52 protein-coding genes (2 of these 52 running past the window's edge) are annotated in these 57,671 nt (G+C 58.0%); 25 read left to right on the top strand and 27 right to left on the bottom strand.

Annotated features, from left to right (window positions below; genetic code table 11):
- Positions 1–273: the start of a phosphoribosylaminoimidazolesuccinocarboxamide synthase gene (locus tag GKG34_RS02540; RefSeq protein WP_044953963.1), read on the bottom strand. Its footprint begins 597 nt before the window's first position; only the first 273 of its 870 coding nucleotides appear in the window; its start codon is at positions 271–273; its stop codon lies off the left edge, out of view.
- A 288-nt stretch (positions 274–561) separates the two neighbouring features.
- Here GKG34_RS02540 and GKG34_RS02535 point away from each other — a divergent pair, with 288 nt between their 5' ends.
- On the top strand, positions 562–2,001 hold the full coding sequence (locus tag GKG34_RS02535) for a 6-phospho-beta-glucosidase (RefSeq protein WP_005943988.1): 1,440 nt from the start codon (positions 562–564) through the stop codon (positions 1,999–2,001).
- Between the two features lie 41 nt (positions 2,002–2,042).
- Complete coding sequence (locus GKG34_RS02530) at positions 2,043–3,017, top strand: glycerophosphodiester phosphodiesterase family protein (protein ID WP_005943990.1); 975 nt, start codon at positions 2,043–2,045, stop codon at positions 3,015–3,017.
- Positions 3,018–3,125: 108 nt separating this feature from the next.
- Here the strand turns inward: GKG34_RS02530 and GKG34_RS02525 are convergent, their stop codons facing one another.
- The 10 genes from GKG34_RS02525 to GKG34_RS02480 all read right to left on the bottom strand — a co-directional run bounded on the left by GKG34_RS02525 (position 3,126) and on the right by GKG34_RS02480 (position 16,503).
- The gene (locus tag GKG34_RS02525) at positions 3,126–4,088 is read right to left on the bottom strand and encodes an AEC family transporter (protein WP_005943992.1); all 963 of its coding nucleotides are present in this window, start codon (positions 4,086–4,088) and stop codon (positions 3,126–3,128) included.
- Between the two features lie 3 nt (positions 4,089–4,091).
- The gene (locus GKG34_RS02520; RefSeq protein ID WP_005943995.1) at positions 4,092–5,630 is read right to left on the bottom strand and encodes an AAA family ATPase; all 1,539 of its coding nucleotides are present in this window, start codon (positions 5,628–5,630) and stop codon (positions 4,092–4,094) included.
- A gap of 11 nt (positions 5,631–5,641) precedes the next feature.
- Positions 5,642–7,084, bottom strand: a complete 1,443-nt coding sequence (locus GKG34_RS02515) for a VWA-like domain-containing protein (protein ID WP_044953965.1) — start codon at positions 7,082–7,084, stop codon at positions 5,642–5,644.
- A 181-nt stretch (positions 7,085–7,265) separates the two neighbouring features.
- On the bottom strand, positions 7,266–8,366 hold the full coding sequence (locus tag GKG34_RS02510) for a leucine-rich repeat protein (protein WP_005944001.1): 1,101 nt from the start codon (positions 8,364–8,366) through the stop codon (positions 7,266–7,268).
- A gap of 466 nt (positions 8,367–8,832) precedes the next feature.
- The gene (locus GKG34_RS02505; protein ID WP_154255528.1) at positions 8,833–10,752 is read right to left on the bottom strand and encodes an ABC transporter ATP-binding protein; all 1,920 of its coding nucleotides are present in this window, start codon (positions 10,750–10,752) and stop codon (positions 8,833–8,835) included.
- The gene (locus GKG34_RS02500) at positions 10,752–12,503 is read right to left on the bottom strand and encodes an ABC transporter ATP-binding protein (protein ID WP_154255527.1); all 1,752 of its coding nucleotides are present in this window, start codon (positions 12,501–12,503) and stop codon (positions 10,752–10,754) included. Before GKG34_RS02500 ends, GKG34_RS02505 begins: the two co-directional genes overlap by 1 nt.
- A gap of 393 nt (positions 12,504–12,896) precedes the next feature.
- Complete coding sequence (locus tag GKG34_RS02495; protein ID WP_223388226.1) at positions 12,897–13,382, bottom strand: MarR family transcriptional regulator; 486 nt, start codon at positions 13,380–13,382, stop codon at positions 12,897–12,899.
- Positions 13,383–13,799: 417 nt separating this feature from the next.
- The gene (locus GKG34_RS02490; protein ID WP_223388225.1) at positions 13,800–14,390 is read right to left on the bottom strand and encodes a VTT domain-containing protein; all 591 of its coding nucleotides are present in this window, start codon (positions 14,388–14,390) and stop codon (positions 13,800–13,802) included.
- 156 nt (positions 14,391–14,546) lie between these two features.
- Positions 14,547–15,536 (bottom strand): 3'-5' exonuclease, encoded by a 990-nt coding sequence (locus GKG34_RS02485; RefSeq protein WP_154255526.1) that lies wholly within the window; start codon positions 15,534–15,536, stop codon positions 14,547–14,549.
- Between the two features lie 154 nt (positions 15,537–15,690).
- The gene (locus GKG34_RS02480) at positions 15,691–16,503 is read right to left on the bottom strand and encodes a Cof-type HAD-IIB family hydrolase (protein ID WP_120080576.1); all 813 of its coding nucleotides are present in this window, start codon (positions 16,501–16,503) and stop codon (positions 15,691–15,693) included.
- A 95-nt stretch (positions 16,504–16,598) separates the two neighbouring features.
- Here GKG34_RS02480 and GKG34_RS02475 point away from each other — a divergent pair, with 95 nt between their 5' ends.
- Together GKG34_RS02475 and GKG34_RS02470 are read left to right on the top strand one after the other, a co-directional pair.
- Positions 16,599–16,736 (top strand): hypothetical protein, encoded by a 138-nt coding sequence (locus tag GKG34_RS02475; protein ID WP_154255525.1) that lies wholly within the window; start codon positions 16,599–16,601, stop codon positions 16,734–16,736.
- Positions 16,737–16,814: 78 nt separating this feature from the next.
- On the top strand, positions 16,815–18,362 hold the full coding sequence (locus GKG34_RS02470) for an alkaline phosphatase (protein ID WP_243139194.1): 1,548 nt from the start codon (positions 16,815–16,817) through the stop codon (positions 18,360–18,362).
- Between the two features lie 231 nt (positions 18,363–18,593).
- Here GKG34_RS02470 and mscL read toward each other — a convergent pair whose 3' ends face one another.
- From mscL to GKG34_RS02435, 7 genes are all read right to left on the bottom strand, one after another.
- A complete protein-coding gene (gene mscL, locus GKG34_RS02465; protein WP_154255523.1) occupies positions 18,594–19,046 on the bottom strand; it encodes a large conductance mechanosensitive channel protein MscL in 453 nt (150 codons plus the stop codon).
- 172 nt (positions 19,047–19,218) lie between these two features.
- On the bottom strand, positions 19,219–19,710 hold the full coding sequence (locus tag GKG34_RS02460; protein WP_154255522.1) for a cytochrome C: 492 nt from the start codon (positions 19,708–19,710) through the stop codon (positions 19,219–19,221).
- A gap of 304 nt (positions 19,711–20,014) precedes the next feature.
- The gene (locus GKG34_RS02455; RefSeq protein WP_154255521.1) at positions 20,015–20,815 is read right to left on the bottom strand and encodes a gluconate 5-dehydrogenase; all 801 of its coding nucleotides are present in this window, start codon (positions 20,813–20,815) and stop codon (positions 20,015–20,017) included.
- A 217-nt stretch (positions 20,816–21,032) separates the two neighbouring features.
- Positions 21,033–21,881: a 5-dehydro-4-deoxy-D-glucuronate isomerase gene (gene kduI / locus GKG34_RS02450; RefSeq protein ID WP_154255520.1), complete on the bottom strand. Its 849-nt coding sequence runs from the start codon at positions 21,879–21,881 to the stop codon at positions 21,033–21,035.
- A gap of 19 nt (positions 21,882–21,900) precedes the next feature.
- Entirely contained in the window at positions 21,901–22,926 is a 1,026-nt protein-coding gene (locus GKG34_RS02445; RefSeq protein WP_154255519.1) for a sugar kinase, read from the bottom strand.
- Positions 22,927–23,019: 93 nt separating this feature from the next.
- On the bottom strand, positions 23,020–23,982 hold the full coding sequence (gene eda / locus GKG34_RS02440) for a bifunctional 4-hydroxy-2-oxoglutarate aldolase/2-dehydro-3-deoxy-phosphogluconate aldolase (protein WP_097781351.1): 963 nt from the start codon (positions 23,980–23,982) through the stop codon (positions 23,020–23,022).
- 212 nt (positions 23,983–24,194) lie between these two features.
- Entirely contained in the window at positions 24,195–25,106 is a 912-nt protein-coding gene (locus GKG34_RS02435) for an HAD-IIB family hydrolase (protein WP_097774331.1), read from the bottom strand.
- 147 nt (positions 25,107–25,253) lie between these two features.
- On the opposite strand from GKG34_RS02435, the gene GKG34_RS02430 reads away from it, so the two are divergent.
- The 3 genes from GKG34_RS02430 to GKG34_RS02420 all read left to right on the top strand — a co-directional run bounded on the left by GKG34_RS02430 (position 25,254) and on the right by GKG34_RS02420 (position 27,903).
- Positions 25,254–25,889 (top strand): phosphatase PAP2 family protein, encoded by a 636-nt coding sequence (locus GKG34_RS02430; RefSeq protein ID WP_154255518.1) that lies wholly within the window; start codon positions 25,254–25,256, stop codon positions 25,887–25,889.
- A 199-nt stretch (positions 25,890–26,088) separates the two neighbouring features.
- Positions 26,089–26,763 carry a GntR family transcriptional regulator gene (locus tag GKG34_RS02425; RefSeq protein WP_154255517.1) on the top strand — a complete coding sequence of 225 codons (675 nt, stop codon included), beginning with the start codon at positions 26,089–26,091 and terminating at the stop codon, positions 26,761–26,763.
- A 210-nt stretch (positions 26,764–26,973) separates the two neighbouring features.
- Positions 26,974–27,903 carry a hypothetical protein gene (locus GKG34_RS02420; protein WP_154255516.1) on the top strand — a complete coding sequence of 310 codons (930 nt, stop codon included), beginning with the start codon at positions 26,974–26,976 and terminating at the stop codon, positions 27,901–27,903.
- Between the two features lie 72 nt (positions 27,904–27,975).
- Here the strand turns inward: GKG34_RS02420 and GKG34_RS02415 are convergent, their stop codons facing one another.
- The 5 genes from GKG34_RS02415 to GKG34_RS02395 all read right to left on the bottom strand — a co-directional run bounded on the left by GKG34_RS02415 (position 27,976) and on the right by GKG34_RS02395 (position 33,394).
- Positions 27,976–28,722: a J domain-containing protein gene (locus GKG34_RS02415; RefSeq protein WP_154255515.1), complete on the bottom strand. Its 747-nt coding sequence runs from the start codon at positions 28,720–28,722 to the stop codon at positions 27,976–27,978.
- A gap of 98 nt (positions 28,723–28,820) precedes the next feature.
- Complete coding sequence (locus GKG34_RS02410; RefSeq protein ID WP_097777430.1) at positions 28,821–29,660, bottom strand: DUF5685 family protein; 840 nt, start codon at positions 29,658–29,660, stop codon at positions 28,821–28,823.
- A gap of 6 nt (positions 29,661–29,666) precedes the next feature.
- Positions 29,667–30,062 (bottom strand): hypothetical protein, encoded by a 396-nt coding sequence (locus GKG34_RS02405; RefSeq protein ID WP_005944061.1) that lies wholly within the window; start codon positions 30,060–30,062, stop codon positions 29,667–29,669.
- Positions 30,063–30,188: 126 nt separating this feature from the next.
- Positions 30,189–32,576 (bottom strand): glycoside hydrolase family 2 TIM barrel-domain containing protein, encoded by a 2,388-nt coding sequence (locus tag GKG34_RS02400; protein WP_154255514.1) that lies wholly within the window; start codon positions 32,574–32,576, stop codon positions 30,189–30,191.
- Between the two features lie 197 nt (positions 32,577–32,773).
- Positions 32,774–33,394 (bottom strand): flavodoxin family protein, encoded by a 621-nt coding sequence (locus tag GKG34_RS02395; protein WP_005944067.1) that lies wholly within the window; start codon positions 33,392–33,394, stop codon positions 32,774–32,776.
- 188 nt (positions 33,395–33,582) lie between these two features.
- Between GKG34_RS02395 and rsmD the strand changes: the two genes are divergently transcribed.
- From rsmD to GKG34_RS02340, 11 genes are all read left to right on the top strand, one after another.
- The gene (gene rsmD / locus GKG34_RS02390; RefSeq protein WP_044953972.1) at positions 33,583–34,170 is read left to right on the top strand and encodes a 16S rRNA (guanine(966)-N(2))-methyltransferase RsmD; all 588 of its coding nucleotides are present in this window, start codon (positions 33,583–33,585) and stop codon (positions 34,168–34,170) included.
- The gene (locus GKG34_RS02385; RefSeq protein ID WP_005944071.1) at positions 34,167–34,628 is read left to right on the top strand and encodes a hypothetical protein; all 462 of its coding nucleotides are present in this window, start codon (positions 34,167–34,169) and stop codon (positions 34,626–34,628) included. Before rsmD ends, GKG34_RS02385 begins: the two co-directional genes overlap by 4 nt.
- A gap of 239 nt (positions 34,629–34,867) precedes the next feature.
- Positions 34,868–35,833, top strand: coding sequence for a 16S rRNA (cytosine(1402)-N(4))-methyltransferase RsmH (gene rsmH / locus GKG34_RS02380; RefSeq protein ID WP_005944076.1), 966 nt, complete (start codon positions 34,868–34,870; stop codon positions 35,831–35,833).
- Between the two features lie 36 nt (positions 35,834–35,869).
- The gene (locus tag GKG34_RS02375) at positions 35,870–36,349 is read left to right on the top strand and encodes a hypothetical protein (RefSeq protein WP_005944079.1); all 480 of its coding nucleotides are present in this window, start codon (positions 35,870–35,872) and stop codon (positions 36,347–36,349) included.
- A gap of 127 nt (positions 36,350–36,476) precedes the next feature.
- The gene (locus GKG34_RS02370) at positions 36,477–38,960 is read left to right on the top strand and encodes a penicillin-binding protein 2 (protein ID WP_154255513.1); all 2,484 of its coding nucleotides are present in this window, start codon (positions 36,477–36,479) and stop codon (positions 38,958–38,960) included.
- Positions 38,961–39,154: 194 nt separating this feature from the next.
- Positions 39,155–40,537 carry a UDP-N-acetylmuramoyl-tripeptide--D-alanyl-D-alanine ligase gene (murF, locus tag GKG34_RS02365; RefSeq protein WP_118528655.1) on the top strand — a complete coding sequence of 461 codons (1,383 nt, stop codon included), beginning with the start codon at positions 39,155–39,157 and terminating at the stop codon, positions 40,535–40,537.
- A gap of 29 nt (positions 40,538–40,566) precedes the next feature.
- The gene (locus tag GKG34_RS02360; protein ID WP_154255512.1) at positions 40,567–41,577 is read left to right on the top strand and encodes a glycosyl transferase family 4; all 1,011 of its coding nucleotides are present in this window, start codon (positions 40,567–40,569) and stop codon (positions 41,575–41,577) included.
- 32 nt (positions 41,578–41,609) lie between these two features.
- Positions 41,610–42,938 (top strand): FtsW/RodA/SpoVE family cell cycle protein, encoded by a 1,329-nt coding sequence (locus GKG34_RS02355; RefSeq protein WP_154255511.1) that lies wholly within the window; start codon positions 41,610–41,612, stop codon positions 42,936–42,938.
- Between the two features lie 80 nt (positions 42,939–43,018).
- Positions 43,019–44,143 (top strand): undecaprenyldiphospho-muramoylpentapeptide beta-N-acetylglucosaminyltransferase, encoded by a 1,125-nt coding sequence (gene murG / locus GKG34_RS02350; protein ID WP_154255510.1) that lies wholly within the window; start codon positions 43,019–43,021, stop codon positions 44,141–44,143.
- Between the two features lie 33 nt (positions 44,144–44,176).
- Positions 44,177–45,721: an FtsQ-type POTRA domain-containing protein gene (locus GKG34_RS02345; RefSeq protein ID WP_005944095.1), complete on the top strand. Its 1,545-nt coding sequence runs from the start codon at positions 44,177–44,179 to the stop codon at positions 45,719–45,721.
- Between the two features lie 27 nt (positions 45,722–45,748).
- Entirely contained in the window at positions 45,749–47,227 is a 1,479-nt protein-coding gene (locus tag GKG34_RS02340; protein WP_005944099.1) for a UDP-N-acetylmuramoyl-L-alanyl-D-glutamate--2,6-diaminopimelate ligase, read from the top strand.
- A 57-nt stretch (positions 47,228–47,284) separates the two neighbouring features.
- Here the strand turns inward: GKG34_RS02340 and GKG34_RS02335 are convergent, their stop codons facing one another.
- The 4 genes from GKG34_RS02335 to serC form a co-directional block, all read right to left on the bottom strand.
- Complete coding sequence (locus tag GKG34_RS02335) at positions 47,285–49,387, bottom strand: heavy metal translocating P-type ATPase (RefSeq protein WP_173015215.1); 2,103 nt, start codon at positions 49,385–49,387, stop codon at positions 47,285–47,287.
- A 144-nt stretch (positions 49,388–49,531) separates the two neighbouring features.
- Complete coding sequence (locus tag GKG34_RS02330; protein ID WP_005944105.1) at positions 49,532–49,813, bottom strand: DUF6110 family protein; 282 nt, start codon at positions 49,811–49,813, stop codon at positions 49,532–49,534.
- A gap of 444 nt (positions 49,814–50,257) precedes the next feature.
- Positions 50,258–51,418, bottom strand: a complete 1,161-nt coding sequence (locus GKG34_RS02325) for a phosphoglycerate dehydrogenase (protein WP_154255509.1) — start codon at positions 51,416–51,418, stop codon at positions 50,258–50,260.
- A gap of 165 nt (positions 51,419–51,583) precedes the next feature.
- Positions 51,584–52,666, bottom strand: a complete 1,083-nt coding sequence (serC, locus tag GKG34_RS02320; protein ID WP_044953998.1) for a 3-phosphoserine/phosphohydroxythreonine transaminase — start codon at positions 52,664–52,666, stop codon at positions 51,584–51,586.
- A gap of 329 nt (positions 52,667–52,995) precedes the next feature.
- On the opposite strand from serC, the gene GKG34_RS02315 reads away from it, so the two are divergent.
- The 7 genes from GKG34_RS02315 to GKG34_RS02285 all read left to right on the top strand — a co-directional run.
- Entirely contained in the window at positions 52,996–53,418 is a 423-nt protein-coding gene (locus GKG34_RS02315; RefSeq protein ID WP_097774344.1) for a BlaI/MecI/CopY family transcriptional regulator, read from the top strand.
- Between the two features lie 15 nt (positions 53,419–53,433).
- Positions 53,434–54,900 carry a 23S rRNA (uracil(1939)-C(5))-methyltransferase RlmD gene (rlmD, locus tag GKG34_RS02310; RefSeq protein ID WP_154255508.1) on the top strand — a complete coding sequence of 489 codons (1,467 nt, stop codon included), beginning with the start codon at positions 53,434–53,436 and terminating at the stop codon, positions 54,898–54,900.
- A gap of 119 nt (positions 54,901–55,019) precedes the next feature.
- A complete protein-coding gene (locus GKG34_RS02305) occupies positions 55,020–55,841 on the top strand; it encodes a ParA family protein (RefSeq protein ID WP_044932634.1) in 822 nt (273 codons plus the stop codon).
- Positions 55,798–56,727: a ParB/RepB/Spo0J family partition protein gene (locus GKG34_RS02300; protein WP_002576246.1), complete on the top strand. Its 930-nt coding sequence runs from the start codon at positions 55,798–55,800 to the stop codon at positions 56,725–56,727. The genes GKG34_RS02305 and GKG34_RS02300 overlap by 44 nt, the downstream gene beginning before the upstream one ends.
- Before the next feature lie 12 nt (positions 56,728–56,739).
- Positions 56,740–57,009 carry a DUF5720 family protein gene (locus GKG34_RS02295; RefSeq protein ID WP_002576245.1) on the top strand — a complete coding sequence of 90 codons (270 nt, stop codon included), beginning with the start codon at positions 56,740–56,742 and terminating at the stop codon, positions 57,007–57,009.
- A gap of 1 nt (position 57,010) precedes the next feature.
- Positions 57,011–57,514 (top strand): hypothetical protein, encoded by a 504-nt coding sequence (locus tag GKG34_RS02290; protein ID WP_015535793.1) that lies wholly within the window; start codon positions 57,011–57,013, stop codon positions 57,512–57,514.
- A 60-nt stretch (positions 57,515–57,574) separates the two neighbouring features.
- Positions 57,575–57,671, top strand: the beginning of a protein-coding gene (locus GKG34_RS02285; RefSeq protein ID WP_154244517.1) for a DUF6017 domain-containing protein. Its footprint extends 782 nt past the window's final position; the window shows 97 of its 879 coding nt (coding positions 1–97); the start codon lies at positions 57,575–57,577; its stop codon lies off the right edge, out of view.

The raw sequence follows: 57,671 nt of genomic DNA, 5'->3' as shown, positions 1-57,671 counted from the left end.
GCACATCATGCTGTTGCCGTCGAACTGGGGCTGCTGGAAGAACTCCGGCATATCCTTCACGTCCACGCTCAGCATATGGTTGGGCAGCAGATCGCGGGTGTAATCGAACCAGAATTTGCTCATCTGGGTCAGAACGGTGCCCTTTTTGGTGACCTTGTTTTTCAGGATGACATCAAACGCGGAAATGCGGTCGGTAGCAACCATGATGAGGCTGTCACCGTTATCATAGATCTCACGAACCTTGCCTTCTTTAATGGGCTTGAACTCAGTCATAATCAAACACTCCATTTTCCAATGCCGAAAAAGCGGCGGTGTATCTTACCTGATTATTGTACCATGTCTGCGAACAGTTTGAAAGAAACAGAATGAAAGGAAAATCAGGCCGTTTTTGCATTTTTCTCGTGAAAAATGTACGAAAAATAGAATCAAAATTCGGCGATTTGACGATAAAAGTCGTACTTTCACAACAATGAAGCACCTTTTTGTAAAATGTAGGCATGGACATTCCGGCGATTGTGCGGTATCTTATAATCAACAAATTAAAATAGGGAGGGTTTACTTATGGGCAGTTTTCCCAAAGATTTTCTGTGGGGCGGTGCCACCGCTGCCAACCAGTGCGAGGGCGCATGGCAAGCAGGCGGCAAGGGCCTTGCCACCGTGGATGTGACCCCGTTTGGCCCGGACCGCTTCCCGGTGGCGCTGGGTCGGCTGGAAATGCTGGAGTGCGACGACAAGCACTATTATCCCAGCCATGAAGCCATTGACCTGTATCACCATTATAAAGAGGACATCGCCCTCTTTGCCGAGATGGGCTTCAAGTGCTTCCGGCTGTCCATCGCATGGACCCGCATCCTGCCGAACGGCGACGATGTCCGGCCCAATGAAGAGGGCTTGAAGTTCTATGAGGATGTGTTTGATGAGTGCCACAAATACGGCATTGAACCGCTTGTGACCATCTGCCACTTCGATACCCCCATTGCCCTCATAAAAAAGTATGGCGGCTGGAAAGACCGCCGCATGGTGGATGCCTATGTGCACTACTGTGAAGTGCTGTTTGACCGCTACAAGGGGAAGGTGAAATACTGGCTCACCTTCAACGAGATCAACATGCTGCTGCATCTGCCCTTTACCGGCGCGGGGCTAGTGTTCTATCCGGGCGAGAATGTGCAGCAGGTGGAGTATCAGGCGGCACATCATGAGCTGGTGGCCAGCGCAAAGGCGGTCAAGCTGGCCCATGAAAAGATGCCCGGTGCCATGGTGGGCTGTATGCTGGCGGCAGGCCAGTATTACCCGCGCACCTGTGCACCGGAGGATATCCGTGCCGCGCAGGAAGCGGACCGCGACAACTACTTCTTTACCGATGTGCAGGCCCGGGGAGCCTACCCGGTGTGGGCAAAAAAGCGGATGGAGAAGGCCGGCATCACCCTACACACCGAGCCGGGCGATGAGCAGGTTCTGAAAGAAGGCACCGTGGATTTTGTCTCCTTCAGCTACTATTCCAGCCGCTGCATCACCACGGATCAGGAAATCCTGGCAGAAGAAAAGGCCGACGGCAATGCGGTGCTGGAAGCTGTGAAGAACCCGTACCTCAAGGCCAGCGAGTGGGGCTGGGCCATCGACCCGGTGGGCCTGCGCGTGACCCTGAACACCATCTACGACCGGTACGAAAAGCCCATGTTCATTGTGGAGAACGGCCTTGGCGCGGTGGATACCGTGGAAGCGGACGGCTCCATCCACGACAGCTACCGCATCGATTATCTGCGCGCCCACATCGAGCAGATGGAAAAGGCCGTCAACGAGGACGGCCTGCCGCTGATGGGCTACACCACATGGGGCCCTATCGACCTTGTGAGCGCATCCACCGGTGAGATGAAAAAGCGCTACGGCTTTATCTATGTGGATAAGGACAACGACGGCAACGGCACACTGGCCCGCAGCCGCAAGGACAGCTTCTACTGGTACAAAAAGGTCATTGCTTCAAACGGCACCGACCTTGCCTGAAATTTGCGAAAAAATAAATTTGTGAGAAAGAATTGGAATTTATGACACCTGAGATCATTGCACACCGCGGCGCGTCCTATCTTGCGCCGGAAAATACCCTTTCTGCGTTCCGCAAGGCGATGGAGATCGGTGCGGACGGCGTGGAAATGGACGTACAGCAGACCAGCGATAAAAAGCTGGTGATCCACCACGATTTTGTCATTGACTGGCACACCGATATGCGTGGCCAGATCTACGACATGACCGAGGGCGAGCTGAAGGCGCTGGACTTTGGTAGCTGGAAGGATGTGAACTATCGGAACGAGAGGATCGCTACCCTGCAGGAGGCACTGGCTCTGTGCAGGGAAATGGAAGGTACCATCGTTCAGCTGGAAATGAAGGCCACCATTGATGACGACCCGGATTTTGTCCCCCGCGTGATCGAGGAGGTGCGTGCAGCAAACATTACCGACCGGCTGGTGGTGATCTCGTTCAACCACGACCTGCTGCGGCAGGCAAAGCAGCTGATGCCGGAGCTGAAGGTGGGCGTGCTGGTCTACGGTGCGTTGGAGACCATGGCGCTGCCCACTAGCACATGGGAAATGCTTGGCCTGCAGAACGGGCTGGAAGAGGATGATTTTCCACAGCTGCCGCCGCTGTCGGTGGAAAATGTGGATGACGAAAACTGCAGCTGGGCCCTGCGCTGGATGGGCAATCAGATCAGTATGCTGCAGGCGAACTTTCCGGGCAAGAGTCTGGTAGAGGTAGCCCAGCGCCTGCTGGAACAGCGGGACCCGGTAAAGTATGTGCAGACGCTGGACTTCAAGCCGGACTGGGTGAGCTGCGAATATCACACCGCTTACCAGCAGCCCAGCATGGTGCAGAAGCTGCATGATCTGGGCATCAAGGCGGCATACTGGACGGTGGACGGGGAACAGGCCGTGAAAGACCTTTGGCCCCTGCAGCCGGATGCCATCGTCACAAACCGCCCGGACCGCGTGCGGGAATGGATCTCTGAACTGGAAATGACAGAATAAAGGGCAGAAGCTGCATCCCTTCGGTGCGGCCTGATTCCCCAAGCAACATCTGAAAAGCAAACAGCGGACAGCCTGCAGGCCGTCCGCTGTTGTGCTATGCAAAAGATGTTATAAAATATATCCGAGGCTCCGCAGTACGAACAGCCAGAAGGTCAGGCTGAATGCGCTGAACAGGGTGGTGGTAACGCACACGCTGCCGGTAAGCACACCTTCGTGGCCCATCTGCTTTGCCATAACGTAGCACGCCGGGGTGGTGATGCTGCCCAGCATCACCAGCAGGGCCACCAGCTTTTCGTCGGTAAAGCCAAAGCGCACAGCCAGCGGCAGGAACAGCGCAGGCAGCACCATCAACTTGACCACAGTAGCCACAGCAGTAGGCTTGAGGTATCCCAGAGCTTTTTGGCCCTTGAAGCCTGCACCAATGGCAAGCAGGGCCAGAGGGCTGGTCAGACCGGCCACATTGGAAAGGGCCTTATCCAGCATGGCAGGCACGGAAATGTGCAGCATGCTCCACGCAAAGCCCGCTGCAATGCCCAGAAGGATGGGGTTCGTCAGGATGCCTTTCACACTCTTTTTGAGCTTTTCAGCCATATTGCCGGTCTGAGCCTGCGCAGTGGGCGCTTCCAGCATCAAAATGACCACTGCCATGATGTTATACAGCGGCACACTGCCAAGGATCATCAGGCTGGACATGCTGGCATCGCCGTAGATGCTCTGCAGAAAAGCCGAGCCGAGGATGGCAGCCGACGAGCGGTAACACACCTGAACGAATTCGCCCACAAGGCCGGTGCTCTTTAAAAACAGCTTTGCCAGCGCCCAGATCACAAGGATGCACGCCAGTGTGACCGCAAAGCAGAACAGCACATACCGGCCATCGAAGGTGGCGCGGACATCGTTTTTGCCAAGGTCGCGGAACAGCTGCACCGGCAGTGCCACATAAAACACGAACTTGTTGGCCCCGGCCACGAACGCATCGCTCAGAAAACCGGTGCGGTGCAGCACATAGCCCAGCAGCATGATAAAGAACAGCGGCATGGTGCTGTTCATGCTGAACAGAAGATTTTCCAGCATGGCTCACACCCCGCCGTGGCGGCGCTGCTCTGCCGCCAGCTCCTGCTGCAGGGCAGCTTTGCGGTGGTCCAGCAGCAGGTCTTTGTTGTACTTGAAGTAGCGCTCACAGCCGTTCTCGGTGAGGAAGGCGTGGGACACCGGGTCCACCGTCAGCTCGGTGACGAACACCACCATCTCCTGGCTTTCGGCAAAGGCCTGCTCCATAAAGTCGAAAGCGGCTTCCAGCGCGGCGCTGGCGGTCTGCTGGGCCTTTTCGCGCTCATCGGCAAGGGACTGGAACTGCCCGCGCAGCAGGTCGAAGGCTTCCTGTGTACCGGCGGCGTTGGCACGGCGCAGTTCGCCCTCCCAGCCGCGCAGCACGGCCAGCACTTGCAGGCGGGTGGTCAGAGCATCTTTGCTCAGCAGCCCGGCGGCACGTTTTTGCTGTGTTTCGGTGTCGTAATCCATGATCTGCTGGTGGAACATTTCTGCCGAGCCGTCCGGGATATCCTCCGGAACGGTGGCAAGGGCTTTTTTGGTCTCCCGCAGAAAGGCATAGCAGCTGTCGGCTACTGCATCTGCCTGACGGGAGGCCGTGAACCGGGTGCCGAGGCCTGCAAGGATCAGGCTGACCAGCGAAAGCCGCTCGTCAAAGGGGGCCTGCAGCAGCCGTGCGAACACGGCGGGCTTTGCCTGTCCGGCCAAGATCTCCTCTACGCCGTAGTCGTCGCGGTATTTATAGTAAAGGTCGAGGTAGGCGGAGAAGTCCTCTGCAATCTTCGGGTGCTGGATGTACTCGCGGATCAGGTCTTCATCAGCCTGCAGACCCAGTGTTTCGTAGGTGTCCAGCAGATTGGAAAGATCCTCCCAGCCGCGGGCGGTCACGAACTGGGTGCCGTCCACATCGGCGTTGATCTGGTAGAAGTTCTGCGGGTGCAGCTCCAGATAGCTCAAAATGGCGCTGTGGATGTGGGCAGCGCGGGCATAGTCCTTCCACACGGGCAGGTCCGGCTCAATGTCCATGCGGCGCACGCGGTCCAGCGTAACGATATCAAAGTCGCGCACAGATTTATTATATTCCGGTGGGTTGCCTGCCGCCACAATCACCCAGCCCGCAGGCACGGCCTGATTGCCAAAGGTCTTGCATTGCAAAAATTGCAGCATGGTGGGGGCCAGCGTTTCCGACACACAGTTGATCTCGTCGATGAACAGAATGCCCTCGGAGAGGCCGGTGGCCTCCATTTTGGCGTAGATGCTGGCGATGATCTCGCTCATGGTGTATTCGGTCACGGAGACATCTTTGCCGCCATAATTGCGCTGGCGGATGAAGGGCAGACCCACGGCGCTCTGGCGGGTGTGGTGGGTGATGGTGTAGGCCACCAGCGCCACGCCGCACTCCCGGGCTACCTGCTCCATCACCTGCGTCTTGCCAATGCCCGGAGGCCCCATGAGCAGAATGGGACGCTGCCGGATGGCCGGGATGGCGTATTCGCCCAGAGCATCCTTGGCAAGGTAGGCTTTTACGGTGTGTTCAATTTCTTCTTTGGCTCGTTTGATATTCATAACAAATTCCCTCACGAATTGTTCAGGTCACGGTACAGGTCGTCCTCTTCGGCCAGCGCGTCGGCAAGGGTGCTTTGCGGGCGGGCTGCTGCACCGGTAAATTCTTCTTCATCCAGAACCACCTTCATGGCCCACGGCGGTACATTGGCATCGTCGAACCGCTCCCCCAGAAACAGAAAAGCGGTGTCGTAGGCCGGGCGCTTGGCGGGGTAGGTGCCCATGCCGTCGGTGAAGTACAAAAGGCCCCGCAGGTTCGAGAACTTCTTCTCGGCGCACAGCTGGTTCACGTATTCAAAGGCCGGGCGGAAGTCCGTTCCGCCGCCGCCCCGCAGCTCAAAGTGGTTCATGGCGTGGATCAGCTCGTCCTCATTGTGAATTAGGATATCCTGCCGGATGGCGTTATCGGCCTGGATCAGGTGCAGGTTCATCCGGTGGAAAAAGTTCTCCTGTCCTTTCAGCAGAGTGTAGGTCTCCGCAAGGAACGCCCGCACCAGTTCACCGGAGGTGGAGTAGCTGGTGTCGATGACAAGGGCCAGCTCCTCGATCTTTTTGCTCTCCCTGCTTTCCAGAGGCTCGATGAGGGGCAGGTTTCCGTACACCGAAAGGCCGTAGGTGTAGAAGTTCAGGTCGAACTCGTCCGGGTCCAGCTTTACTTCCTCCCGCAGCACGCAGAACCGGCGCAGAAAATCCCGGTAGCTGCGGCGGCTGCGGTTGGCGGCTTTTACCTGCTGCTTCAGGGCATCGGCACCGTCCCCGGCTTCCTTATCCCGCAGGTCCAGCTCTGTCTGCATCCGCTCCCCGATCTTCTGCCACGTTTTCTGGGGCAGCGGCGTGGGCATCTGCTGGGGCTGGTCAGGCGCATCCTTCGGCCACAGACGGTGGTCGTCGGTCACGAACTCCCGCTCCAGCTGGCGCAGCACACCAGGTGTCTGCCGGGTGAGCCACCGATACACCGGCGCGGCTGCCACCACGGTTTCCTCTGCGGTGATCTGCTGATAGGCGTTCTGGCGCACATAGGTCAGCGGGCGCTTGACGCTGGTGCGGTTCAGGCTGTCGATAACGTTTTCCACTGCGATATCACAGGCAAGGCTCCACAGCTGCGGCTCCCGGCGGCCTTTCAGCCACAAATGCCGGAATACGCAGTGGAATATGGTGTGCAGATACAACCGGTTGAGATATTTTGGGTTGTCCTGATAGAGCCGCAGCAGGTGGCTGGGCTGATAAAACAGGACCTGACCGTCCGTAGCCAGCACCCGGCAGCGCTCGTCCGGGGCGGGGGACAAGGCACTGAGCGCCATATCCAGAAAGCGGAAGTCCAGATACAGCCCGCTGCGCACCACCGCCAGCACCTCGCCGCCCATGCGTGCCTGCCACTCCTCGTGGGTCTCCGGCCGCTGGGACTGGAACGGCTTGCGCGGGTCAAAAAATTTTTCTTTTTGGATCGTTTGGGGCAAAAGTGTCACCTCACTTAGAACCCTCTCAGCCTCGCTGCAAACTCCCCCAGTCATCGCTGCGCGATGCCAGCCCCCTCAGGGATGGGGTCTCTGGCGAAACCGGAAGCTTACCCTTACTGCCAAAGGCTTCCTCTTAGAGGGAGCTGGCGCACGAAGTGCGACGGAAGGAGTTTTCTGCTGTTTAAAAATCAAAATCGTACCGCTGCTTTTTGGGCTGAGGAACATACTTTTTGTGCTCCGCATCCGCCAGCAGAGCGGCGGCAGCGGCGTTCCCGGCCTTGGCGGCAAGGGCTGAAGCTTCGGCAAAGCCGTCTTTGTCCAGCACATCCAGCGCAATGAGTGCACGCACGGCATCATTGTCCTGCGCCTTCAGCAGGCGGGCCAGCACCCGATCGGTGTTGGCTGCCAGAAATGCCCGGTAGTGCCCGGCAGCGGCTTCGGTCAGCTGCCACGGATACCGCAGCCGGTCAAAGCAGAGCATTGCCATCACATTGGCATCGTCGGCATCGTGGCCCTGCGGGAAGATCGCGTCGTATTCTGCGGGGAGGAATTTGTTCTCTAAAAAACACTGCCGGTAATGATATCCTTGGCCGGAAAAGGTGTGCAGAAGGATGTGGGCGGGGGTCTCCTCGATATCCTCCCAGTAGGCGGGATACCACAGCGCCGCCAGCGGGGCTGCTGTACCGGCAGGGCAAAACTCAGCCCGCACCGCTTCGGTGATGTTGTTCACAAGGGCAAACAGGCCGGTAGGTTCTTCAGGGCCTGCCTGCACCCGGATGGTCTCCAGCGCAAAGCAGTTCAAAAACACATCGCTGCCCATGGTCAGGCTGCCCGTGCCCACGGTGAGCAGACGCAGCTTGCGGCAGTTGTAGAATGCGCAGCTGCCAATCACCTGCAAACTGTCCGGCAGGGTGACCTCTTCCAGAAAGTTCCCACACACCGGGTGCAGGTCGTCTGCATCCGAATCGGCAGCGGGCGCGTCAAAGTCGAAGCCGTACCGGCGGCAGGTGCCGCCTACCGTCTGCCCAAAGGCCCGAATCAGCCGCGCCGTGCCGTCCGGGGCCGCCTCGTAGCGGCAGGTCTTGTCTGCCGCAGGCAGGCTGCGCGGCTTTTCGGAAAAGCAGTAGTCGCCCAGTTCGGTAACAGCAAAGCTGCCGCCCTCCGGTGCTGGCAGTGTGCCGGGCAGCGCGATACACGGCTCTGTGCCGTACACCCGCACCAGCCGGGCGGTGTCTGCCGAAAGCGGCAGGATATCCAAGGTGAGTGTGCTCTCCGAAACCACGATGCAAAACTCCTCAATTTGATAGAATCATTCAGCTTTCAGTATAAACCAACGGCAAAGCCTTGTAAAGTATAAAAAATTCTGACGTAACATAGTAGAAAAATGAATCAGAAACCTCTTGACTTTTGCATGAAAGTGCGTATAATAAGGGTAGGCAACGCGATAAGGCCGAACGTGTTTACCACGTAAAAAATCGAAGCACCCCGGTAGAACCAGTACCGGGGTGCTTCTTTTCATTAGTGCTTGCTGCCCTTGAAGAACAGGCTGTCAAGCCACTTGCATAAATAGTAGGCTACTACCTCTGCTGCGACAGTCTGAAAAAACGCGATAAAGCTAGGCATGTTTACCACCTCCTTTCCGCGACAGGGGGATCGGAGAAGGGCCGCAGAGTCAGTATAACACAAAAAGCGGCAGCGCGCAATTTGATGCACGCTGCCGCTTTTTCATTGAGGAGGTAGAAAAAAGCTTAGTCCTCGGCCAGATTGCCGGTGTACAGCTGGTAATACTTGCCTTTTTTAGCGATCAGCTCGTCGTGGCTGCCGCGCTCGATGATGCGGCCCTGCTCCAGCACCACGATGCAGTCTGCATTGCGGACGGTGGACAGGCGGTGCGCAATGACAAAGCTGGTGCGGCCGTACATCAGGCCGTCCATGCCGCGCTGCACCAGCGCTTCGGTGCGGGTATCGATGGAGGAGGTGGCCTCGTCCAGGATCAGCACCGGGGGATCTGCCACGGCCGCACGGGCGATGGCCAGCAGCTGGCGCTGGCCCTGCGAGAGGTTGGCACCATCGCCGGTGAGCATGGTGTTGTAGCCTTCCGGCAGGCGCTTGATGAAGCCATCCGCGTTGGCAAGGCGGGCGGCGGCGATGCACTCTTCATCGGTGGCATCCAGCCGGCCGTAGCGGATGTTCTCCATCACCGTGCCGGTGAACAGATGGGTGTCCTGCAGCACGATGCCCAGAGAACGGCGCAGATCGGCCTTTTTGATCTTGTGGATGTTGATGCCGTCGTAGCGGATCTTGCCGTCCTGAATGTCGTAGAACCGGTTGATGAGGTTGGTGATGGTGGTCTTACCGGCACCGGTAGAGCCGACAAAGGCGATCTTCTGGCCCGGACGGCCATACAGGTTGATATCGTGCAGGACGGTTTTTTCCGGCACATAGCCAAAGTCTACATCGGTAAAGGTGATGCTGCCTTCCAGCTTGTGGTAGGTGGTAGTGCCGTCGTGGTGCGGGTGCTTCCATGCCCACAGGCCGGTGCGCTCGTCCGTCTCCACCAGCTGGTCGTTGCGGTCGTACTTTGCGTTGACAAGGGTCACATAGCCCTCGTCGGTCTCGCTCTCTTCGTCCATCATCTTGAAGATACGCTCGGCACCGGCCAGAGCCATGATGATGCTGTTGGCCTGCATGGACACCTGACTGATGGGCATGTTGAAGCCCTTGTTCAGGCTCAGGAAAGCCACCACCGTGCCAAGGGTCGTGCCGCCCATGCCGCTCACGGCCATGGCTGCGCCTGCCAGCGCACAGACGGCATAGCTGATGTTGCCCAGCTGGGCGTTGACCGGCATCATGATGTTGGCAAAGCTGTTGGCTTTGTTGGCGCTGTCCTTCAGCTGGTCGTTCAGCTGGCGGAAGCCGGCCAGCGCCTTCTGTTCGTGGGTGAACACCTTGACGACCTTCTGGCCCTCCATCATCTCTTCGATATAGCCGTTCAACTTGCCCAGATCCCGCTGCTGCTGGATGAAGTATTTGCCGGACTGCTGGGTGATCTTTTTGGAGCAGAACATCATCAGCGCCACCATCAGCATGGTAACGATCGTCAGCTGCCAGCTGAGCATGCACATGCTGAAGAACACCGAAACAATGGTAATGGCGCTGGACACCAGCTGCGGGATGCTCTGGCTGAGCATCTGGCGCAGGGTATCCACGTCGTTGGTGTACACGGACATGATGTCGCCGTGGGGATGCTGGTCAAAATACTTGATGGGCAGGCTCTCCATGTGGGTGAACAGCTGGGTGCGCAGGTTGCGCAGGGTGCCCTGCGTCACGTTGACCATGATGCGGGCGTTGAGCCATGCGGCCAGAATGCCGATGACGTAGATGATGCCTACCCGCAGCAGAGCCGCAGCCAGCGGGGCAAAATCCGGGTCCTGCTGCTGGGTCATGGGTACGATGTAATCGTCCATCAGGGTCTTTAAGAACAGACTGGCCTGAACGTTTGCCAGCGCGCTGACCACGATGCAGACAAGTACAAGGATGCAATGGGGCAGATAGTGCCGGAATACCTCATCCATGATGCGCTTCAGCAGCTTGCCCGGGTTTTCCACTTTGGGCCGGGGGCCGCCCATGCGGGGGCCGGGGCCGCGAACTTCTTTTGCCTGAGCCATTACTGTTCACCTCCCTGTTTGTCAAAGTCGCCGCTGCCCTGGGTCTGGCTGTTGTAAACTTCCTGATAGATGGCGTTGGTCTTGAGCAGCTCTTCGTGGGTGCCCAGACCATCGATCTTACCGTTATCTAGCACAAGGATGCGGTCGGCGTCCTGCACCGAGGAAATGCGCTGTGCAATGATGATCTTGGTGGTGCCGGGAATCTCCTCCCGGAATGCCTTGCGGATCTTGGCATCGGTAGCGGTATCCACGGCGCTGGTGGAGTCGTCCAAAATCAGAACCTTGGGCTTGCGCAGCAGGGCGCGGGCGATGGTCAGGCGCTGCTTCTGGCCGCCGGACACATTGGAGCCGCCCTGCTCGATCCATGTATTGTATTTGTCCGGGAAGCGCTCGATGAACTCATCCGCGCAGGCAAGCTTTGCCACACGGATGCACTCTTCCTCGCTGGCGTTCTCGTCGCCCCAGCGCAGGTTATCGAGAATGGTGCCGCTGAACAGCACGTTCTTCTGCAGCACCATGGACACCTCGCGGCGCAGTACGTCGAGGTTGTAGTCGCGCACATCCACGCCGCCCACCTTCACGGTGCCGGTCTCGGCATCATACAGGCGGGGAATCAGCTGCACCAGACTGGATTTTGCGCTGCCAGTGCCGCCGATGATACCTAAGGTCTCACCGGGCTTGATGCTGAAGGTGATATCATTCAGCACCGGCTGGCCGCTGCCGTGCTTATACTTGAAGGTGACATGCTCGAACTCGATGCCGCCGTCCTTCACCTGCTGCACCGGCTGCTTTGCGGGGGGCAGGTCGGTGGTCTCGTCCAGCACTTCCACAATACGCTTTGCGGAAGCGGCAGACATGGAGATCGTGACAAAGGCCATGCTCAGCATCATCAGGGCCATGAGGATGTTCATGATGTAGCCGAACAGAGCGTTCAGCTGGCCGGTGGTGATGGCGCCATGCAGAACGTACTTGGCACCCAGCCAGCTCAGGGCGATGTTGCAGCCGTAAACGGCGGTGAGCATGGCAGGGTTATTGAAGCTCAGGCGGCTCTCAGCGTTCACAAACTGGTCGTACAGGCTCTGGCAGGCTTTGGTGTATTTCTCGTTCTCAAAGCCCTCGCGCACGAAGCTCTTCACTACGCGGATGGCGGAGACGTTTTCCTGCACGGAAGCGTTCAGGGCATCGTAGTTTTTGAACACCCGGTCAAAGATGTGGAAGGTGGGCACCATGATGCCTGCCAGCACCGCCACCAGAAAGACCACAGCCACCACGAAGATCAGCGACAGCGGGCCGCCGATCATCACGGCCATGAACAAAGCGAACACCAGATGCACCGGGGCGCGCACGCACATGCGCTCGATCATCTGGAAGGCGTTCTGCACGTTGGTCACGTCGGTGGTCATACGGGTGACAAGGCCTGCGGTGGAGAACTTATCAATGTTGGAAAAAGAATAATGCTGGATGTTCTCATACATGGCATCGCGCAGATTTCCGGCAAAGCCGGTGGATGCCTCGGCGGCGTATTTGCCGGCCAGAACGCCCAGCGCCAGCGCGACCACAGCCACCAGAAAGGTGAGCAGGCCGTACTTGTGGATGGCGTTCATATCGCCCTTTTCAATGCCCTGATCGATGATAAAGGCCATGATGGTGGGCAAAAGCACATCCATCACGGCTTCCAGAGCGGCAAAGAGCGGTGTCAGGACTGCGGCGCGTTTATACTCGCCCAGATGTGACACTAACTTTTTGATCATCTGAGTTACCTCCTGTTACTTTTTATTTGTTTGGTACAGAACAATTTTATACAAAACATTTTAATTGTCAAGACGTTTCAAAAAATGTTCATAATTACTAATTTAACGAACACTTTTTCGGTAGATTGCACGGGATATATGCATCTTTCCGGGGCGGTGGGCCGGGAGTTTCTCCGAAGACCGTCCGCTGGGGTGGGACCCTGTTGCCCGAAGGGCAATAGGGCGGGCGATGGAATGGCTTGCAACAACAGCGACCGCCGCCAGTGGCGGAAACAGGAAGCTGTTGTTGGGGCTGCGGCCAGCGAGATGCAAGCGGATGCGAAGCAGCTGCTGGGTGCCGCAACCCGTATTTCGTGTCTGAGGAGAAAGCTACCGGCACACCGCCCTTTTGCATCACTGCAGTGCATCCCGCAGCTTGTTCAGCAGCCGCAGCAGCTCGGTATTTTCCTCCGCTGTCAGCAGCCCAGCCACATAGTCGTCGGTCTGGTGGAAGCAGAGCATCGTCTTTTCGTGGAAGCAGATGCCCTCTTCGGTGAGCACCAGCTGCTTGAGCCGGGCATCCTGCGGAACACTGCGCCGCTCAATATAGCCCTTGCGCTCCATCAATTGCAGGATGTTGGTCACGGTGGAGCGGGTGATAGAGAACTCCCGCTCAATGTCCCGCTGGAACACGGGGGTGTCCCGGTGGCGGTAGAGATACCCAATGATCCACCCGTGCATGGGGGTGGCCTGCTCCACGTCATTTTCGCGGGCAAACTGGTTGATCTTGCGGAAGATCAGGTTGTCCACCCGGCGGATCTGCGCCGGGATGACCTGTGGGCCTTCCCAAGGGGGATCGGCGTGATTGCAGCACTCGTTTTTGGTTTCGTCACACATCATGGTTTTGTCCTTCATGGTTGTTTTGGCATTGAACAGTTTCAAATAAAACTGTTTGATAGCATACATATTATACAGCAGTCAAAGTGAATGTCAAGGGGAAGGGAACGATTTTAAATGCCCTCCGCTTTGCTCTGGGCATAAAATAATGAAATATTATTTTTTATATTGCAAACCAGCCAAGCCTGCGGGCTTGGCTGGTTTGCTTTTTCACGGAAGGGGCCGTAGTTGCAAGCGGCATATTTTCCGGTTGCGCGGTCATTTCCGAAGGAAATAAGCGCAACAGATGGAGTTTACCTTTTGGGCCATTCCTGTGAAAATGCAACAGCAGACAGCCCGCAGGCTGTCTGCTGTTGCCCTATTATAAAAATATTTTTCCGCTAAATATGCCCAGAGCGAAGCGGAGGGCATTCTAAATTATTATTCCAGATTGTGTTTTTTGCAGAACTGTTTGCTCACCCAGTACATCCCGCCCCACAGCAGAACGGCCAGCACCAGATACAACGGGTTTTTCATGGAACTGACCAGCGACTGCCCAAACACTGCCATCATGGCAATCATCACGCCCTTGCCCAGCAGCATGGTAATGAGATAGCGCTTTTCGTCAAAGTCCGAGATGCCAAAGGCCAGATGCATAAAGGAGCTTGGCGCGAAGGGCAGCAGCGCGAGCATGAACAGCGACGAAGTGTCAAAGCGGTTCACCCACTGCTGAGCCTTTTCCAGCTTGGGCGAGCGGGAGGCAAACTTCCAGAAGAAGCACTTGACCACCCGCCGCCAGAACAGGAACATGATGCTGCCACCCAGCGCCACACCGGCCCAGCTGTACAGAAAACCCAGAATGCCGCCGTGAGCCGCTACATTCAGCGCCACAATGGCAATGAGCGGAAGCGGCGGAAAAAACGACTCCACCATGGCCAGCATGATGGGGGCAATGGGGCCAAGGTTGCCAAAACTGTCCAGCAGAGTTTCCCAGAACTCCAGCGTTCCCAGCTGGCGCAGACAAAAGTTCATTGTGCACATCCATCCCTTCCGCCTGCGCTTTCCCATCCGCAGGTTCCTCTATCCGTAGTATATCCATATTGTATGACACAAGCATGAACACAAAGCGACATTTTTTTTGCCCTGTGCACAGCCTTCTTGGGATACTACGAAGCTGCCGGTGCTGTTTTACTCCGCAGTCTGCTTTTCTGCGCGGGCCTTCATGCGCTCCAGCTGGGCGGTGCGCTGCTTTTCCCACCGGGCAAGAGAAGCGTCGTCCGGGATCTGCAGGCAGCGGGCGTAGCTCCAGTGCAGGCCGTCGCGGCGGGCCAGCTTGTAGCGCTGGAACACACCCTTGCCTGCGGCATTGCTGCTGCCGGCGCAGTGGGGGCACTGGCTCAGGGTGTACCAGCTGTTGCTGCCCTTTTTCAACCACACATCATCGGGCTTGAGCGGTGCGCCGCACTCCGGGCAGCTCATGGTGTAAATTTTGGGGTCGGTGCGCCAGGTGTACTGCTCCACGTAGCCGCGGAAGACCTCAAAATCCCGGTAGTCGCCGGGGGTGGGGCACAGGCTGGCCCGCAGGGATTCCTCCTCAGTGGGGTAGGCCGCAAGACCGGCCCGCAGGTCGAGCATCCGGCAGACATCGGCGGTGTACAGCGTGTCGGAAAGGGCATCGTGGAACTGCCGCTCCATGGGCAGCCCTAAGCGGGTGACGACGCTTTCCAGCGTCATGCCCTCGCCCTCTTTGCGGGGATGCTCCCGCAGGAACACCTGCTGCAGGTCGTACCAGATGGTGGGCTTTGATTCGTCGATGTTGCACAGGTACAGGTTCTGCTTGAGCACCGGTACGTCATCCATGCCCCACTCGGCAAATTCGGCATCCGGGCCGCACCACTGCATAAAGCGGCGCAGGCCCTGCACGATGGGCTCACCCTTGTCCAGATCGGCCTGCGTCAGGCCGGTGACCTTGGCAATGTGATGCTGCAGCTTACGGAAGATGCGGGGCCGCAGATGGATGGAAAAGGTGTCCAGCACGTTGGCATCTTCGTCGATCTTCACGGCACCGATCTCCACGATCTCGCCCCGGAAGGTCTGCTGCACGCCATGGTAATTAAAGGTATACGGCTGGTAGCCGATATTCCATTCCAGATCAAATAAAACCAGATTGCGCGGCATTTTGTTTGTCCTCTCTTTTGAATCAAACCCTCTCAGTCACGGCTTGCGCCGTGCCAGCTCCCCCAAAGGGGGAGCTTTTATCATACGTTACGATTAGATGGATAAAACCTCGCCCTTCGGGAGAGGTGGATTTGCGAAGCAAAGACGGAGAGGGTTATAAAATAAACTTCTCCACAGCCTCGGCCACACCGTCGTGGTCGTTGTCGGCGGCAGTCACATAGTCGGCTACGGCCTTTACCGGCTCTTCGGCGTTCTGCATGGCCACGCCCACACCGGCGTACTCGATCATGGAGCGGTCGTTCAGGCCGTCGCCGCAGGCCATCAGGTTTTCGCGGCCAAGGCCCATGTGCTCCAAAAGGGCGGCAAGGCTGCCGTCCTTGGCAACGCCCAGCGGCACGGCTTCAATAAAGAACGGGCTGGAGGGGTACAGGTCGATGCGGCCGTCAAACTGTTTTTTGCCGGCGGCCCACACCTCGTCCCGGCGGGCGGGGTCCAGCGTGATGAGCATTTTGCAGATGGGGTAATCCACATACTTTGCCAGATCGTCCACGCCGGTCATGGGCAGCTTGCAGGTAAAGCACTCGCGCAGTGCCCACTTGTCATCCGGGTGCTCGGTGACAACGCCCTCTTTATTATAGGTGATAATGGTCACGTTCTGTGCGGCGGCAAAGGCGCACAGCTCGGGTACGTACTGGGCATCCAGCTGTTTCTGGTACAAAGTCTCGCCGGTGCGGCAGTCGATGATCTTGCCGCCGTTGTAAGAAAGGATGCAGCCGCCCTTTTTATCCAGCCCCAGTTCCTTTGCCAGCGGCAGCACGCCCGCGGTGGGACGGCCGGATGCCAGCACGATGGTGACACCCTTTGCAATTGCGGCATCCAGTGCGGCGCGGGTGCGGGGTGTAACTTCTTTCTGGCTGTTGGTCAGGGTGCCATCCAGATCCAGTGCCAGAACTTTGATCTCTGCCATATAAAATCCTCTCAATTTATATAAAGGTAAAAAAGCACTTACCCTCTTATTGTACAATGAAATGCCATCATCTTTCAACCCTTGCAGAGACGTTTGTGGAAAAAGTGGTGGCACTTGAGCAGGATTTTACATCCCTTTCCGGCTTTTTACGTTGGCGCGGATGCAGCCGCACCGGTTTTACCAAAGCTTTGCGGCGGCATGGTTTTTCCCCGCAAGGCGGTGCGCTACAATAAAGACGTTCCCGAAAGACAAAAAACGGGGCCTGAGGCAGGCCCGCAATGTTTGATTGAATGAAAAGAGAGGATCACGTCATGAAAGAAAACAAGATCTCCCGCCGCAGCTTTCTCAAGTTTGGCGCAGCTGCTTCTGCCGTCGGCATGATGGCTGCTGCACCCGTTGCCGCAAACGCAGCACAGCCGGATGCGGATGCCGCAGCCGACGAGGAGAACTGCCTGCTGGGCCTGTTCCAGAAACCCAAGTACATCTTCCTGTTCATCGGCGACGGCATGGGCACTGCCCAGATCCAGTCTGCCCGCTTCTACAAGGGCACCGTGGACAACAACGGTGCTGTGACCGAGGCCGACCTGAGCTTCACCAGCTTCCCCACCGTGGGCAGCGTGACCACCTACGACAGCACTTCTTTCTGCCCGGACTCCGCTTCCACCGCAACCGCCATCGCCACTGGCCACAAGACCGAGAGCGGTGTCATAAATATGTGCCCGTGGACCCGCGATGTGCCCTATGAGACCATTGCCGAAAAGCTGCACGCCCAGAAGGGCTACAAGGTGGGCATCATCTCCTCGGTCAATATCGACCACGCCACTCCCGCCGCCTTCTACGCTCATCAGAAGACCCGCAAGAACTACTACCAGATCGGCGTAGAGCTGGCAAACTCCGGCTTTGAATACTTTGCCGGCGGCGAGTTCCAGAAGGTGAACGGCGACGGCACCGGCCCCAACAACCACGAGGTGGCTGCTCAGGCCGGATACAATGTGGTCACCACGCAGGCAGGCGCTGCTGCCCTGACCGCAGGTGCAGGCAAGACCCTGATCATTGCCGAAAATCTGGCCGACGGCAAGGCCATGAACTACGCCATGGATGCCGCCGCAGGCGAGTGGCAGCTGACCGACTACGTCAAGAAGGGCATCGAGCTGCTGGATAACCCCAAGGGCTTCTTCCTCATGACCGAGAGCGGTAAGATCGACTGGGCCTGCCATGCAAACGATGCCGCTGCTTCCATCCACGATGTGCTGGAAATGAGCAACGCCGTGCAGGCTGCCGTGGAGTTCCAGCAGAAGCACCCCAACGAGACCCTGATCCTCGTCACTGCCGACCACGAGACCGGCGGTATGGCCATCGGCTACAAGACCACCAACTACGACACCTTCCTGACGAACCTGACCCACCAGAAGATGTCCTACGCAAAGTTTGATTCCACCTATGTGCAGAACTACATCGCCAACAAGACCCCCTTTGAGGCTGCCATGCAGGATGTGAAGGCAAGCTTCGGTCTGACCCTGCCCAGCGACCCGGATGCCGCCAACGCCGGCAAGCTGCTGCTGACCGACTACGAGGCGCAGAACCTGCGCACCGCCTACGAGCGCACCCTGAAGGTCGGCTCTGCCAGCCAGAAGGACATGTCTCAGCAGGACTATGAGCTGTACGGCACCTATATCCCCTTCAGCATGGCCATCTGCCATACCATCAACCATAAATCCGGTATGGACCACACCACCTACGCCCACACCGGTGCCATGGTGAACGTCTACGCCAACGGCGTGGGTGCGGAGAAGTTCGGCGGCGTGTTTGACAACACCGAGATCTTCCACAAGCTGGCAGACCTGACCAAGGTCAAGTAAAGCTTCACCGGACTGATTTTCCATATTTTTCCCGGATAAAATAAAACCTCCCCGCTCTGGAACCGCAGCGACTGCGGCCGGGCAGGGAGGTTTTGCGTTGATTATGCTGTTTGCCTTTGCGGCTCCGCGGGTGAAAAAACAAATCGGGAAAGTCCGCAGACTTTCCCGATTTGTAATTTAGAAAATGATTCCGCTGAATATGGCCAGAGCAAAGCGGAGGCCATTCAAAATTTAATTGTTGATCTCCGGGAAGCCCTCCAGATTGCTGGTGCAGTGGGGGCAGCGCACCGCCTTGATGGAGATCTCACTCTGGCAGTAGGGACACACCTTGGTGGTGGGCTCTGCGGGGGCTTCCGGCTCAGCAGGCTTCTTGTGCAGGGCGTTGACGAACTTGATGACCACGAACAGCACAAAGGCCACGATCAGGAAGTTGATGATGGCATTGATGAAGGAACCAATGCCGATCATCACATCGCCCACATGGATGCCGACGTCCGAGAAATCTGCGTTGAAAAACAGGCCGATGGCGGGGTTGATGATGTCGTTCACCAGTGAGTTGACGATGGCGGTAAAGGCACCGCCGATCACAACACCGACTGCCATATCCAGCACATTGCCACGCATGGCAAAGGCCTTGAACTCTTCAAAAAACTTTTTGATGCCTTTCACTTCTTTTTCTGCCATAAGAAAATCCACTCCTTTACTCCCTTTATGCCGCAAGGGAACGTATTTGCGTCTATGATAGCGGATTTTTGGCGTGATTGCAAGGGAAAATGACAGCCTCAGCCCTCTTTTGGCAAAAAAATAAAACGGGAAAGCCCGCAGACTTTCCCATTTTGCAAGGATGAAACAGTTCTTACTTTTCCGGTGCAGTAAAAGCGATGGGGGTAGCACCTGCAGCGGCATCCACACTCAGCAGGGAGATGGGAGCGACCTCGTAGTGCAGGGTCTCAAAGCTCTGGGTCTGGCCGTCCTCGGTGGTGAACTCCAGAATGTAGGTCACGTCGGACTGCTTGTCAGCCTCCACATCGCGGGTGATGACGATGTTCTCACCGTCAGCCAGACCGTTCTCGCCGGCCAGATTGTCGCCCTTCTCGTCGCTGCCTGCATTGTACAGATACAGCTCGGTGACGGTAGAACCGGTGGTGTTGTACACGGTGTACTCAGCGGTAGTGGGCTCAGCAGCTTCACTGGAAGCAGCCTCAGAGCTTGCAGCCTCGGAAGAAGCGGCAGCAGAAGAAGCCACAGAAGAGGAAGCGGCGGTGGAGGATGCAGAAGAACCGCAGGCGGTCATGCCAACAGCCAGTGCTGCAGCGGCAGCAACGATCGCAATGTTCTTGAGTTTCATGTGAAATATACTCCTTTGAAATTTCTTCGTATTCAGATCAACCAACAGGGTGTGATGGATGATGAAGACGATTATACGGGAATTTCGACAAAAAATCAAGACGCCTATGTGCATTTTGAACGATGAAACAGGAACTGTTACCAATTTGACATGAAATTGGAACATTTTAACATGAGTTGACATGAAGCAAAGTTTTGTGGGAAAGGCCGCTTGCCGCTTTCGTAAAAAGACAGCCCCATGCAGACTTTGGCCTGCACAGAGCTGTCTGGTCGGAAGATTAAGGAAGGCGCAGCACCAAATGGTCTTACTTGGGCTGGCGGCCGATGTAAGCCAGAATGCCGCCGTCGGCGTACAGGATCTGACCGTTCACAAAGTCGGAAGCGTGGCTTGCAAGGAACACGCAGGGGCCCACCATGTCGTCCGGCTCACCCCAGCGGCCTGCGGGGGTCTTGGCGGTGATGAACTGGTCGAAGGGGTGGCGGCTGCCGTCCGGCTGCACCTCCCGCAGAGGTGCGGTCTGGGCAGTGGCAATGTAGCCGGGGCCCATGCCGTTGCACTGGATGTTGTACTCGCCGTACTCGGAAGCGATATTCTTGGTGAGCATCTTCAGTGCACCCTTGGCGGCGGCGTAGGCGGAGACGGTCTCGCGGCCCAGCTCGCTCATCATGGAGCAGATGTTGATGATCTTGCCCTCACGCTTTTCCATCATGTCCGGCAGAACGGCCTTGGAGCAGTTGAAGGCACCGCCTACATGCACATCGATGACCCGCATAAAGTCGGCGTGGCTCATCTCGATCATGGGCACGCGCTTCATCAGGCCGGCATTGTTTACCAGAATGTCCACAGGGCCGACCTCGGCCTTGATCTTTGCAACCATGGCGTTCACAGCGTCCTCATCGGACACGTCGGCCACATAGCCGTGTGCGTCGATGCCGACTGCCTTGTATGCTGCAAGGCCCTTTTCAAGGCTTGCTTCGGAAGAGCAGTTGAAGCAGACGGTTGCACCGCACTTGGCCATGCCTTCGGCGATGGAAAAACCGATGCCGTGGGCACCGCCGGTGATCAGAGCCACCTTGCCCTGCAGGTTGAAAGCGGAAAGATCCATGATTTTCTCCTTCTCAAGTTAAATAACCCTCTCAGTCTGCTTCGCAGCCAGCTCCCCCGAAGGGGGAGCTTTTAGATACGTTGAGGAAAGATGGATAAAAACCTCGCCCTTCGGGAGAGGTGGCATCGCGCAGCAATGACGGAGAGGGTTCAAGTTGAATTTTTAGCAAAAAGCCCCGTACCGGTGGACCCGGTACGGGGCTTGTGTATGGTGCTTTTTAGCGCAGGTCAGTGGTAGCGATGTTGTCCATGTCGTCAAACTCCATGTTCTCGCCGCCCATTGCCCAGATAAACGTATAGTTCGAGGTGCCTACGCCGCTGTGAATGCTCCAAGAAGGGCTGATGACAGCATCCTCGTTGTGCATCACGATGTGGCGAGTCTGGGTAGGCTCGCCGCACATGTGGAACACCACCTGCCCCTCGGGCAGTTCAAAGTAGGTATAAATTTCCATGCGCCGCTCGTGGGTGTGGCTGGGCATCGTGTTCCAGTTGGAACCGGATTCCAGTTCGGTCATACCCATGCTCAGCTGGCAGGTCTTCAGCACATCCGGGTGGATGAACTGATTGATGGTGCGCTTATTGCAGGTTTCGACGCTGCCCAGAGGACGATGGTTTGCATAGGCCATCTTGATCAGGCGGGTCTCGTAAGAGCAATGTGCGGGAGCGGATACCATGTAGAACTTGGCGGGATGCTCCGGGTCGGCGGAAGCAAAGGTGACTTCCTTGGTGCCCTTGGTGATGTACAGGCAGTCCTTGTAGCCCAGCTCGTACTTCACGCCGTCGGCCACCACGATGCCGGTGGAATCCTTGCCGATGTTGAACATGCCGATCTCGCGGCGCTCCAGAAAGTAGTGGGTGCCGAAGTTTGCCCACACATCGATGCCCTTGTCGATGGACACGGTCTCGTGCACCGGCATGCAGCCCAGCGTGACCATGCGGTCCACATGGCTGTACACAGCAACGACCTCATCGGCCTTGTACAGGCCGGTGATGAGCATTTCGTCCCGCATTTCCTCAGTGGTATAGCGCTTGAAATCCTTCTGGTTGCAGGAGTAGCGGATATCCATTCTGGACTCCTTCCTGCAATTAGCGCTGGATACGGCCAGAACCGTCGCCGCCAGCCAGCTTCTCGACCTCGGACACGGTCATCATGTTGTAGTCGCCCTCGATGGAGTGCTTCAGAGCAGAAGCAGCAACAGCGAACTCAACAGCATCCTGAGTGCTCTTGCCGTTCAGCAGAGCGTAGATCAGGCCGCCGCCGAAGGAGTCACCGCCGCCAACGCGGTCGATGATCTTCAGCTCGTACTTCTTGGAGAAGCAGTACTCATTGGAAGCAACATCGTACAGCATTGCGCTCCAGCCGTTCTCGGAAGCGTTGTGGCTCTCACGCAGGGTGATAGCGACCTTCTCGAAGTGGAACTTGTCAGCCAGCTGCTTTGCAACGCTCTTGTAGCCCTCAGCATTCAGCTTGCCGCCGTAGATATCGGTAGCCTCGGCCTCGATGCCGAACACGTCCTTTGCGTCCTCCTCGTTGGAGATGCACACGTCAACGTACTCGCACAGCTTGGTCATAGCCTCGCGAGCCTGCTCGCGGGTCCACAGCTTGCCGCGGTAGTTCAGGTCGCAGCTGATCTTCACGCCGTGAGCCTTAGCAGCCTTGCAGGCCTCCAGGCAGATCTCAACAACGTTTGCACCCAGAGCCGGGGTGATGCCGGTGAAGTGGAACCAGTCCACGCCCTCGAAAATCTTATCCCAATCAAAGTCGGAGGGCTGAGCCAGCTGGATGGCACTGTTGGCACGGTCGTAGATGCAGACGGAACCACGCTGAGAAGCACCCTTCTCGTTGTAGTAGATGCCAACGCGATCGCCGCCGCGGGTGATCATGCTGGTGTCAACGCCGTAACGGCGCAGGCTGTTGACAGCGGCCTGACCGATTGCGTGTGCGGGGAGCTTAGTGACGAAAGCTGCGTCCAGACCGTAGTTGGCCAGAGAAACAGCAACGTTTGCCTCGCCGCCGCCGAAGCTGAACTCCAGGCTGTTAGCCTGAACGAAACGCTCGTAGTTGAACGGCTGCAGACGAACCATCAGTTCGCCAAAAGTAACGACTTTCATTGGTTATTCTCCTTTTATTTACAGGTGTTTATGACCTTCTGCTGCGGGGCATCCCCGGCGCAGCAGGGCTTTTACGGATAGGGGAGCCGGAGCTCAGGCCTGAACCAGGTGGAATGCGAAGCCGCCGATCTCGTCTGCAAAGTAGCAGGCGATGGTCTTGCCGTTCTTCACGACCTTGCTGTCCAGATCGAACTTGGCACCGCGCTGAGACAGGTGATAGATGGCACGATCCACGTTGTTGCAGCCGATGGCGATGTGGCCATTGGTGCCGCGGCCGGGCTTCTTCATGATCTCGAACTCCTTGTTGCCGACAAAGATGCTGGAATTGCCGGGAGCGACCTTCATGTTCAGCAGGCTGCCGATGAGGTTTGCCAACTTCATGGCCTCTTCCTCGTTCTCGGTGTTGATGCCAACGTGCATCAGCTTCAGGCCCAGCATGGTGTCAACCGCTTCCTTGCTCTGAGCGGTGATCTTTGCCCAGTCGCCAGCCTTGATCACGTCGCTCTTGCACATCCAGGTGCCGCCCACAGCGAAGATCTGGTCATAGCCCAGATAATCGTTGACGTTCTTTGCATTGACACCGCCGGTGCACATCCAGCGTGCGCTCTTCAGGGCAGCGCCGATGTTCTTCAGCATGCCGACACCGCCGTTTGCCTCAGCGGGGAAGAACTTCAGGGCCTCGCAGCCCATGTTCATAGCCTGCTGCATCTCGCCTGCAGAGCAGGTGCCGGGCATCATGATGCCGCCCTTGTCGATAACGTGCTTGCAGACTTCGGGATCGAAGCCGGGAGCAACGATGAAGGAAGCACCAGCTGCCATTGCACGGTCAGCCTGCTCGGTGGTCAGGACAGTGCCTGCGCCCAGCAGCATCTCGGGCATCTCCTCGTGGATCTTGCGGATGCACTCCTCAGCGCATGCGGTACGGAAGGTGACCTCAGCTGCGGGCAGACCGCCGTCAGCCAGAGCCTTGCACAGGGGCAGGGCTTCATCAACGCTGTTAAAAGCGATAACAGGGATAATGCCGATCTGATAGACCTTTTCTACGATGGGATTCATAAATGCATTTCTCCTTTTAGTTTGAACTCTCTTGGTGCGCGTGGGCTGCCGTTTGGGCATGGTGCACCCACTGTGCGCTTGTAATATTAGTATAAACGACGGAAACAAGTTTGGTAATGCTCAACAAGCACAATGTTTTGCATAAGAGCTTGTATACATTGCACAAAAATGACGAATGACCTGAAAATTGGGGCTGTTTTGACCCTGTTTGCTCAAATACCAAGCCTGCCGAACAGCTCTGCAACGCCGTCGTGGTCGCAGTCGGCTTCGCTCACAATGCTGCCAATGGCCTTGATCTGGGGCATTCCGTTGGCCATAACAGCGGCGATCCCTGCCTTTTCCAGCATGGCGCGGTCGTTCTCGCTGTCGCCCACGGCAAGGGTGTTCTCGTGGGGGATGCCCAGCAGGTCGGCCAGAGCCAGCAGGGCACTGCCCTTATCCACACCGGCAGCGGTCACTTCAATGTTATCCGGCGAACCCTGCACCACGGCCACGCCCGGGATAGCCTGAAACTTTGGCAGGGCAGCGGCGGTCTTTTCGGTGCTGTCGAAGAACATGCACAGTTTTTCAATCTCGTGCGCATGGCGGGACATCCAGCTCTCGATGCCGGGAATGACGGTAAAGCGGCCGTCGGTCAGGTTCTGCCGCGCCTCGGAGGAGAGAAAGTGGGCGGTGCGGGAGGTGAGCTTTGCAATGCCCTCCGGAGTCTTGATGGCAAGGCCGTCGCTGAATACGCTCAGCTCGCCATCGTACTGCTGGAACAGGTCAAAAGCTTCCCGTGCCACTTCTGTCGGCATCAGGCGGTGCAGCAGGCAGGCGGGTTCGCTGGTGTGGCGCTGGGCAGCGTTGGCATAGCGGCTGTGCACAGCACCCATGGGGTCATCGCCAAGGTCCCACACGGCGGCACCGTTGGAGGTGATGGCATACCGGATGCCGGGCAGCTTTGCCACAACAGGCGGCAGACTGGCCAGTGGGCGGCCTGTGGCGGGCACCACCACCACGCCATGCTCTACAGCGCGGGCAATGGCTTGACGGGTGGCAAGGGTGACCTCGTTGTTCCGGTTCAGCAGGGTGCCGTCCAGATCCAGCGCGGCAAGGCGGACAAGGGGAAAGCTTTGCAACATAATGACTCCTTTTATAATAGGTACGCTCAAAAACAGAGCGCAAGTTTACAACACTCTTTTTATTTTATCGCACCGGAAAGGTTTGCGCAAGATGGCGTGATGTGGTATAATCATATCTTATCACATTGAAAATATAGGAGAAATACCATGAATCCCAAACAATTGTGGAGCCGGCGCCGTCCGCACCTGTGGTTCCAGCTGTACTGGGTGGTGTATCTGATCTGGTTCTTCTGGCTGGATCTGACCATCAAAGATCCCAAATATATCATCCACGCCCCGCTTGATGACCGGATTCCCTTCAATGAGTGGTTCATCTTTCCGTATTGCAGCTGGTTTGTGCTGCTGGCTGGTGTGACGGCCCTGCTGTGGTGGTGCGACACCCAAAGCTACGATAAGCTCTGCCTGACCATGTTTTCCGGCATGACCTTCTGCCTGATCCTGTACATGCTGCTGCCCAACGGTCTGGATATCCGCCCCACAGTGGATGCGGTGGGCCGCAGCAACATTGCAATGAGCATCATGCAGCTGATCTGGAGGGCGGATGCCTCGGTCAATGTGTGCCCGTCCATCCATTGCCAAAGCTCGGCCTGCATGGCACTGGCGTTCAGCCACAGCAAGCTGGCAAAGAAGCGCCCGGCCCTGAAAATTCTGGCCTGGGTGTGGGCTGCACTGATCTGTGCGTCCACCGTGTTCACCAAGCAGCACTCCATCATTGATGTGGTGTGCGGTCTGGCCGTGGCCTTTGTGTGGGTGCCGGTGGTGTACCGTTCCGCAAAAAAGTAAACGCAGCAAAAGCCCTTCACCCGGAGGGCTTTTGTGCTGCCATGGGGCCTGTCTTGACAAAACAGAGAAAAATGTTGGCGATTTTTAGTTGCAGCCACACTTGACAGCCGACCTGTGGTTGGGTAATATGGTCTTGATAACTTCAATACTAGTATATCAATTTTTGCTTTACACCGGAGGTTGAAGGGAGAGAGACCACATGTCATTACTGAGTGCGCGCGAAACGGCATACCAGACGATCCGCAGCCGGATCATCACGATGGAGCTGAAGCCCGGTGATCCGCTGAATGACCGGGAGCTGGCCGAAGAGCTGGGCATCAGCCGCACGCCCATGCGGGAGGCTTTGCTGATGCTCAATCTGGCCCGCATGGTGGACATCAAACCGCAGAGCGGCACCCATGTGGCACCCATCAACCTGAAGTTGATGGAGATGGAGCAGTTTGCCCGCTATACACTGGAAAAAGAGATCCTGAACCGGCTGCGCGGCCGTGTGACACCCCGGCAGGAGGAAGAATACCGCAGCAACATTGAGACATACCGTGTGCTGGAAGCGGATATGAGCCAGCCGGACCGCACTGCCCGTATGCTGGAGCTGGATAATGCATTCCACCGCAAATCCTTTGAGTTGTGCGGCATGGAAGCTCACTACGACCACATGCTGGCCAGCCTGCAGCATGTGGAGCGCATCCGCAAGTTCAGCCTGCAGACCGAGGAAAACAAGTCGGTCTGCTCCTCGCACACGGCAATTCTGGAAGCACTGCTGCACGGCAGCACGGACGACGTGAGCGAAGCGCTGGAAAGCCACCTGAGCCGGTATAAGCAGTCGGTGGCGCAGGCCCGCAGCGTCCACCCGGAATATTTTATTGATGAATGAACTTGAGGGAGAAACCACTGGAAGAGGGCAGGTTCCTCTTTTTTGCATAAAATATAAAAAAATTGAATTACTTGAATCACGTTATTGACCAAAACAGCGTTTTGCGGTAGAATCGAGGTACAACAGGCATGGTATCATGCCGGTTCCCGACGCAGTGTGCCGTGGGGCGCGGCTGTGCGATCCCTTTATAGAATAAGGAGGTCTTAAGCAATGAAGGCCAAACGATTGATAGCTCTTGCACTGGCAGCAGTGTTCATGCTCAGCGCGGCAGCAACGCCGGTGTTTGCCGCAGCAGCTCTGCCGCAGGAAAATGCAGCGCTGGAGCAGCAGAATGATATGGTTTCCATCCGGCTCAAAGCCACGGGCGACCTTGTTTATGGCTCCAACTACAAGCTGGAGGTGCAGACCAACCCTGCCGATACCCAGTATATCGGTGTTGTGGTGGGCGTTGGCGGCGAAGCGAATGGCTATGTGACGCTGGTGCTGTCGGATAAGATCCGCACGCTGCTCAAGATGATTCCGCTGCCCAAGAAGATGTCCAAGACACCGGATCAGGCAGAGGAGTTCAATGTGTACAGCTACCTCAAGCAGCTGATCGACGGCAACGATGTCAGCGTGCTGCTGCGGGTGGCCGATGAGGCCGTCTCGGTGATGGATGTACTGCACTTCTATGTGCCTACCATCGATCAGGTGTCCAACGGCCTGCGCCTTGCGCTGAACCTGATCCGCAAGTATCTGCCGGAGGGCGCGTTCAGCCGCATTTATCTGGACGAGCAGCCGGTGGATGCCGGCAACTATGTGGCCGGTGCACTGGCGCTGGAAAGCAGCGATATGAACACCGCAGGCTTTGCCATGTTCAAGATCAAGCCCAAGACAAACGGCGTGCGCATGTACTGGGCACAGCAGGCCGAAAAGCCCATGACCGCCGAAGAGCTGCAGAGCTTCAATGAAGCGGCTGTGCTGGAAGTGGATGGTCAGGTGGTGCCCACCGATAAGATCCGCTACAGCTACAAGAAGTCCGGCTGGGGCAGTGATGCCACCAGCGAGCTGCCCACAGAGCCGGGCACCTATGTGCAGACGGCAGAGATCGGCGGCAATTACTCCTGCAGCAAGATCAGCCGCAACATCACCGTAAAGTGATGTCGTAAAGCAAAAACAAGACCCCGCACCAGAAGGTGCGGGGTCTTGCTGTATCTTATGAGAAAAACGGGATCACATGCGGAAATGGAAGCCCCAGCCGCCGCAGCAGCAGTTGCAAAGCAGGTTCAGCAGGATCATGCTCCAGCACCACTGCATCAGGCCGCCGGGGCTGGTGTAGGTGGCCTGTGTGGTGCGGTAGGTCTGGCCGGGGTTCTGCATCCGGCGCAGGTGCATCTGGTACTCGGTGTTGCCCGGGTCCAGCTGCACGGCACGGCGGGCATCCTGCAGCGCATCGATGCGGTTGCCCAAGCCCTGATTTGCGAGGGAGGAAAGATAATACCACCGGGCATTGCGGCCGGTCATGCCGTCCAGCACGCGGCGGGCCTCCGCATAGCGGCCATTGGCCACAAAGTTGCGGGCGGCCTGCATCTCCGGGCTGTCGGAGCCGGAATAGCTTGCGCCCTGCTGGCCGTAACCCTGCTGGTAGCCGCCAAAGCCAAACCCGAAACCGAACGGGTCAAAGCCATCGAATCCGTCAAAACCGCCGTAACCGTTCTGATAACCCTGCTGCTGGTAGTTCTGCTGGCCGTAACCCTGTTGTTGGTAGCTGCCGTAGGGATTTCCGCCCATCTGGGGGCCGGTCTCGCCCTTGGTAATGGCATCGTAAGCCGCCTGCACTTCCTTGAAGTGCTCCTCGGCGGTAGGGTCGTTGGGGTTCAGGTCCGGGTGCCAGCGCTTGCACTTGGCGCGGTATGCTTTTTTGATCTCGTCATCGCTTGCGCCGCGCGAAACGCCCAGCACCTCATAGGGGTCTCTCATGGATATACTTCCTCACGTCTCATTTCGCGCAGCCACAGTGCCGCGCAATGTTTATAGTCTACCGTATTGCCGTGGAAAAATCAAGACAAAGCCGCCATTCAGCCACGGCTGCGGGCCTGCTTGGCTGTTTTGCAGTTGTATTTGAGCCATACGCCGGAGTAAAGGATGTTGCGCAGCAGGTCTGCGTCCTCCACGCAGGGCAGGCGTTCAAAGCTCTGGGCACACTGCGCCAGCAGCAGCTCAAAGATCTCTTTCATCTCTTCCTCATAGCCGGGCTGCTGACTGAGTGCTTTCAGCGGATTGTAGGCCCCCTTGCGCTGGTCGTGCTCCAGATCGTCATAGGCATCCAGCAGGTAGATGAACTTGCCCAGATGGAAGCCGATGCTGCGCAGCTCCGGTGACCAGTGATCCTGCCGGTAGTCGAACAGCTCTGCCATCAGCTCGCCAAAGCAGCCGGACACGGCATCCAGGTCTTCGCTCCCGGCAGCTTCATATTCCGCCAGCCTGTCCAGACAGGTGCGGATGGCGCTGCACTGACGGGGCCAGCGGCTCTCGGCAGCCTGCTTACAGCCGGTAAGCAGCTTTTCATATCCAAGGCCCAGCAGGCTGCGGTCGTCCTTCCACTTATCCTCGGCGTTGTAGTAGTGCAAGGCTACGCTCAGATCTGCACAGTAATCGGTGGGGGAGGCCGCCCGCCATTCCACACCGCCCAAGGGGTGGATGGGGCACCGGTCGTGGCCGGAAGAAGCTTCGGTCTCGCCCTCGTACAGGCTGCACAGCAGCAGGTTCAGGAAGGTGAGGTCATAGCTCAGCGTAAAGCGGCCCCGCAGGCCGTGCAGTGCGTCGATGCGGCGGCACAGCCCGCAGTAGGCGGTGCGGTAGCGCTTTTGTGCTTCGTCCGAAAGCGCGGCCTGATTAGGCACAACATAACCAAACATGGCCGCTCAGCTCTTTTTGATGAACTGGGTGCCGCAGCGCGGGCAGGAGATCTGGATGCGGCCGCGGCCACGGGGCACACGCAGCTTCTGGCGGCACTTGGGGCAGCGGTAGTAGTGGTAGAGCTTGCGGTTGGCCCACTGATCCTTCAGACCGCGGAACTTACGGTCTACGCGGTCCTTCAGGGCATAGTACTGGTAGTTCTCCTCCGTGCGCTTGGAAATGTTGCGGCTGAGCGAGCGGTAGTAGCACAGCACCAGCAGCACCAGACCCAGCCATGTGAACAGGCTGAAGCGGGTGAGCAGCGAGATCAGCAGCAGCACGATGGACGCGATGCTCAAAAACTGGTTCAGGCCATCGGTACCGTAGCGGCCGATCATAAACTGACGGAATTTTTCTCTCATAACTCCTGCATCCTTTGTTTTGGAATCAAAGCGGGCGCGCCCGCCGTTATTTTACAGTTCTTAGGATACCAGTCAACCATGATGAAATTTTGAACAGAGTGCAAATCTATCATGAAGGGACGGAAATCAAGCTTCCCGGCAGCGGATGGTCACCACGGCATCGGTATCCAGCGCACCTTCCATGCGGCAGTGCAGCACGGCGCGGCCCGCTTCGCCGGTGGTGGCAAGGTAGGTGCCCGCCATGCCGCCGCGCAGCGGCACCACGCTGGGACCAATGATCTTCAGCGGGCCGTCCACGCTCAGCTGAACGGCTTCGCCGCAGTAGGGCAGCAGGCTGCCGTTCTGGTCGATGGCGCGCAGGCTGACAGCGGCGCAGTCCCAGGTGGGGCCGTCGGTGAGGATGGGGTTGTGCACGGTGCATTCCAGCCGGACGCTCTGCACCGGTTCCCGCACCACGGTGCGCACGGTGCGGCCATGCCACACGGCTTCAAAACGGTAGGCTGCGCACGGTGTGCCCAGCACGCCGATGTATTTGTAATACATGCGGGCTACCTCGTTCCAGCTCAGCCGCAGCGAAAGCATCCGCGCCTTGGAAAGCGGCGAAAGCTCCATAGCATCCCGGCGCATCTCGTTCAGGATAGCGGCTGTCATCTGGGCGGAGGCCGGGTCCATGCCCTCGTACTTTTCCAACAGAGAACCCACAAAATCGTTGATCTCAATGGGCGGATGCGTCATGGCGGCAAAACGGCCGTGCCGGTCAGGCGTGAACTCGGCAATGTAGTCGTTGCCGCGGTACAGCCGTACGCTTTCGGCGTTGGTGAACACCCAGCAGGCCGTGGGAACGCCGCCGGGCAGGTCGCCCAGTGCCATGCCGGAAGAGACTTCCAGCACGATGTCCGAGGGGGAACGCGGCGTTTTCTGGCTTGCATATACCGCCGCCGAAAGCTTCGGGTTGCGGAACATATCCATCACACCGTGGTAGCAGATGCGGTCGCCGCTGCCAAATTCCCGGTGGGTGTTGTAATCGGCCATGCACCAGCCAAAGCTGCCGGCCACGCCCTGCTGCGCAATGGAATCGTTGATCCCGGCGGCATAGCGCAGAGCCTGCACCAGCCGGTGGGTCTCGTCGTCAAAGGGCTTGGTGGGCAGCTGCTGCCCGCCGAACTCGCTGATGAGGTAGCCCTTGCGGGGATCGGAAGTCACCGCGGCGCGGGCTTCGCAGGCGGCACCGCGCCCACGGTAAGAGTAATCGTTGTAGGCGTAAACATCCTCCAGCAGCTGGCTCTTGCGGTGGTTCCGCGCGCCTGCCGTGGGGCGGGTGGGGTCCAGCCGGTGGATGGCCTCGTTGGTGCGCTTATAAAACGCTTCGTCGTCGGCGCTGCCGTTTACACGGGCACCCCACAAAAAGATGCTGGGGTGGTTGCGGCACTGGCATACCATTTCGCGGCAGTTCTGCAGGGCCTGCGCCTTCCAGCTCTCGTCGCCAATGTACCGCCAGCCGGGCATCTCGGTGAACACCAGCAGGCCCAGCTCATCGCAGGCATCCAGAAACGCCGGGCTCTGGGGGGAATGGCTGGTGCGCACTGCGTTGCAGCCAAGGTCTTTTTTCAGGATCTGAGCATCCAGCCGCTGGATGCTGTCCGGCATGGCATAGCCCTGATAGGCGTAGCTCTGGTGGCGGTTCAGGCCCCGCAGCTCCACGCGCTGACCGTTCAGGTACAGCCCGCCTGCCACGAACTGCACGGTGCGGAAACCGAAGCGGATGGTCTTTTCGTCCAGCACACGGTCCGGCAGGCCGGCAGAGCCGGGGCGGATCAGCTGTACGGTGAGGGTGTACAGGGTGGGATGCTCGATGCTCCACGGGTGCACACCGTTCAGCACGCCGGTGATGGGCAGGGAAAGCTCGCCGCTGTAGGCGGCGCGGCTGCCGGAAGGGCTGCGGATCTCGGCCTGCAGGGTGCAGCCTACCGTCTCACCCACGGTGGAGGTATAGATGCGGAAATCGCCCTCGGCTTTTGCCTCGATGAACACATCCCGCAGGTAGGCGGGTTCCTTGATGTCCAGACTGACGGCACGGTAGATGCCGCCGTAGGTCAGGTGATCGATCTGCCCGCCAAAGGGCGGAATGTTCAGGTCCTCGCGGCTGTCGCAGCGCACAGCCACCACGTTTTTCTGACCCAGATGCAAAGCGCTGGTCAGATCTACCGTGAAGGCGGTGTAGCCGCAGGCGTGGTGGAACAGCCGCCGCCCGTTGCAGAACACGGTCGCGTCATGGGCAACGGCACCAAAGGTGAGCAGAACAGTGCGGCCTGCCCACTCTCTGGGTGCAAAAAACTCCCGCCGGTAGCCGCACAGGCACTGGTATTCATTTTCGTTGCAGTAATTGTAGGGCAGCACCCGCACAGTGTGGGGGATGCGCACCGGTTCCAATTCCAGTCCGCACTCCGGCCGCACCAGTGCCGGGTCGAACCGGGGCGTGAACAGCCAGCCTTCGTTCCAATCGTAGTGTTCCATACAAGGGTCTCCATCCTGCTAAAATCACTTTACATCTTATAGTAACACAAACTTATGAACGAAAAAAGAAGCTGCAGCCCCATTTCCAAAGGATTTTTGCCGCTTTTGGCACGAAATGGCGTGGACTGCAAAGAAAAAGAGGCTCAGAGCAGCTTATGGACTGTTCTGAGCCTCTGGATCAGAAATTGATTTTCCGATCAGCGGATAAAATTAGTCATGGGGCGCTTGGGGTTCTGCGGGTGTTCAAAGCCTGCGGCCCTGCCTGCTTCGATGCAGTGCAGCAGCCATGCCATGTTGCGGCCCAGCTCCTGCATTACGGCGCAGCCCTCGGCATCCTGCAGCACCTGCTCGGCATTGGAGCCGTGCACCATGGCCCAGTAGGAGCCGTTCACCAGCGGCATGTGGAAGAACTGCGGGTACTTTACCAGCTGGTCCAGCGTGGTGGTGGTGCCTGCACGGCGGGCCGAGCAGCAGATGGCGGCGGGCTTGTAGGCCAGATATCTGCCGCCCGCGTAGGCAAGGCGGTCCATGAAGCTGGTCATGTTGCCGGATGCGGATGCGTAGTGCACCGGGCTGCCGAACACGAAGCCATCGGCAGTTTTGGCCTTCTCGATGGCCTCGTTGACCACGCCGCCAAACACGCAGCCGTTGCCTGCGGCACAGCCGCCGCAGCCGATGCAGCCGCCCACGGGTTTGCCGCCGACATGCAGGATCTCAGTGTCCACACCGGCATCGTTCAGTTCCTTTGCAATGAGCGAAAGGGCGGTATAGGTGCAGCCTTTTTCGTGCGGGCTGCCGTTGATGAGCAGAACTTTCATGGGAATACTCTCCTTTTATGCCAGAATGCGCCGCAAAAGCCCGGCGCTGCCGGTTTTATTGTAGCACAAACCGCCAGACGGCGCAACGCGCGGCCCTTGACAAGAATATGCAGTTGGGTGATAATAAAGTGATACAAAAAACGTGTTTGCAGCCACATCTTCCGGCTGCAAGGAGGAGGAAAGAGAACATGCGCGTGATCGCAGGAGAAGCCCGGGGCCGCAGTCTGGAGGCCCTGCCGGGGACCGACGTGACCCGGCCCACCCTTTCGCAGGTAAAGGAGGCGATGTTCAGCATCGTCCAGTTCGACCTGCCCGGCGCACGGGTGCTGGACCTGTATGCGGGCAGCGGCCAGCTTGGCATTGAAGCACTAAGCCGCGGCGCGGCGCGCTGCGTGTTTCTGGACGAGAACCGCGAGGCGGTGAACATCATCATGCGTAACTGCAAGGCCTGCGGCGTGTTCGACCGCAGCCGCGTCAATATCGGCGAAGCTGCGCGGTATCTTTCCGCCTGCCGCGAGCAGTTCGACATCGTACTGCTGGACCCGCCCTTCCGCAATGGTACACTGGAAAAGATCCTGCCTGCGGTGGATAAATGCACCGCGCCCGGCGGCATCGTGCTGTGCGAGAGCGAGACCGGCATCGTGCTGCCGGCCGAGGCTGGCGGCCTGACCCTGAAAAAACAGTACAAGTACGGCAGGGTGCTGCTGTGGAAATACACAAAGCCCATGCAGAACACAGACCCTGCCGAGAACGAACCGAAGGGAGAAGCACTATGAACGTGAACGAACTTTTGGATACCATTGAGGATGCGCTGGAGGAAGGTGCCAATGTGCCCCTTTCCGGCGGCAAAAAGATCGTGGATGTGGAGCAGATCCGGGATTATCTGGACGAGATCCGCGCAAACCTGCCCGGCGAGCTGCGGCAGGCCCAGCAGATCGTGAACGACCGCGCTCAGATCGTGGAGACGGCCAACGCACAGGCGCAGGCCATTGTGAAAAAGGCTGAGGAGCGGGCGCGCATTCTGGTGAGCGAAGCCGAGATCGTGAAGGCTGCACAGCAGCGCGCCGGGGAAATCACCACTGCAGCCCAGAACGAGGCCCGCACCCTGCGCCAGACCGTGACCGACTATTGCGACAACATGCTCAAGAACACCGAGGAAACGATGGTGGAAAATGCGGCACAGGTAAAGAACGTGCGCGCAAATCTGCGCCAGAACGCCAAGAAAAACGGCTGAAGACAGCCTTTTTCACACACAAATTACACATACGGCAAAAACCAAAGTTCCTGCAGGCAGAAATGACGGCCGACAGGGACTTTTTTTGTTGCATTTTGCGGCAAAAACGGGAGCACAAACCCTTGCAATCAGGGGCCTGATTTGTTAAAATAAAACTGTGTTATCGGGTAAAAGTGTGCGCTGTGTGCACAGTACCCGGAACACGGAAAGCTTATGAACTGAGAAAGGAGGCCGCAGCGATGGAACTTGAAACACAAGCAGCCTTTGACCCGGCCTCGTTTGAGCATATCCCCGTTCTGCTGAACGAGTGTCTGGAGGGTCTTTCCATTGATCCGGCCGGCACCTACCTTGACGGCACTGCAGGCGGCGCGGGACATTCTCGCCAGATCGCCTTGCGGCTGGATGCAGAAAAGGGCGGCAGGCTGATCTCGCTGGATCAGGACCCGGACGCGGTGCAGACCGCGCGTGCCCGCCTTGCGGGCCTGCCTGCCACGGTGGTGCAGATCAACTTCCGCTATGCCGGACAAGCTCTGGAAAGCCTTGGCATCGACAAGGTCAACGGCGCGCTGCTGGATCTGGGCGTTTCCAGCCATCAGCTGGACGATGCGGCCCGCGGCTTTTCCTACCGTGCGGATGCACCGCTGGACATGCGGATGAGCCAGCAGGGCGAAACGGCAGCGGACCTTGTGAACACCGAGAGCCGCGAAGAGCTGGCACGCATTCTGCGGGATTACGGCGAAGAACCTTTCGCATGGCAGATCGCGGGCAGGATCGTGGAGGCAAGGGAGAATTCTCCCATCGAAACGACCCTGCAGCTGGCAGACATCGTGGCCAGCGCCATGCCCCCGGCGGAACGCCGCAAAAACAAGAACCCTTCCCGCCGCACCTTTCAGGCGCTGCGCATTGCAGTGAACCATGAACTGGATGCGCTGGAAGAAGGCTTGGACACCATTTTTGATCACCTTGCGCCGGGCGGCCGGCTGTGCGTGATCACCTTCCACTCGCTGGAGGACCGGCTGGTGAAGAACAAATTTCGCCGCTGGTCCACCGCGTGCACCTGCCCGCCGGAGTTTCCGGTGTGCGTATGCGGCGGCAAAGCCAAAGCAAAGCTGATCACCCGCAAACCCATTGAAGCAAACAGTCAGGAATTGGAAGAGAACCGGCGCAGCCGGTCCGCCCACCTGAGAGTTTTGGAAAAATGCTGAACGGCAGAAGCCGTTGTGTGAGGAGGAGAGCAAACCATGGGTCAGGCAGCATATGATTATAACGCGGTACGCCGCAGAAAAGCCCCGCAGACACAGCGCAAGGCAGATCTGCGGGTAGCAAAGGGCGGCAAGCGTCGGCTTTCGCCGCTGCAGGCAGCGGTGCACAACGCCATGCATCTGGTAGCAGCAGCACTGCTGGTGGGGTTTGCCATCAGCCTGCTGTGGAGCGAGTCCAAGCTGGTGGAGCTGAACGACCAGATTCAGGACGCAAAGGCTCAGCTGGTCAGTGAGCAGAGCCAGTATACTTACTATAACAGCACCCTGAACAGCAAGACCAACATTACCAGCGTGGAAGAGACGGCCGGCAGGCTGGGCCTGATGAAAATTGATCAGAGCCAGATCACCTACATCCGTTTGGGCGAGAGCGACACGCTGGAGCGCACCCAGTCCGCTGTGCGGCAGTGGACCGACTTTATCTACAACGGTGCCGTGAACATTCTTGGCACTGTAAAGTGAACCAAATACGGGAAAGCGTGCGGCAGCGCACGCTTTTTCGGTTTATACACCCTGTTTGCAGGGCAGTTCCAAATTTGACAAAAGCGCGGCAGAAGGCAGCAAATGCCCGCTGCCGCAGGAGCATACCATGTGGAAATTCTTCCGAAAATTCATCAAAAAAATAAAAGGCCCCTGGCCGGAAACCAGCACCGGTGCCCGCATGAACCCCAGAACCAGTCTGATCTGCGGCGGTCTGGCCCTTGTGGTCATGGGCCTTGCTGCGGCCCGTGTGACCTACAGCCTGTATGATATCCAGATCAAAAACGGTGACACCTACCGCCAGCTGGCCGCAAAGCAGCAGCTGCTGGATACCACCATCAAGGCCACCCGCGGCGAGATCTACGATACCTCCGGCATCACGCTGGCCTCCACCAGCGTGGTGTGGACCATCTGGGCCGACCCGGACAACAGCAAAATCTTATATACCACCACCGGCAAGGATGAGGAGACGGTGCGCACGCTGGACACGGCCATGTGCGCCGAGGTCAGCCGGGAACTGACCCTGCGCCTGCTTTCCGGCGACGGTGAAAGTCTGGACGCGGTGGACACTTCCTCGGAAGCGTACCAGACCCAGTACCAGAAGGTTTACGATGCATTTTCCAAGACGGACACCAAGTATCAGGTGCTGGCCACCAAGGTGAACAACGCTGTCAAGCTGTCCATCGAATCCTACGTTTCCCAGTTCAACAAGGCACACAAGCGTGCCACTGAGACCTCCCGCAAGGGCAACATCTCGGTCGGCAGCGAGAAGAGCTTCCAGCGCAATTACCCCTACGGAGCGTTTGCAGCGGCAGTGCTGGGCTTTACCGACGCGGACGGCATTGGTACTTACGGTCTGGAAAAATCCTATCAGTCCACGCTGGCCGGTGTGGATGGCCGCACCATTACCCAGCGCAATGCCTACGGCAACGCCATTGCGGACGAGAATGCCACCACCTTTGCAGCCAAGGATGGCTCCAATCTGGTGCTTTCGCTGGATGTGAATGTGCAGGAGATCGTGGAACGGTATCTGAACGAAGCCATTGCAGCCAACACGGTGGAGAACCGCGGCTGCGCCATCGTGATGAACGTCAAGACCGGTGCCATCCTTGCCATGGCTTCCAAGCCGGATTTTGACCCCAACGACCCGCTGGACTACAGCGCAAATCTGGATTACCTCAACGAGCTGGTGCGCGCTGAGCCGGAGCTGTACGGCATCTACAAAAAGGATGAGAACGGCAACGAGCTGAAGGACGCAAACGGCAACCGCATTCTGGACGAGGAGGGCGATTACTCCGGCTACTTCCGCGATATCCAGTGGAAAAACAAGGCCATCACCGAGTTGTACTACCCCGGCAGTGTGTTCAAGGTGATCACCTCGGCCATGGGCGTGGACTCCGGCCTTGCAAACATCAACACCACCTTTACCTGCGCCGGTGCTTACGGCGTGGCAAAGGAGACCTACCACTGCGCAGGCCACAAAGCCCACGGCACCATCACACTGGCCGAAGCTCTGCGCCAGAGCTGCAATATCTACTATATCCAGCTGGGCCAGCGCGTTGGCTCCCAGACCTTCTATAACTACTTCGATGCCTTTGGCTTTACCAGCCGCACCGGCGTGGACCTGCCCAGTGAGACGGGCTTCATGCAGTATTATAAGGCCAACCAGCTGGGCGAAGTGCAGCTGGCTTCCTCGGCCTTTGGTCAGGCAATGGCCATCACCCCGCTGCAGATGTGCACCGCTGTGGCCGCAGCCGTCAACGGCGGCTATCTGGTCACGCCCCATGTGGTGGATAAGATCACCGATGCAAATGGCAACGTGATCGAGGAGATCGGTGCCAATGTGCGCCGTCAGGTCATCAGCGAGAGCACCAGCAATGTGATCCGCCAGATCATGGAATATGAGGTGGGCAACGGCACCGGCGGCGGCAAGTATGCCTATGTGTCCGGCTACCGTATCGGCGGCAAGTCCGGCACTTCCGAACAGTTGAACATGGACCGCCGTGCCGACGGCGACTACAAGAAGGTGGCATCCTTTGCCGCTGTCCTGCCCGCCGACGACCCGGAGATCATCGTCTATGTGATGCTGGATGACCCCAACAACGCCAGAACGGACTACTCGTCCCTGCTGGCAGCGCCTGTTGTGGGCAACATCATCAGCGAGATCGCACCTTACCTTGGCATTGCCGCCGACGGCGAGGATCGCAGCCAGACTGTGGTCACTGTGCCGAATCTGGTGGGCACCGAGTGGAGCAGTGCGCAGGTGCAGCTGAACATCAAGGGCCTCAGGCATCAGCTGGCCGAAAGCACCACCAGTCAGGCGGCAGCAGCTGTCACCTACCAGTATCCGCACGCGGGTGCAAAGGTGGCCTACGGCACCACCGTGTACCTGTATACCGATACCTATGAGGGCAGCCATACCGATGTGCCGGATGTGACCGGCAAGAGCGCGGACTTTGCCCGCCAGATGCTGTCTGCCGCCGGATTGAACTGTGTGGTGGAGGGCAATGCGAACGGCACCGTGCAGGCCCAGAGTGCAGACCCCGGTTCCAGTGTGCAGCGCGGCACCGTCGTGACCATTACCTGTGGGTAACAAGAACCCTCTCAGGCGCTTGCGCGCCAGCTCTCCCGAAGGGCGAGCTTTATGAGTGGGCACGGTAAAGTGAATCTTCTGAAGAACTGCACTTTACCGTAAGATGCAAAAGAGCTCCCCTTTCGGGGGAGCTGGCAATGCCGCAGGCATTGACTGAGAGGGTTTTACAAGATAAAAGAGAGGGGACATGAACAATGGAAAAAATTTCTGCAAGCAAGCTTCTGGCAGGGCTGGTGCCCGCAGACTTCATCCGGGAAGAGGTGCAGGTGGAACTGGTGACCACCGACAGCCGCGAGGTGCGGCCCGGCTGCATTTTTGTAGCGTTCCCGGGTGAAAAATTTGACGGCCACGATTTTGCGGCCAAAGCACTGGAGAACGGTGCTGTTTATGTGGTGGTGAACCACCCGGTGGAGGGCGTGCCTGCGGAAAAGGCCATCCTCTGCCCGGACAGCTACCACGCCATGATGGTGATGGGCGCGAACTACCGCAGCCAGTATCACCCCAAGATGGTGGGTGTGACCGGCAGCGTGGGCAAGACCACCACCAAGCAGATGACCTACGCCGCCCTTGCAGGCTTTGGCGAGACCATCAAGACCGAGGGCAACCAGAACAATGAACTGGGCATGCCCCGCACCCTGATGCGGCTGGAAAGCAGCACTGAGTATGCCGTGATCGAGATGGGCATGAGCCATGCGGGCGAGATCGACCGTCTGGCCCGGGCCGCACGCCCGGATGTGGGCATCATTACCTGCATCGGTGTGTCCCACATCGGCAATCTGGGTAGTCAGGAGAACATCTGCAAGGCAAAGCTGGAGATCTGCAACGGCCTGCCGGAGGGTGCACCGCTGGTGCTGAACTATGATGATAAGTTCCTGCGCGCCGCAAAGCTGCCCGCCCACGTGAAGCCGGTATGGTTCAGTCTGGCAGATGAGAACGCTGATGTGTGTGCACTGTCCATCCGGCAGGAAGAGGACGGCATGAGCTTTGTGCTGGAAGATCAGGAAGAGGGCACCTTTGTGGTCAAGATCCCGGCCATGGGCAAGCACAATGTGGCAAACGCTCTGGCTGCCTACTGCGCCGCCACCCGCTTGGGCTGCGACCCGCGCGGTGTCATCAAGGGGCTTTCCAATTTTGAGCAGACCGGCCGCCGCCAGAAGGTGGTGCACAGCAAGGGCGTTACCGTCATTGAGGATTGCTACAATGCAAACCCCGACAGCATGAAGGCCGCGCTTGCCATGTTCAAGGAATTCCCCTGCAAGCGCCGCTTTGCCCTGCTGGGCGATATGCTGGAGCTGGGTGAGCTGTCCCGCGAAGCCCACGAGGAGCTGGGCCGTCTGGCTGCGGAGAGTGATCTGTACTGCCTTGTGACCTACGGCGAAAACGCAAAGCGCACGGCTGTGGTGGCTGCGGCCAAGGGGGTCAAGACCCTCCATGCCAACAACTACCGCGAGGCAGCGGATGCTCTGCTGAACCGGATAGAGCCGGGCGATGCCCTGCTGGTGAAGGCAAGCCGCGGCATGGCGCTGGAAAAAGTGCTGGAAATTTTCTACGCAGAGCAGAAAGATGCCGAAGAATAACCCTTTGGCATGAATTTGGAGATTGAAAAATGATTCGTTTCGCCTTGGTCGTTGCGTCGGTGCTGGGTTTTGTGCTGACTGCGGCGCTCGGCAATATGATGGTGCCGCTGCTGCGGGAGTTGCAGCGTGCGGCACGCGGTACACAGCCGGACAGCGATGCCCCGGACAGCCTGGTGCCTACCATGGGCGGGCTGTGCCTGATGGTGGGCACCCTTGCCGCTGTGGGCGTGGGCTGGCTGGCCGCATGTGCTGCACAGCCTTCCCTGCTTGGCAGCGACCGGCAGATGACCTCCCGCCTGCTCATTGCACTGCTGGGGTCGCTGGCCTTTGGCGCAGTGGGGCTGGCCGATGATCTGGCCCGCATCCGCGGCCGCTACCCGAACGGTTTGGGCCTTGGCCTGCGCCGCACACAGCGCCTTGCACTGGAATGCATCGCTGCAGTGCTGGTGCTGGGCCTGCTGGCACTGAACGGGTGCCTGCCCACAGGGCTGATCCTGCCGGGAGCAGGCTATGTGGAATGTGCGCTGGCACCGCTGCTGTGGGCTGTGCTGCTGGTGGCGATGGCCGAGGCGGCCCGCGTGGCCGACGGTGCCGACGGCACGGTGTGCGGCGCGGCCTTTGCGGCCATGCTGGGCCTGATGATGCTGGAAACGCAGCTGGGCTGGTTCCCGCTGGCAGTATTCCCGGCGGCACTGGCCGGTGCACTGATGGCCTTTCTGCTGTGGGATTTTCCACCGGCAAAGCTGCACCCCGGCCGGTGCGGCTGCTTATATGCAGCGGGAGCCATTGGCTGCATTCCGCTGTGCATTGGCTACGCAGAGCTGAGCATCCCGCTGGCACTGCCCTTCTGGGTGGAGGGCGGCATGGTGGTGCTGCAGGTCCTGTTCTGCCGCTGGAAGGACAGGCCGCTGTTTGCGGCGGCACCGCTGCACCGCTGGCTGGAAAAGCGCGGCATGAGTGCAGTGAATATTTTTTACAGCCTGTGCGCACTGAGCGTGTGCGGGCTGGCGCTGGCCGTGTGTCTGGCACGCTGGGCCTGAGCGCCTGATTCTGAAAATAAGGGGGCGTGGCAATGGCAGCCACCCGCAGACAACATAAAAACCAAAAAGAAAGTGCATGGGTGCCGCCGCTGCAGCGGGACCCGGGACCATGGAACCGGCTGCTGCTCAACTGGCTGGCAACGCTGGCCATTATCATGGTGTTCGGCCTTGTAATGCTGTACAGCGCAAGCTACACCACCGGCTACCTGCGCATGGGCGACAGCCTGCACTACATCAAGCAGCAGGCTATCTGCATGGCCATTGGCATTGGCTGTATGGTAGTCATGAGCTATGTGGATCACCGCTTCCTGCGCTGGGCGAGCAAGCCGCTGTACTGGGTGGTGCTGGCCATGCTGGCCGTCACGCTGACCTTTGCACCGCTGAACGGCTGCCGCCGCTGGATCCGTCTGGGCGGCCTGACTCTGCAAACCTCTGAGGTGGCAAAGTTTGAGATGATCCTGCTCTCGTCCCATCTGGCGGCAAGTGCGCCGCAGATCGGCCGGTTCAGCCCGTCGCTGAGAGAAAAGATCAAGCCAAAGGATTGGTTGTTCATCCGCATCGTAAGGCAGCTGATCGTGCCGGTGCTGCCGCTGGTGCCGGTGGTGCTGCTGCTGTTTTTAGAGCCGCACATGTCCGGCATCCTGCTGACCACCGCCATCGTGGGCACCATCCTCATGCTGACCGGCTGCGGCGGTGTATTGACATGGTGCGGGGCCGCAGCGGCGGCTCTGCTGCTGAAACCGGCCCTGACGCTGGTGGAATCCATTGGCTATCTGCAGGACCGCCTGAACACATGGTCCGATGATCTGGAAGCGCTGAACGACCAGACCAAGCAGAGCTTGTACGCCATCGGCTCCGGCGGACTGAAGGGCCTTGGCCTTGGCAACAGCGTGGAAAAGCAGCTCTGGCTGCCGGAAAGCACCAACGACTTCATCTTCAGTGTGGTGTGCGAAGAGTTGGGCTTCATCGGTGCGGTGCTCATCATCGTGCTGTTCATACTGCTCATAGCGCAGGGCCTGATGATCGCCTATAAGGCCGAGAACCAGTTCTGCACCATGGTGGGGATTGGCATTATGGCGCAGATCGCCTGGCAGGTGTTCTGCAACATCGCCGTGGTTACCAACACCATCCCGAATACCGGCATCAGCCTGCCGTTTTTCTCGTCCGGCGGCACCAGTCTGATCTTGCTGCTGGCAGAAATGGGCGTGATGGTGAACATTGGGCGCAACGGAGAGCGGGCGGCGCAGCAGAGGGCGGCGGCCCACGCACAGCGGCAGGCTGCAAAGGCTCAGCGTGATGCGGAGCTGAAGGACCGTACCATCAATCTGGACGATGCCCGCCGTGCGCGCGATGAACTGTAACGACTGTTTTGAGGGCGCAGGCCAGTGGGGAGCTCCCCGATGACCTGCCCAGATGCACTAATAATAGAGGAGGAATCGTCATGCGAGTTCTGATCGCTGCCGGCGGTACTGCCGGCCATATCAACCCGGCACTTGCCATTGCAGGTGCTATCAAAAAGGCAGACCCTTCTGCCGAGATCCACTTTGCCGGCCGCAAGGAGGGCATGGAGTACCGTCTGGTAGGACAGGCGGGCTATCCCTTCCACCATATCGAGATCACCGGTTTCCAGCGCAGGCTGTCGCTGAACAACATCAAGCGCAACATCGTTACGCTGTGGAATCTGGCCCTCTCTGGCCCCAAGGCAAAGGCCATTATGAAGGAGGTCAAACCCGATCTTGTGATCGGCTGCGGCGGCTATGTGTCCGGCCCGGTGGTGCGCTGTGCCGCCAAAATGGGCATCCACACCGCCATTCATGAGCAGAACGCATTCCCCGGCGTGACCAACAAGCTGCTGGCACCGGATGTGGATCTCGTGTTTGCCGCCGTGCCTGCTGCTGTGGAAAAGCTGGGCGCACCTGATAAGACCATCGTGGTGGGCAATCCGGTGCGCCCGGAGGTGTTCACCAAGGCAAAGGACCGCGATGCCATCCGCGCTGAGCTGGGCGCGGGCGACCGCACGGTGATCCTTTCCTTCGGCGGCAGCCTTGGCGCACGCCGCGTCAACGAGGTGGTGGCCGACCTGTGTGCATGGGAACAGCACGAGAAGAAGCCGGTGCTGCATCTCCACGCTACCGGCCAGTACGGTGTGCAGCTGTTCAAGGATCTGGAAAAGGAAAAGAACTTCGCGGAGGGCGACGGCCTTGTGGTGAAGGAATACATCAACAATATGCCGGAACTGCTGGCTGCGGCAGACCTTGTCATCAGCCGCGCCGGTGCGCTGACGCTGGCCGAGCTGGAAGCTGTTGGCCGTGCAGCCGTGCTCATCCCCAGCCCCAATGTGGCTGAGAACCACCAGTACTTCAATGCCATGGAACTGCAGAAGGCCGATGCCGCTGTGGTGATCGAGGAAAAAGATCTGACCGGCGAAAAGCTGGTGAGCACGGTGTTCGACATGCTGGCACAGCCCGGCAAGCTGGCTGAGATGGGCAAAAATGCCCGCAGCCTGTCGGTGGATGACAGCCTTGACCGTATTGCAGACGCTCTGATGAAACTGGTGCAGAAGTAAAACAAAACCTAAACCGGAAAGGAGGTGTGCGCCATGCAGCAATACCGCAATAACAGAAACAACGGCAATATCTACGACCTGCGGAAAGACCTGCAGCATACTCCGCCGCCTTCACAACAAAAAGGATCTTCCGGCAGTGCGGACGGGCGCTATGGCTTTAACGGGGAACCACTGAGCTTTGCGCCGGACCGCACCGCCAATGGTACGGTGCGCCGCACCCGTACCGATAACAGCATCGAGTTCCCTTCGCAGCCGCGCCGCACCGAACAGAGCGGCACCCGGCGCACCAGCGGCCAGAACCGGAACCGTACCGCGCAGCGAAGCCGCACGGCCCAGCCGGAACAGCGTGCATCCGGCACGGCCCGCAAGCCGCAGCAGCGCCGTTCACAGGGGCAGAAGCCGCGCAAGACAGCGGCTCAGGCAGCGCAGCAGCGCTACAAAAACCAGCGCCTGCGCCCGGCGCAGCAACAGCAGGTCCGGGACCCGGTACAGCGGGAAAAACGCAAGAAGCGCCGCCTGACCCGCGCTGCACTGAAGCGGCGGCGGATGCTGCGGCGGCTGATGGCCTTTGTGACCCTGCTGGCCGTGATCGCCGCCGGTGTTTACCTGACCATGACCATGCTGTTTAAGATCGGCACCATTCAGGTGCAGACGCCGGACGGCACCGTGGTGCAGGAGGTGGGCGGCTATTCCAGCAGCCAGATCCTGCAGGCACTGGGTGTGCAGACCGAAGAGAACATTTTCAGCTTTGACCCTGCCGCCAAGGAAGCGGAACTGGAAAAGCAGTTCCCGCTGCTGGAATCCATCAGGGTGGTTCGGGATTACCCCAACACGGTGGTGGTGCAGGTGACCGAGGCGGTGCCTACCTATGCCATGCAGACGAAGAGCGGCTGGCTGACCCTCTCGGATCAGTTCAAGATCCTAGCCTGCGAGTCTGCCCAGCCGGAAGAACTCAAGACCCTATACGGCGGCGAGCCGGTGTCGGTGACACCCGGCGACCAGCTGACCTTTGCAGCGCAGGCAGACCCGGCGGCATCGGATGCATCCGGTTCGGCAGCAGCTTCGGCAGCGGTGCAGACGGACGACCGTCTGGATGCGCTGAATGAGCTGCAGGCAAAGCTGGAAGAGTATGGGATGCTGGACGATGTGACCCGCATGGAATTTGCGGACACCGACCAGATGGCATTTTTGTATCAGGATCGTGTCAGTGTGCTTCTGGGTACACGGAACGATCTGGATTATAAGCTGGACCGCGCACGCTATGTGCTGACCAACGCCGACGGCAAGGGTTGTGCCCCTACCGACACCGGCAGACTGGATTTCAGCCATGTCAGCGCGGGCAGCACCCGTAAAATTTACTTTGCACAGGGCCAGCCGACCCTGCCCTCCGGTTATGTTGTGCCGGAAAAGACCGTGCCGGAAGAGCCTGACACCTCTGCTGCCGAGAATACTGCGGCAGACGGTGCAGAGGATGCCGCTGCGGCCCAGCCTGCGGACGATACGGCGGCAGCTGCGGAAGAAACACCGCTGACCGACCCCGCCCGCATGACCGCAAATAACGAAGAAAACCCCATGTGACAAAATGTTTTGAGGAGCGTGTGCAGTATGAAACTGGAACAGTTACTGGAAGGCGTGCCCTTTACCCTTGCGCAGGGCAGTCTGGACACCGAGATCTCGGATATCATCTACGACAGCCGCAAGGCGGCACCGGGCCTTTTGTTCGTGTGCATCGTGGGCACCCAGCGTGACAGCCATGAGTTTGCCGCCGACTGCGCGGCAAAGGGTGTCAGCGCACTGGTCATCCAGCACGACATCGACCTTTCCGCCCTGCCGGGCGTGACCGTAGTCAAGGTGGAAAGCAGCCGCTATGCCATGGCTCTGATGAGCGCGAACCTTTTCGGCAACCCGTCCCGCAAGATGACCATGATCGGTGTGACCGGCACCAAGGGCAAGACCACTACCACCCACATGATCAAGAGTGTGCTGGAAGCTGCAGGCCGCAAGGTGGGCATGATCGGCACCAACGGCATTTATTATATGGGCCGCCACAAGGAAACTGCCAACACCACTCCGGAAAGCTACGAACTGCAAAAGACCTTTCGGGAGTTTCTGGATGCAGGCTGTGACACCGCGCTGATGGAAGTTTCCAGCCAGGGCCTGATGATGGACCGCGTGGCCGGTGTGCACTACAATGTGGGCGTGTTCACCAACCTTTCGCCGGATCACATCGGCCCCGGTGAGCACAAGACCTTTGAGGAGTACCGCAGCTGGAAGGGCCAGCTGTTCAAGCGCTGCGACGTGGGCGTGGTGAACATTGACGATGAGAACACCGAAGCCCTGCTGGAAGGCCATACCTGCAAATTGATCACCTATGGCCGCGCTGAGCAGGCGGACTACCGCGAGACCGGCTTTGAACTGCTGCGCACCCACGATTTTCTGGGCGTGAAGTTCCATGTGACCGGCAAGGACGAGATGGATGTGAAGGTGAACATGCCCGGCGAGTTCAGCGTGTACAACGCGCTGGCAGCTCTGGCGGTGGGCAAGGTGCTGGGCCTGCCGGATCAGGCAATCCACGACGGCCTTGGCAAGTGCGTGGTCAAGGGCCGGGTGGAGCTGGTGCCCATCAGCAAAAAGTTCACCATCCTGCTGGACTACGCCCACAACGAGGTGTCCACCGAAAGCCTGCTCACCACTCTGCGGGCCTACAAGCCCCACCGTCTGGTGGTGGTGTTCGGCTGCGGCGGCAACCGCTCCAAGCTGCGCCGCTACGGCATGGGCGAGATCTGCGCCAAAATGGCCGATTTCTCCATCCTCACTGAGGACAACAACCGCTTTGAAAAGGTGGAGGACATCCTTGCTGATATCCGCGTGGGCATGAACAAGGGCAACCCGGACGCAAAGTTCGTGGAGATCCCCGACCGTCTGGATGCACTGCACTACGCAGTGGATCACGCGCAGGAGGGCGACCTGATCGCCGTCATTGGCAAGGGCCACGAGACCTACCGTGACCGCGAGGGTGTCAAGACCCCGTTCCTGGAGCGGGAGCTGCTGGAAGAGTATGCACAGCAGATCGGGCTGGAATAACAGATAAAAAATAACGCCGTGTCGAATGTTCAGACACGGCGTTATTTTTTGCGGTAATTATGCTTTCAGCTGCGGAGCCTTGTTCTCCGGCAGGAGATTGGTCATGCTCTTCAGGCTGATGCCGATGGTGGAGAGATTATGCAGCATGGCAGAGGAGGCCGGCTGCAGGATGCCCAGAGCACCCAGCGCGATGAGGGCCGAGTTGAAGGTGAGCACGAAGCGGTAGTTTGCGTGCACGCGCTTTTGCAGAGAGTTGGCGATGGCCTTGAGGGCCACCAGCTCCTCCAGACTGTCGGCTTTGATGGTCACATCGGCGATCTCGCGGGCGATGGCAGCGCCGGAGTTGATGGCAATGCCAATGTCGGCAGCGGACAGGGCGGGGGAGTCGTTGATGCCGTCGCCGATCATCACCACGGTGTGGCCCTCGGCCTTGGCCTGCTGGACGAAGTTTGCCTTGTCCTCGGGCAGCACCTCGGCAAAGAAGCGGTCCACGCCCACCTGCTTTGCAATGGCGGCAGCGGTACGCTCGCTGTCGCCGGTCATCATGACGGTGTTCCGGATGCCCAGCGCACGCAGACCGTTCAGCACAGCCGCAGCTTCCGGGCGCAGCGGGTCGGAGATGCAGATGACGCCCACCAGCTGCCCGCTGGCTGCCATGTACAGGTGCGAATACGCGGGCTTGAGGGCATCGAACTTCTGCTGCTCGGCTGTGGGGATAGTACACTTTTCATCCTCAAAGACGAAGTGGTGGCTGCCAATGACCACGCGCTCGCCGCCCACGCGGCTTGCAATGCCGTGGGCCACGATGTACTCCACCTCGGAGTGCATCTCCTCATGGGAAATGCCGCGCTCCTTGGCGGCACGCACCACGGCGTTGGCCATGGAGTGGGGAAAATGCTCTTCCAGACATGCGGCCAGCTGCAGAACTTCGCGCTCGTTGCAGCCGGAGAAGGGCACGACCTCCACTACCTGCGGGGTGGCACGGGTGAGAGTGCCGGTCTTGTCGAACACGATAGTGTCGGCCTGAGACAGCGCTTCCAGATACTTGCCGCCCTTGACGGTGATGTGGTAGCTGCCGCACTCGCGCATGGCGGAAAGCACGGCCAGCGGCATGGAGAGCTTGAGCGCGCAGGAGAAATCCACCATCAGGCAGGAGATGGCGCGGGTGGCGTTGCGGGTGAGCAGATAGGTGACCACCGTTGCGCCCAGACACCATGGCACCAGCTTGTCGGCCAGCACCAGCGCACGGTTCTCGGTGCTGGACTTGAGCTTTTCGGATTCCTCGATCATGGCCACGATCTTATCGTAGCGGTTGGAACCGCCCTCGGCCTTGGCGATAAAGACGCACTCGCCCTCCTCCACAACGGTGCCGGCATAGAGGGTGGACCCCTCTGCCTTGCGCACCGGCATAGCTTCGCCGGTCAGGGCAGCCTGATTCACCATGGCTTCGCCTTCCAGCACGGTGCCGTCCAGCGGGATCATGTTGCCGCTGCGCACGACCACCTCATCGCCGGAGCGTACTTTGGTCAGAGGCACCAGTACTTCGGTGCCCTGACTGCGCACCCACACCTTGTCCACGTTCAGGGCCATGCTGCGGGCCAGATCGTCCAGACTCTTCTTGCGGGTCCACTCTTCCAGCAGAGAGCCCAGATTCAGCAGGAACATGACAGAACCGGCGGTGCCAAAGTCGCCGCGCAGCAGCGAGACGCCGATGGACAAAGCGTCCAGCACCTCCACTTCCAGCCTGCGGCTCAGCACGCAGCGCACACCCTTCCAGAGAAAGCGGATGGAGCGGAAGGCGGTGTAGGCAGCGTCAAGGGGTGCGGGCAGGAACAGCTTGCGCAGGCAGCGGCCTGCCACCAGATCGAACATTTTATCCTGATATTCCCGGTTCAGCCTGCGGCTGTCGGCGGAGGTGACCAGAGCGTCATACTCGGCCACATCGAACTTATAGCCTGCCAGAATGGCAATGGCGGCGGTGCGCTTGCCGGTATAGGTAATGACCACATCGCCGGTGCGCTCGTAAACGGCGGCATGGACGATGGCATCATTGTGGTTCAGATAAGCTTCCAGCACATCGGCACGGTGCAGGGTCATGCGGACTTTTTCCACATGCACGCGCATCCGGCCTTTGCCTTCATGCAGAATGGTACATTTCATATATCAAATATCCTTCTCTATCTTTTTGCCGCAGCGTCAGGCTGCTATACCCTGCACGCCTGCGGCCCCACTCTCACAAAAAAGAGCCGCCCGAAGGCGGCTCGAAAGCCACGTTGGGGCTTTCAGTGCTTTACGAACCGAAAATTACTCAGCGGTCTCTTCGGTGGTCTCCTCGGCGGCATCCTCGATCACAGCAGCCTCGGCTTCAACAGCACGAGCCTCGTTGATGGCCTTTGCATCGGCCAGAATGTCACCGGCCTGCTCCTGAACTTTGCTGACGGTCTCCATGGTGGAGTCCTTCATGCGCAGCACGGCAGCAGTGGTCTGGGTGTAGACCTTCTTGGCGTCTTTGCTGGACAGCAGCTTGAAACCGGCAGAACCGAACAACGTACCGGCAGCGAACAGTGCGATCTTCTTGATATCCATAGTAACTTCCCTACCTTTTCTATTTCCTGTCAGAGACCCTCGCAGGACCTGTAAGATGAATATACCGGCCCAAAAGCCGGAGAACAGGGTGGACATTTCCCTTCTGTCGAGCCTATTGTAGCACAGAATTTACCATTTTCAAGCTTTTTCTTGAATGTTAATACATGTAAACTTTTTACGATGTGTAGTTAGAAAAAGCTATCTCTAACGCGTTTTTTAAGACAAACTACAGTTTGTAAATGAAAACTAACCGGCAGATGGGACGAGAAAGAATTTCCAGTTTGTAAAAAATCCTGGTTTGGAAATGCGGTTTGCCGCTACGGCCCTTCTCTGTGAAAAAGCAACCCGGAAAAATCCGCAGATTTTTCCGGGTTGCTAAAATAAAAATCGTTTTCCGCTGAAGATGCCAAGAGCGACGCGGCGGGCATTTTAAACCGTTTTGCTTTACAGGATGCGCACCCGGATCACGGCGGGGATGGCAGCCAGCTTTTCGGCCAGCTTCTTGTCCACAGCACCGGTAGCATCCAGCATGGTGTAGGCCATGTTCTTTTTGCTCTTGTTCACCATGTTCTCGATGTTCAGGCCGGCTTCGGTGGTCAGGGCGGTGATCTGGCTGATCATGCCCGGCTCGTTTTTGTGGATGATGCAGATGCGCTTGCCGCCGGCGCGGGGCTGGTTGACCTCCGGCATGTTCACCGAGTGAATGATGTTGCCGTTCTTCAGGTAGTCGCTCAGCTCCTTTGCGGCCATGACAGCGCAGTTGTCCTCGGCTTCCGGGGTGGAAGCGCCCAGATGGGGGGTGCACACGATGCCGGGCTTGCCCAGAATGGCCTCAGACGGGAAGTCGGTCATATAGCCGGACACCTTGCCGATCTCCATGGCTTCCAGCAGGGCTTCGGTGTTGACCAGTTCGCCGCGGGCGTAGTTCAGGATCTTCACGCCGTCCTTGCACAGGGCAAGGGTCTGGGCGTTGATGGTGTCCTTGGTGGTGGGCAGGTAGGGCACATGGATGGTGATGTAGTCGCACAGGGGCAGCATGTCGTTCAGGTTCACGCAGTGGCGTACCTGACTGCTCAGGTTCCAGGCGGCGTCAATGGAGATGTAGGGGTCGTAGCCGTAGACCTCCATGCCCAGCTCAATGGCGCAGTTGGCCACGCGGGAGCCGATGGCACCCAGACCGATGACACCCAGCGTCTTGCCCTTGATCTCGTTGCCCACGAACTGCTTCTTGCCCTTTTCCACGGTCTTTGCCATGGCGGGGTCGCCGACAAGGCCCTGACACCACTGGGCGGCAGCAGCCACATTGCGGCTGCCGGCGATCAGCATGCCGATCACCAGCTCGGCCACAGCATTGGCGTTGGCACCGGGGGTGTTGAACACCACGATGCCCTGCTCACTGCAGCGGTCCAGCGGGATGTTGTTCACGCCGGCACCGGCGCGGGCGATGGCCAGAAGATTGTCGTTGAAGGCGGTATTCAGCATGTCGGCGCTGCGAACGAGGATGCCGTCCGGGGCATCGGTGTCCACAGCCACGTCAAACTGCTTGTTGTTCAGCTTTGCCAGACCCACCGGGCTGATGGCGTTCAAAGTTTTGATGGTGTACATAGTCCAGATTTCCCTTCTATTATACAGGAACCCTCTCAGTCACGGCTTGCGCCGTGCCAGCTCTCCCGAAGGGCGAGCTTAGAAAGCGGGTTCGATCAAGTTGTCCCTCTGATAAAAAGCTCCCCCCTCGGGGGAGCTGCCGAACGAAGTGAGGCTGAGAGGGTTTTACGCGTTCTCCTTGCGGAACTTCTCCATGAAGTCCACCAGCTTATCCACGCCCTCGGCAGGCATTGCGTTGTAGATGGAAGCGCGCATGCCGCCCACCAGACGATGGCCCTTCAGGTTCACGAAGCCTGCTTCTGCAGCTTCGGCGCAGAACTTCTTGTCCAGATCTGCATTGGGGCTGGTGAAGGTGACGTTCATGGTGCTGCGGTAGCGGTGCTCCACAGGATTCGTGAAGAAGCCCTGACCGTCCAGATAGTCGTACAGCACTTTGGCCTTGGCTTCGTTGATCTTCTGCATGTTGGCAAGACCGCCGATGTCGTTTTCCAGATACTTGAGCACCAGACCGGTCATATAGATGCACCAGCAGGGGGGCGTGTTGTACATGCTGTCCTTGCCCAGCAGGGTGGTGTAGTTCATCATGGTGGGCACATTGTCGGCGGCATGGCCCAGCAGGTCGTCGCGGACGATGGCAATGGCCATACCGGCGGGGGCCACATTCTTCTGCACGCCGAAGTAGATGCAGCCGTACTTGGTCACATCCACGGGCTTGGAGAGGATCATGGAGCTCATGTCGGCTACCAGAGGCACACCCTCCACCTGCGGCACCTCGACAAACTGAGTGCCGAAGATGGTGTTGTTCTGGCAGATGTGGATATAGCTGGCATCCTTATCATAGTTGATGGCATTCACGTCCGGGATGTAGGTGAAGTTCTTGTCCTTGCTGGAAGCAACGATGTTCACCTCGCCGAACTTGGCGGCTTCCTTGGCGGCAAGGTTCGAGAAGTTGCCGGTGACAAGGTAATCTGCCTTGCCGGTGGTCATGAAATTCAGCGGGACCATGGCAAATTGCTGGGTGGCACCGCCCTGAAAGAAACCGACCTTGTAGTTGTCGGGAATGTTCATTACCCGGCGCAGGGTGGCCTCGGTGTCCTTGATGATGGCATCGAACCACTTGCTGCGGTGGCTCATCTCCATCACGCTCTGACCGCTGTCGCCATACTCGAGCAGCTCTGCCTGTGCCTGCTTGAGCACCTTCTCGGGCAGCATGCTGGGGCCTGCGCTGAAGTTGTAAACTCGTGCCATAATGAACTCTCCCTTTCCTGTATCGCACAGCACCGCGGTTTTCTGCGGTGCGTTCTGTTGATTGCTGTAGCCGTAGTATACCGGTTTTGCATGGATGAAAACAAGAGCATCTTTGCACAAAGATACGGCGCAAAAGCCCCTGTGCGGGCACAAAGCACACAAATGTCCTTGATAGAAAAACAAAAACAAAGACAAATGTAAAATAGAGCTGAAAAAGCCTGATTCCATCGGCGTTTCCGGCTCTTGCGCTTTGGCGCAGAAATTGGTATAATAATAAAACAAAGACAAACGTAAAAGAAAAAGATGCCAAAAGGAGGGAGAACAGCAGGATGTATGGCATCCCGGACAGTGTAAAGCCGCTTTCGGCGGCAGAGGAGCAGGTCATGCTTGCCGTGTGGGCCTGCCGTGCGCCCGTCACCCGGCGGGACATTGACGCAAAGCTGCGCGCAAAGGGCTGGGCACCGGCGACCGTTCTGAACTTTCTTTACCGGCTGGAAGAAAAGGGCTGGGTGAAAAGCGGCAAGGATGGCAACCGCAATACTTACACTCCGGCCATCACCCAGCGCGCCTACAACGTGTGGAGTATGCGGGAACGGCTGGATACCCTCTTTGGCGGCGACCTTGCGGCGGCGGTGCACGCGCTGGTCAGCGAGAGCGGCTGCGGCCAGAGCGAGCTGGAACAGGCCATGAAGGTGCTGGAGGAAAAGCATCTGGAAGCGGAAGAATATGATCTGTATGACCCTTATGGGTAAAAAGGAGAGCGGAAGATGGATTGCAAACTGCGTGCCAAAAACTGCGGCGGCTGCCCGATGCTGGGCATGGACTACGCCGCACAGCTGAAGCAGAAAGAAGAGACCGTGAAAAAGCTGCTGGGCAGATTCGGCCCGGTGGAGCACATCCGGGGCATGGAAACGCCGTACCACTATCGGAACAAGGTGATCTCCACCTTTACCACCGGCTGGGGTGGAAAACTTACCTCCGGCATCTACGCGGCAAACAGCCACAAGGTGCTGCCGGTGGAAAGCTGCCTTTTGCAGGACGAAGTGCTGGACAAGACCATGCTGGCCGTGCGCGCAGCGGCGGGCACCTGCCATTACCAGCCTTTTAATGAGGATAAGGGCACCGGCCTTCTGCGTCACTGCCTGCTGCGGCGGGGCGTTATGACCGGGCAGGTGATGGTGGTGCTGGTGACGGCTCAGCCGGTGCTGCCGGGTGCCAAGAACTTTGTCAAAGCCCTGCTGACCGAAGCCGGAAAGCAGGGCGTGGCCATCACCACCATCGTCCAGAACGTGAACGACCGCAAAACCAGCGTGGTGCTGGGCGATATGGAAAAGGTGCTGTACGGCAAGGGCTTCATTCTGGATACCCTCTGCGGCAAGACCTATGCCATCAGCCCACGCAGCTTTTATCAGATCAATCATACCCAGACCGAAGTGCTGTACGGCCTTGCGGTGGACGCGGCGCATCTCACCGGCAAAGAAGTGGTGCTGGATGCCTACTGCGGCATCGGAACCATCGGCCTGACCGCCGCCGACCATGCAAAGCAGGTAGTGGGCGTGGAGGTGAACCGCGAAGCGGTGCACGATGCCATAGGTAATGCAAAGCACAATGGCGTGAAGAACGCCCGCTTCTTTGCCGCAGATGCCACCCGGTGGATCGGCGAAGCCGCTGCGGCTGGTGAACGCGCAGACGTGATCTTTATGGACCCGCCGCGGGAGGGCTCTACGCCGCAGTTTATCGATAGCGTGGCCCGCATGGCCCCGAAACGTGTGGTCTACGTGAGCTGCAACCCGGCCACGCTGGCCCGGGATCTGGAGCTGCTGACCCGGAAGGGATACAAAGTGGAGAGCAGCACGCCGGTGGATATGTTCCCCCACAGTGAGCATATCGAGACGGTAGTTCTTTTATCCCACAAAAAAGCCGACAGTTATATCCACATTGATGTGGAGTTTGGAGAGGGCGAGGGCAAGATTCCGGTAGATAGTATTGCTAAAAGAGCCGAAGCGTACAAGCCCAAAGAAAAAGTGACCTACAAAATGATTAAGGAGTACATAGAAGCGAAATACGGCTTCAAAGTACATACCGCATATATCGCAGAGGTAAAGAGAGATTTAGGCTTGCCAATGTATGATGCTCCTAATGCGGTAGAAGAATTGAAACAGCCGAGGAAGCATCCGACACCAGAAAAGGTAGAAGCAATCAAAGATGCACTTCGGTATTTTGCAGTGATATAAAACTTTACTTACAATCGAATATTTCTTACATAGCCGTTTATTCATTTATTTGAGTAAGCGGCTTTTTTCATCCCTATTTTTCGGAATAGGGATATTTTTTGTAGAAGGAGGAGGTTTATTTGAATACACAAATCATTGCCATTGCCAACCAGAAAGGCGGCGTTGGCAAAACAACAACCTGTGCCAACTTGGGAATAGGTCTGGCACAGGCCGGAAAGAAAGTGCTTTTGATTGACGGGGACCCACAAGGAAGCCTGACAATCAGCTTGGGAAATCCGCAACCGGACAAACTGCCATTTACACTGTCGGATGCAATGGGCAAAATTCTGATGGATCAGCCTATACGCCCCGGAGAAGGTATTCTGCATCATGCAGAAGGCGTTGACCTGATGCCTGCGGATATTCAGCTTTCCGGTATGGAGGTTTCTCTGGTAAACGCCATGAGCCGTGAGACTATCTTGCGGCAATATCTGGACACGCTGAAGGGGCAATACTCCCATATCCTCATCGACTGTCAGCCCTCCCTGGGGATGCTCACGGTCAATGCGCTGGCCGCTGCGAACAGGATCATTATTCCCGTTCAGGCGGAGTATCTGCCCGCCAAAGGGCTGGAACAGCTGCTCTCCACGGTAAACAAGGTAAAGCGGCAGATCAACCCCAAGCTCCAGATAGACGGTATCCTGCTGACGATGGTGGACAGCCGAACCAACTTTGCCAAAGAGATCTCCGCGCTCCTGCGGGAGACCTATGGCGGCAAAATCAAAGTATTCGGCACAGAGATCCCCCATTCTGTCCGGGCTAAGGAAATCAGCGCCGAGGGAAAAAGCATTTTTGCCCATGATCCCAGCGGCAAGGTGGCTGAGGGCTACAAAAATCTGACGAAGGAGGTGTTGAAACTTGAAAAGCAGCGCGAAAAAAATAGAGCTGGCCTCGGTAGATGATCTGTTTTCCACCGAAGAAGGCCGCCAGGATGCAAAGCTGGAAAAGATTCAGGAAATTCCGCTGTCTGAACTGCATCCCTTTAGGAACCATCCATTCAAAGTCAAGGATGACGAAGCCATGATGGAGACCGCTGACAGTATCAAGCAGTATGGCGTTCTGGTTCCGGCGATTGCCCGACCAGACCCTGAGGGCGGCTATGAGCTGGTAGCCGGACACAGGCGGCGCAGAGCCAGTGAGCTGGCAGAAAAAGAGACCATGCCTGTCATTATTCGGGATTTGGATGATGATGCCGCCACGATCATTATGGTTGACAGCAACTTGCAGCGAGAAAGCCTTCTTCCAAGCGAAAGGGCTTTTGCCTACAAAATGAAGCTGGAGGCTGTCAAACATCAGGGCGCACGAACCGATTTAACTTCTCGCCAAGTTGGCGAGAAGTCGCAGACCTCTATTCAAAAGGTTGCAGATCAAGCTGGCGAAAGCCAACGGCAGGTACAGCGTTATATCCGTCTGACAGAGCTGATTCCTGAATTGATGGATATGGTGGATGAAAAGAAGATTGCCCTGAACCCTGCCTATGAGCTGTCCTTTCTCAAAAAGGAGGAACAGGTAGACCTGCTGGACGCGATGGACAGCGAACAGGCTACCCCTTCCCTTTCCCAAGCCCAGCGGCTCAAGAAATATAGCCAGGAGGGGCATCTGACCCTCGATATGATGCGTGTCATCATGGGTGAGGAAAAGAAAAGTGATCTGGACCGGGTGACATTTACCTCTGACACTTTGCGGAAGTATTTCCCTAAAAGCTATACGCCCCAGCGGATGCAGGAAACTATCATCAAGCTGCTGGAGGCATGGCAGAAAAAGCGTCAGAGAGACCAGGAACGATGAAAGGAGCCGCCTATGAGGGATATTTCAGCCCGTGAGCTGAAAGGACACAACATTCTCGCCGTAGAGAGGTTTTGGGATAACACCCGCTGGATGATCGAGTTTTCCGTCCTGCGTCCCAGCACTGCTTACGGAAGCCCCGGAGATGAAATGCGGCTGTTTTTGACTGAGGACGGTTATCAGGCCGCCCTGCAAAGCCAGCAGCGCCGGGAGATCAAAATCAAAAGGTACGCCCGTGTAATTGAGGGTCATGTCTTGGATGTAAAGAAAAAACGGAGAAAATAAGATGTTTAGAGAAAAAGAAATTTGCAATGCCATCAGGACGGCGTATCTTTATCTTTTCCCCGACAAAAAGGAGCGGAAAAGGGCGCTCTCCAGATTGAACATGGAACTTGTGGCGCAGTCTGTCCGCTATCGTGGGGAAAGTGTCCTTGCTTACCAGACCGCAGGAAACCATGAGTGTTCCTTGAACTACTATGGGCCAGAGTTGTTTCCACAGCGGGGATTTTGCATTTACCAAAAAACTATCCAGAGTCATTCTACGCAGGTGGATGCTTCTTGCATCCGGGAACTATGGCTCTTGGAGGACGGGCGGTTTGTGGATGTCTCCTGCGTGAATACGAAATACTGTTCGGCGTATGAAAGGTTTTCTACCTGTTACCGTACTATCCATCATATCGTCAGGGAGCGGGACTGGCAGGACTATCCAGCGGAGGAGGTTGCCGACGCCTTTGAGGACATCAGCCGCTATCCCTTTGATGGGAGACCAGGAGTTTTCTATGAAGTTTGAGCCGCGTCTTTACTGACAGCGGCTTTTGTTATTTTCTGACCACAGGAAGGAGTGAAGTGAATGGCAGTTTACCGCGTACAACGGACACGCGATTACACCGTTATGTCAAATTATCATCTGAAGGATAAGGGGCTGACCTTAAAGTCTAAGGGTCTGC

It is taken from the genome of Faecalibacterium sp. BIOML-A4 (genome assembly GCF_009679665.1).
Lineage (GTDB): Bacteria > Bacillota > Clostridia > Oscillospirales > Ruminococcaceae > Faecalibacterium > Faecalibacterium taiwanense.
The sequence above is the reverse complement of the archived record's forward strand: the minus strand, read 5'-3'. Positions and strand labels throughout refer to the sequence as shown.

Coding starts and splice junctions, on each gene's coding strand:
- eda (WP_097781351.1), bottom strand. CDS start 23,982: ATGAATCCCATCGTAGAAAAGGTCTATCAGATCGGCATTATCCCTGTT.
- GKG34_RS02340 (WP_005944099.1), top strand. CDS start 45,749: ATGAAACTGGAACAGTTACTGGAAGGCGTGCCCTTTACCCTTGCGCAG.
- rsmD (WP_044953972.1), top strand. CDS start 33,583: ATGCGCGTGATCGCAGGAGAAGCCCGGGGCCGCAGTCTGGAGGCCCTG.
- GKG34_RS02325 (WP_154255509.1), bottom strand. CDS start 51,418: ATGTACACCATCAAAACTTTGAACGCCATCAGCCCGGTGGGTCTGGCA.
- GKG34_RS02505 (WP_154255528.1), bottom strand. CDS start 10,752: ATGGCTCAGGCAAAAGAAGTTCGCGGCCCCGGCCCCCGCATGGGCGGC.
- GKG34_RS02520 (WP_005943995.1), bottom strand. CDS start 5,630: ATGAATATCAAACGAGCCAAAGAAGAAATTGAACACACCGTAAAAGCC.
- GKG34_RS02355 (WP_154255511.1), top strand. CDS start 41,610: ATGGCAGCCACCCGCAGACAACATAAAAACCAAAAAGAAAGTGCATGG.
- GKG34_RS02335 (WP_173015215.1), bottom strand. CDS start 49,387: ATGAAATGTACCATTCTGCATGAAGGCAAAGGCCGGATGCGCGTGCAT.
- murF (WP_118528655.1), top strand. CDS start 39,155: ATGGAAAAAATTTCTGCAAGCAAGCTTCTGGCAGGGCTGGTGCCCGCA.
- GKG34_RS02485 (WP_154255526.1), bottom strand. CDS start 15,536: ATGCCGCGCAATCTGGTTTTATTTGATCTGGAATGGAATATCGGCTAC.
- GKG34_RS02490 (WP_223388225.1), bottom strand. CDS start 14,390: ATGAACTTTTGTCTGCGCCAGCTGGGAACGCTGGAGTTCTGGGAAACT.
- GKG34_RS02295 (WP_002576245.1), top strand. CDS start 56,740: ATGAGGGATATTTCAGCCCGTGAGCTGAAAGGACACAACATTCTCGCC.
- GKG34_RS02525 (WP_005943992.1), bottom strand. CDS start 4,088: ATGCTGGAAAATCTTCTGTTCAGCATGAACAGCACCATGCCGCTGTTC.
- GKG34_RS02455 (WP_154255521.1), bottom strand. CDS start 20,815: ATGGATCTTTCCGCTTTCAACCTGCAGGGCAAGGTGGCTCTGATCACC.
- GKG34_RS02290 (WP_015535793.1), top strand. CDS start 57,011: ATGTTTAGAGAAAAAGAAATTTGCAATGCCATCAGGACGGCGTATCTT.
- GKG34_RS02480 (WP_120080576.1), bottom strand. CDS start 16,503: ATGGCAGAGATCAAAGTTCTGGCACTGGATCTGGATGGCACCCTGACC.
- GKG34_RS02385 (WP_005944071.1), top strand. CDS start 34,167: ATGAACGTGAACGAACTTTTGGATACCATTGAGGATGCGCTGGAGGAA.
- GKG34_RS02430 (WP_154255518.1), top strand. CDS start 25,254: ATGAATCCCAAACAATTGTGGAGCCGGCGCCGTCCGCACCTGTGGTTC.
- GKG34_RS02435 (WP_097774331.1), bottom strand. CDS start 25,106: ATGTTGCAAAGCTTTCCCCTTGTCCGCCTTGCCGCGCTGGATCTGGAC.
- GKG34_RS02500 (WP_154255527.1), bottom strand. CDS start 12,503: ATGATCAAAAAGTTAGTGTCACATCTGGGCGAGTATAAACGCGCCGCA.
- GKG34_RS02370 (WP_154255513.1), top strand. CDS start 36,477: ATGTGGAAATTCTTCCGAAAATTCATCAAAAAAATAAAAGGCCCCTGG.
- rlmD (WP_154255508.1), top strand. CDS start 53,434: ATGGATTGCAAACTGCGTGCCAAAAACTGCGGCGGCTGCCCGATGCTG.
- GKG34_RS02425 (WP_154255517.1), top strand. CDS start 26,089: ATGTCATTACTGAGTGCGCGCGAAACGGCATACCAGACGATCCGCAGC.
- GKG34_RS02420 (WP_154255516.1), top strand. CDS start 26,974: ATGAAGGCCAAACGATTGATAGCTCTTGCACTGGCAGCAGTGTTCATG.
- GKG34_RS02330 (WP_005944105.1), bottom strand. CDS start 49,813: ATGGATATCAAGAAGATCGCACTGTTCGCTGCCGGTACGTTGTTCGGT.
- kduI (WP_154255520.1), bottom strand. CDS start 21,881: ATGGATATCCGCTACTCCTGCAACCAGAAGGATTTCAAGCGCTATACC.
- GKG34_RS02415 (WP_154255515.1), bottom strand. CDS start 28,722: ATGAGAGACCCCTATGAGGTGCTGGGCGTTTCGCGCGGCGCAAGCGAT.
- GKG34_RS02375 (WP_005944079.1), top strand. CDS start 35,870: ATGGGTCAGGCAGCATATGATTATAACGCGGTACGCCGCAGAAAAGCC.
- GKG34_RS02400 (WP_154255514.1), bottom strand. CDS start 32,576: ATGGAACACTACGATTGGAACGAAGGCTGGCTGTTCACGCCCCGGTTC.
- GKG34_RS02530 (WP_005943990.1), top strand. CDS start 2,043: ATGACACCTGAGATCATTGCACACCGCGGCGCGTCCTATCTTGCGCCG.
- serC (WP_044953998.1), bottom strand. CDS start 52,666: ATGGCACGAGTTTACAACTTCAGCGCAGGCCCCAGCATGCTGCCCGAG.
- GKG34_RS02460 (WP_154255522.1), bottom strand. CDS start 19,710: ATGAAACTCAAGAACATTGCGATCGTTGCTGCCGCTGCAGCACTGGCT.
- murG (WP_154255510.1), top strand. CDS start 43,019: ATGCGAGTTCTGATCGCTGCCGGCGGTACTGCCGGCCATATCAACCCG.
- GKG34_RS02405 (WP_005944061.1), bottom strand. CDS start 30,062: ATGAGAGAAAAATTCCGTCAGTTTATGATCGGCCGCTACGGTACCGAT.
- GKG34_RS02410 (WP_097777430.1), bottom strand. CDS start 29,660: ATGTTTGGTTATGTTGTGCCTAATCAGGCCGCGCTTTCGGACGAAGCA.
- GKG34_RS02315 (WP_097774344.1), top strand. CDS start 52,996: ATGTATGGCATCCCGGACAGTGTAAAGCCGCTTTCGGCGGCAGAGGAG.
- mscL (WP_154255523.1), bottom strand. CDS start 19,046: ATGGCAGAAAAAGAAGTGAAAGGCATCAAAAAGTTTTTTGAAGAGTTC.
- GKG34_RS02470 (WP_243139194.1), top strand. CDS start 16,815: ATGAAAGAAAACAAGATCTCCCGCCGCAGCTTTCTCAAGTTTGGCGCA.
- GKG34_RS02395 (WP_005944067.1), bottom strand. CDS start 33,394: ATGAAAGTTCTGCTCATCAACGGCAGCCCGCACGAAAAAGGCTGCACC.
- GKG34_RS02445 (WP_154255519.1), bottom strand. CDS start 22,926: ATGAAAGTCGTTACTTTTGGCGAACTGATGGTTCGTCTGCAGCCGTTC.
- GKG34_RS02345 (WP_005944095.1), top strand. CDS start 44,177: ATGCAGCAATACCGCAATAACAGAAACAACGGCAATATCTACGACCTG.
- GKG34_RS02535 (WP_005943988.1), top strand. CDS start 562: ATGGGCAGTTTTCCCAAAGATTTTCTGTGGGGCGGTGCCACCGCTGCC.
- GKG34_RS02360 (WP_154255512.1), top strand. CDS start 40,567: ATGATTCGTTTCGCCTTGGTCGTTGCGTCGGTGCTGGGTTTTGTGCTG.
- rsmH (WP_005944076.1), top strand. CDS start 34,868: ATGGAACTTGAAACACAAGCAGCCTTTGACCCGGCCTCGTTTGAGCAT.
- GKG34_RS02495 (WP_223388226.1), bottom strand. CDS start 13,382: ATGATGTGTGACGAAACCAAAAACGAGTGCTGCAATCACGCCGATCCC.